The organism is Pedobacter sp. KBS0701, assembly GCF_005938645.2.
Taxonomy (GTDB): domain Bacteria; phylum Bacteroidota; class Bacteroidia; order Sphingobacteriales; family Sphingobacteriaceae; genus Pedobacter.
This window is the reverse complement of the sequence record NZ_CP042171.1, coordinates 2,710,555-2,768,225: the sequence shown is the minus strand read 5'-3', so window position 1 is coordinate 2,768,225 and position 57,671 is coordinate 2,710,555. Positions and strand designations below refer to the sequence as shown.

Here is a 57,671-nt window from a genome sequence, read left to right as displayed (position 1 = left end):
ACAGGAAAATATCTCGTTGGCAGAATTGGATGCTATAAAAGGCTCTGGTGCTGATGGCCGCTTAAATAAAGATGACCTGCTGGATTATATTGCTAATAAAAATGGAGGAAGCTTTGCAACTAAGATGCTCACAGTCACGTTAGCCCCACCTGCACCTCCTGCAAGTGAAACAACAGTAAATAAATCTGCTCCAGTTTCTGAAAGTATATCTTCAAATAAAACCTCTACCACCAGTGTAAATGGTGCCGACGAAATTATAGAAATGGACAGGATGCGTAAACTGATTGCCGATCATATGGTAATGAGTAAAACCACCTCGCCGCATGTAACTTCGTTTGTAGAAGCCGATGTAACCAATATGGTTTTATGGCGCAATAAAGTAAAAAACAGTTTCGAGAAACGTGAAAACGAAAAAATAACTTTTACACCAATATTTGTAGAGGCTGTTGCAAAAGCCATAAAAGATTTCCCAATGATCAATGTTTCGGTTAACGGAACACAAATCATTAAAAAAGGCAATATCAATATTGGTATGGCAACTGCCTTACCAAGTGGAAATTTAATTGTTCCGGTGATCAGAAATGCCGATCAGTTAAATTTGGTTGGCTTAACAAAAGCAGTGAACGATTTAGCCACAAGAGCCAGAAACTCTAAATTAAAGCCAGACGAAACCCAAGGTGGGACCTTTACATTAACCAATGTAGGTAGTTTTGGAAATGTAATGGGTACACCGATTATCAATCAGCCTCAGGTTGCGATACTGGCTGTGGGTGCCATTAAAAAGAAACCGGCAGTTTTAGAAACCGAACACGGTGATGTGATTGCAATCAGGCACATGATGTTCCTTTCTTTATCTTACGATCACAGGGTAGTAGATGGTTCATTAGGTGGTATGTTTGTGCGCAGGGTAGCCGATTATTTAGAAAGCTGGGACCTGAACAGGGAGATTTAGTCAGTTTACAGTTTTCAATTAAAAGTTTTCAGTTGGCTTTATACCAACAATTTATTAGTTTAACAATTAAGAATGTTAGCTTCAAATTTAAAATCGATAGTTTCGGATAATGTATTGCACGCCAAATGGTTAAATACATTATCATATATGGAAAATGCAGGTGCAAAGAAGATTTCATCTTCTGAGCATAAAGAGAATGTAAACCTGATTATTCTTAAACACGCAGCAGAAGAACATCGCCATGCTTATTATTTAAAAAAGCAGATTTCGAAGCTTGATGAGGCGCTTTGTAAAACCTACACCAATGCCGAGCTGCTTTCTCCAAATCATACCAAATACTATTTACATGCTTTGGATATAGCGGTTTGCCGTTATTTAAAAGCTGTTTTTAATTTATCCGGTTACGATTTAAAATTTGCGGCGTATCTATTTGTTACCTATGCCATCGAAGTACGTGCTGACGAACTTTATCCGATATACCAAGCAGTTCTAGATGAGGCAAAAAGTAAGGTAAATGTAAAATCGATTATCCTGGAAGAAGAAGGCCATTTGGAAGAAATGATGAACCAATTGGTTAACTTTTCTTACGATTGGGAAAATCATGCGGCCGAAGTAATTAAAATCGAAACAGACTTATTTGATAATTGGGTTACTGCCTTAACTGCAGAGTTGCCGGTGAGCGCTTAAGCAATTGAATGATTAGCCAAAATTCGTCATCTCGACTGAAGCACGGCGAAATGGAGAGATCTATTATAGATTTCTCAACTGCGTTGCACTCCGTTCGAAATGACGAATTTTCGTTAAAAACCAATCCAATTTTTTGTTGTTTCTAAATAAAGATAAATATCATGTCTAAGTTTTCAGATTTAATTAACGGTGATAAACCTGTATTGGTAGATTTTTTTGCTGAGTGGTGCGGTCCTTGTAAAATGATGAAACCGATCCTGGAACAATTAAAATCGCAGTTGGGAGATTCAGTATCGATTATTAAAGTAGATATCGATAAAAATCAACCGGCCGCTTCTTCCTTCAACGTTCAGAGCGTTCCTACTTTAATTCTGTTCAAAAAAGGAAAGCAGGTTTGGCGACAAAGTGGTGTTTTACAAGCATCACAACTGAAGCAGGTGATTGATGCACACGCTTAAACATTAAACTTCTACTACACTTTTTGGTGTAATTGCAAAAATACGGTCACTTGTTTTTGGATAAATATTATAAAGACCCGTAAACAAACTAAAAGCTGGTAGTACGGCATAATCAGTACCGAAATAAAAGCAGGGAAATTTCAGTCTTTGCTTTGCTTTCCCCACAATGGTAACTCCAGGATGGATATGGCCGCTGATGGGATATAATTCTTCTTCCGTACAATTGGGTGCATCGTGTATAAAGCAAAATGGACCTAAGCAAAAACTGGGCTCGTGTATATTGATGCCCATTGCAGCATAATTCGCATGGGATAGCCGGTCGTGATTCCCCTTAACCAATAAAAAATCTAGCTGTTGGTATTGTTTTCTCCATTCGGCAAATTCATCAATATCTGTATTTAAGCCATGATGGAACATATCACCATTAATCAACAATGTTTTTGGATGATAATGCTTAATGAGTAAATTTAGGCGCTGTAAATCGGTTTGGGCAATGGTTGCAGGCACTTGTAAACCTGCTTGCCGGAAATGTGCCGATTTGCCCAGGTGTAAATCGCTTATGGCTAAAAGTTGATGCTTGGGTAAAAATAAAGCCCTTTCTTTATCTAAAATCAGTTCTTCACCCTGGCTTATAATGGTCATTTATTTTATGCTATTGTCGTCCTGAGCTTGTCGAAGGATCTTTTAATTTTCGACGGGCTGCAAGAAGATGTATTTATTTAATTTTTTCAGATTCGGCCTTCATTCTGGCAATCCGCTGCTCCAATTCTTCTGAACTCATATTCTCACGCAAACTGTCTACTTTGATTGGAAAAGATAGTGGCGTAAAACTTTTCGGATTGGTGATGATAACCGCTCCATTCTGAATCCTTTCTAAAGCGGCTGCTAACCTGGGTTCTTCCAGTTGCTGATAAAAAACTTCATCATAAGCCTGCCGCAAAAGTAAATTATGTTTATCGTAATCGCTAAAAACATTAAAAAACAAACCCGCCGATGACTGGAGATGTTTGTTCGCCACGTATTTTCCCGGGTAACCCTGAAAAACTAGTCCTGAAATACAGGCAATATCCCTAAATTTTCGTCTGGCCATTTCAGTGGAGTTAATACTTAGCGTTATATCTTCGGTTAAATTTTTAGGAGAGAAAACTTCGTAGGCAATCGATTCATCCATAGGGATTTCTGTTTCACTTAACAGTTCGAAACCATAATCGTTCATGGCAATAGAAAAACTGATGGGAAGCAGTTTACTTAAACGATAGGCGACCAATGCCGCCAAAACCTCGTGTACCAAACGTCCTTCAAAGGGATAGGCAAATAAATGAAAGCCTTCTTTATTATTGATCAGTTCGATCAATAACTCATCATTTCTAGGTACATGAGATCTTTTCTCCTGCAATAGGAACAATGGGTAAACAGAATCCAGTTCCTCATCCTGATGGGTTTTATCTAAAGCTTCATTATATTTTTTACGTAATACTGAACCCAAATTGGATGATAAGGGTAGGCGTCCACCGTTCCAGCTTGGCGAAATGGCATTTTTTTGCTTGCTTACCCTTACTACAACCGTCATGTCTTTTACCTGGATAAATTCTAAAACCCGCCCTGCCAAACGGAAATTATCGCCGGCTTTTAAACGGGTAACAAAATATTCTTCCACCATACCAATGTATCCACCTGAAATGAATTTAACCTTAAGCATCGCATCACTCACAATAGTACCAATGTGCAAACGGTGCCGCATGGCCAGTTGCCTGCTCTTCACTTTCCAAAGCCCATCTTCATCCTTAATTACCTTTTTAAATTCGGTATAGGCACTTAAGCTATCTCCTCCAGAGGTAATAAACTGCATTACCCAGGTCCATTCTTCAGGGAGGATAAGTTTGAAAGCGTGGGTATTTTTAATTTCTTCGTAAATAATTTTATCATCAAATCCGTCGCCTATAGCCAATGTAACCAGGTACTGCACCAATGTATCAAACACCATAATAAAAGGCTCTCTGCTTTCTATATTGTTTGTTTTAGCCGCTTCTTTAATGGCTGCTGCTTCTACCAGTTCAAGTGCATGGGTGGGTAGGAAATAGATTTTTGAAGTTTCGTGCGGCGAGTGACCAGAGCGCCCCGCCCTTTGCAAAAAACGGGCTACTCCCTTTGGCGAACCTACCTGAACAACCGTATCAACGGGTTTAAAGTCTACGCCTAAATCTAGAGAAGAAGTTGCAATAACTGCTTTGAGTTTCCCGGTATGCAGGGCATCTTCAATCCAGTTACGCAACTCGAAATCTATCGATCCATGGTGTATGGCGATTCGTCCTGCCAGTTCTGGTTCTATATTCAGCAAATGCTGGTACCACATTTCCGATTGTCCACGGGTATTGATAAAAATTAAGGTGGTTTTACTTTTTTCGATGATCGGCAAAAGTTTATAAGCCAATTTTAAGCCCAAGTGCCCTGCCCAGGGCAGTGTTTCAATATCGTCGGGTATAATAGATTTAATTACGATTTTCTTTTCCAGATCGGCTTTAACAATGATGCGTTTAGCTTCTAAATTGGGTTCCAATACATCTAAAGCCTCATCTATATTGCCTATGGTCGCCGAAATCCCCCAAATCCTTAAGAACTGGTTTTTTTCTAATCTTTGCAAACCTTTAATCCGCGAAACGGCTACCTCTACCAATACCCCACGTTTACTGCCCAAAAGTTCATGCCATTCATCAGCCACAATGCATTTAAGATTCCGGAACAGGGGTGAAGAACCCTTTTGTGCCAGCAACAGGTGCAGGCTTTCAGGGGTAATCAATAAAATTTCAGGCATCGATTTTTTCTGCTGTACTTTTTCTGCCTGCGAGGTATCGCCATTGCGTACACCTACATGCCAATCCAGTTCTAGTTCTAATAAAGTTTCACGCATGGCTCTCGCAATATCTTTGGCCAGGGAGCGGAGTGGGGTAATCCAGATCAACTGTAAGCGATCTTTTGCTTTTTTGTTACTGGCTTCTGATGCATTTAAAGCCTCAATTACCACCGCTAAAAATAACGAAAAGGTTTTTCCGAAGCCTGTAGGTGCGTTTACCAAACCGCTGTAGCCATTAAGATAATATTGCCAGGCATCTTCCTGAAATTGAAAAGGCCTGCGTTTATTCGCCTTTAGCCAGGATTTTATCTTTTTATAGCCTTTGGTTTTGGTTTGGTCCATGCGCAATTTATTTCCTTGTAGGTTTTATATTGATAAGTTTTAGTGTTTTGAAAAGCAATAATAGCAATCCTTCGGTTACAGCAGCCCCGCCAAACGCTTTATCTTTTTTGTGATACTTCTTGTAATGTTAATCATGTCTAGCAAAAAAGGGTATCGCTGCTGTCGGGTTTAAAATCGTCAGGCAAACCTATATAGGCTAAACCTGACAGCAGCGAGCATCTTCAAAACCTCTCAGGTTTTAAAATACCTTACAAAGTTGATTGCAGCAATTGCCTCAAGTCTTCCAGTGTATTAATTTCATCTGCTTTTTTATCTTTCCGCCACCGCAATATACGTGGAAAACGTAAAGCTAAACCTGCTTTATGCCGTTTACTCTCCGCAATTCCTTCAAAAGCAATTTCGAAAACCAGTTCTGGTTTTACCGTACGTACCGGCCCGAATTTCTCAATCGCATTACGGGTTACAAAACTGTTTACTTCTTTAATTTCTTTGTCTGTTAATCCTGAATAGGCTTTTGCAATGGTTACCAGGCTTTCCCCATCGCGAACAGCAAAAGTATAATCGGTAAAGAAATTTGCCCTTCTGCCACTTCCTTTTTGGGCGTAGATCATTACTGCATCAACGGTATATGGATTGATTTTCCATTTCCACCAATCGCCGCGCTTCCTGCCACTGTGGTAATGGGAACTCAGCTTTTTGAGCATAATCCCTTCGCTATTGATCGATCTCGAAGTTTGTCTTAATTCGGCTAGCTCCTCCCATGTACTACAATTGATTACCGGAGATATGATCACCGGACTTTCATCTAATCCGCCAATCAATTGCTCCAATATTTTTCGTCTCGCGCTTAAAGGTTTTTCCCTGAAATCTTTGGCTTCATATTCTAAAATATCATAAACAAAAAAGCCAATAGGAGCATCTTCCAGTTGTTTTTTATTAATTGTTTTACGGTTTAAACGTTGTTGTAATGTACTGAATGACAACACCTGTTTATCCTGTACAGCCAAAATTTCGCCATCTAAAACTACGCCGTCGGGCAAAACATCAATCATGAAGTGTAGTTCTGGAAATTGCTCTGTAACCAGTTCTTCGCCACGGCTCCAGATGAAAAGTTCGCCGTTCCGTTTTACAATTTGTCCGCGGATTCCATCCCATTTCCATTCGGCCTGCCATTCTGAAATATCGCCCAGTTTTTCAGGTTCCTGCTCTAAAGCATAAGCCAGGCAAAAGGGGTAAGGCCAGGAGTTATCTGTATTCACATGGATACCATTGATCAGTTCGTGAAAGGTAATTTCATAAGGATTCCATTTACCCATGATGCTGTGCATAATCTGCGCACTATCTAAACTACTCTGTTTAGCCAGTGCATTTACCAGCATTTTATTGGAAACACCAATCCTGAAATTTCCAGAGATTAGTTTGTTAAAAATAAAACGTTCCTGGGTTTCGAGTTGGTTCCAGGCACTTAAAATGAAATATTTTTTGGTTTCATCATCTTTACCTTCCAGGTCGTGCAACTCTTCTATCCAGGTATGCAATTGGAGATCCGAAGTATTTTCGGCAGGAGGCAACAACAAAGCAATGGTTTCGCTTAAATCGCCAACATTTGAATAACTTTCGGCAAATAACCATTCTGGCGTTTCGGTAATGGCTATTGCCCAAAATTTTAGTAAAGCCGATTTAATTGGCCTTTTAGGTTTTTTGCCAGTAAATAAGGCAATTACCCATACTTTATCCTTATCGTCGGCATAGTTAAAATAATCAACCAGGGCCGCTATTTTATCGTTAGTTTTATTGCTCAGTTCGAGCTGCTGGATCAGTTTAGCAAAACGTTTCATGGCTATTTATTTTCGTTTTGCTCAGCTAAATCAACTTTGTTCTCTTCATCATCTTCCTGGCCAAACCTGGTTAAAACTTCTGCGGCTTCTATACCTTCATCATTTAAAAAGCGACTAAAAGCAGCTGTAAAACCATGGGTAACATAAACTTTTTCGGCACCTGTCGCGGTAATGGCTTCCATTAAACCTGGCCAGTCGGCATGATCGCTGAGTGCAAAACCAGCATCGGCACTTTGCCAGCGGCGGTGTGCCCGTACCTGCATCCAACCAGAACATATACCAGTAACCGGATGCGATAAATTTTTGATCCAACGGCTATCCCGCATGGCGGGCGGTACAATTACAATTCCTTTCTGTAATTCATCTTTAGTGGTTTCGGGGGTAATCCTGATGGTTTTTGGAAGGTTTACGCCAGCTTCTATAATCACTTCATTGAGGTTGGCAATACTGTTATGTACATAAATAGGAATATCACCAGCCAGGTTTTTAATTAAACGCTGCGCTTTACCCAAACTATAGGCAATCAATACACTTGTTTTCTGTTGATTGATATTGTCATTTACCCAGTTCCTGATTCCGTTAAAAACAATTTCCTGTTTTTGCCATTTGTAAACAGGTAAACCAAAAGTACTTTCTGAAACAAAAGAATGACACTTTACGGGTTCGAATGGCACGGTAATGCCGTCATCTTCAATTTTATAATCACCAGAAATCACACAAATTTCGCCTTTATATTCAAGCCGTACCTGTGCCGATCCAATAATATGCCCGGCAGGAAAAAACGAAATATTTACGCCATTACGGGTAATGCTTTCTCCATACTGCAGTGTTTCTACGTTTAAATCTTCGCTGATCCTGCGTTTGATGATGGGCTTGGTTAAAGTATGACAGAGGTAATATTTGTTTCCGAACCGCACATGATCGCTGTGCCCATGTGTAGTTACGGCATAATCTACGGGCCACCAGGGATCTATATAAAAATCTCCCTGCTTACAGTAAATGCCTCTTTTGGTAAATTCGATCAATGCCATAGCTAGTAAACAATAAATTTATGGATTAGTTTTAAATCAATATCGGGTAAATACCCGATAATTTAAAATATCGGCTAATTACCCGATAAATCAAAATATCGGCTAATTACCCGATATTAGTTTTGTAATATGAATAATTAGTTCGATATTGTAATATGATTTGTATTGTAACAGGTGATATTGTAGGTTCTAGAAAGATTAAAGACAGCTGGTTGTTGAGCTTAAAAACAGCATTAAAAGCAACTTCAGGGCAACATGGTAAGTGGGAAATCTTTCGTGGAGATAGTTTTCAGGTTGAGGTGGAACCAGAAAATGCAATTAAGGTTGCTGCTTATTTAAAGGCATGTATAAGGGTAAATAAACCTGCCGACGTAAGGATGGGCATTGGTATTGGTGGGATAAAAAACAAGCGTAAAAAGCTTTCTGAATCAAGTGGAGATGCCTTTATTAACTCGGGGGCAGCCTTTGACAGTTTAAAACAAGCCAAAACCAATTTAGCCATTAAAACAGATTATCCTGATTTTGACGAGGAAATCAATGTGGTAATTAAACTGTCGTTAATTGCCATGGACAGCTGGGGGGTAGTAGCCGCAGAAATGGTAAAACTTGCGCTCGAAAATGAAAACCTGTTACAAAGCGAACTTGCAGCCATTTCAGGCAGAACGCAATCTTCGGTAAGCGAAGCGCTAAAACGCGCACATTATACCGAAATAATGGAAATGGACAGGCTTTACCGTAAAAAATTGAACCAAACGATTTTGAAATAATGGATATCTATTTAATCAAGCTTATTATTGCCCACTTAATCGGTGATTTCTTTTTGCAGCCAAATGCCTGGGTAAAAGATAAGGAAAGAAAAAAATTAAAATCAACCAAACTCTATTTGCATGTAATGGTACATGTGGCCCTGATATTTGTTATTTTTTTAAGTTTTGATGTTTGGAAAACGGCATTAACAATAGGTGTGATCCATTTGATTATTGATGCGCTGAAATCCATCTTTCAGACCAATAAAAATGCCCGTATGCTCTTTTTTGCTGATCAGGTTTTACATTTTAGCTCGATTGTAGCGGTATGGCATCTTTTCTACAAAGGAAGCCTGGATATTGGTTTTTTAAATGATCCGCATACCTGGGTATTAGTTTCAGGCGCTCTGTTTTTAACCATGCCTACATCAATTGTAATGAAGGTGATCATTGCTAAATGGATCCCGGATAATCAGCCCGATAGTCCAAAATCATTAGAGAATGCGGGTAAATACATTGGGATATTGGAAAGGACGTTAATTTTTCTGTTTATACTTACCAGTCATTTTGAGGCCGTTGGTTTTTTACTTGCCGCAAAATCGATATTCAGGTTTGGCGATCTGAAAGAAAAACACGATCTGAAACTAACCGAATATGTACTGATCGGAACTTTATTAAGCTTCGGGATAGCTATTGTAACCGCTATGCTTACCCAAAGTTTTATTGCATAAAAAAAGCAGCCCGAAAGCTGCTTTTTAAATTTTTCTATTTTGCTCCCGGAGGGCAGTTTTCTTTTAAAAACTTGGTGTAGGTTAACGATAAATGCTCGCTTGTTCCTTCACCTTCAGAGATACTGTGTGTGCGGTTAGGGTAGCTCATCAGTTGAAAAACTTTTCTGTTTTTGATCAGTTCATTGATCAACATTTCGGCATTTTGATAATGTACGTTATCATCGCCCGTACCATGGATGTACAATAAATTTCCTTTTAAGTTTTTGGCATAAGTAATAGGAGAGCCCTTTACATAAGCTTCTTTACTTGGAAAAGGTGTACCCATATAGCGTTCCTGATAAACATTATCGTAAGTTAACTGGTTGCCAACTGCTGCAATAGCAATACCTGTTTTGTAAATTTCAGGATATTGGAACATCAGGTTTAAGGTAGACGAACCGCCACCGCTCCAGCCCCAAACGGCTACACGGTCTTTATCCATAAAAGCGTTGGTAGCCAATAGTTTTTTAGCTGCCATGGCCTGATCACGGATGTTAAGAATGCCGATGTTTTTATAAATGCTTTTACGCCAGGTACTTCCCTTTGGTACAGGAGCACCTCTATTATCCATTGAAATGTAGATGTAACCATCTTTGGCCATGTCGCCAGCATATAAGAAGTTTCTTCCGGCGCCATAAGTATCTGATGCTGTAGGCGAAGCAGGTTCACCATAAACATAAAACACAACCGGATATTTTTTCGAAGGATTAAAATTATCAGGTTTTTTCATCCATCCGTCCATTTCAATGCCATCTTCGGTGGTTACTTTGAAAAACTCAACTTTGTTTTTAGCCGCTTCCTGTTTTGATAATTGGGTAGTAATGCTTCCATCCATTGTAAATGGATTACCTGTAGTAAAATTCATCCACTCGGTAATTGGTCTTACAATTGAACTGTTGTAGGTATGGCGTGCAAAAGCAGCATTAGGTGAAATATCGTAATTATGCGTTCCAGGCAGGATAGAAGGGGTAACCTGCTCTAATTTTCCTTTGCCATCTAACTTAGTTTTAAAAAGATATTTCTGAGTGGCATTTGTTGGCGATGCAAGGAAATAAACCGTATTGTTTTTTACATCAATCAGCTTCAAATCAATTATATCGTAGTTACCTTTTGTAACTAATGTCTCTTTTTTTCCATCAATACTGATTCTGTACAAATGGTTCCAACCGTCTTTGTCGGATACGATGGTAAATTCTTTATTATCGTTTAACCATTTCCATTCATCCTGCGCATCAATCCAGGCTTTTGCCTTTTCAGTATAAACCGCTTTTGCATCTCCGGTACTGGCATTGCAGATAAATACCTTACTTTCGTTCTGCTCCCGGTTAAGCTGTTGTAAAATAATGTTGTTACTGTTTGGTACCCACTGCATCCGTGGAATATAATGCTGGATATTATCGCCCGGAACGTTTAACCAGTTTGTTTTAGCAGTAGCGATATCAACCACACCAACTTTGCAAACAGATGGATTTTCGCCAACTTTTGGATACTCAACCGGGATGGTATAAGGATAAATCGAATCAGTATTATTGATCATCAAAAAGTTTTTGATCCTGGTTGCATCAATTTGCCAATATGCAATAGATTTCCCGTCAGGACTCCACCTAAAACCATCACGACAATCGAATTCCTCTTCATAAACCCAATCAAAGGTACCGTTGATCATTCGGTCTGTGCCATCAGTAGTTAAGGCTTTAGCGCCGGTTCCGTCAATGTTTTCTACATATAAATTGTGTTTGCTTACGTAAGCTACTTTACTTCCATCTGGTGATAATTTAGCAAACATTAAAGATGATGCCGGTTTATCTTTTCCAATCTGGATAATCTTGTTAGCGGTTAAATCAGCCAGCCAGTAATCGCCACGGGTATCATAACGCCAAACTTTTTTACTGTTGGTGTAGATCAGTGCTTTTGTACCATCGTCCGACAATTGGAAACTTCTTACCGCAATGGCATTATCTTTTCCTGCTGGCGTTAATAATGCTCTGGAAATAATTGTCTTTTTATCGCTTTTAGGGAGGGAAACCGAAATAATTTCTCCGCTTGCAATCTGATAGTAGGAGTTACCATCTTTTGCCCAATTGATATTTTGAGCCTTTGCATCAATTAGTGAAAAAAATGCTATACAAGCAACTGATAATCTAAATAATAATCTTTTAATCATATATAATTTTTGGACATAAAAAAAGCTTTTCAACTTTTGGGCTAATTTAAATAAAAAGCCTGCAGTTAAAAAGCTGTAAATTACCTTGAATTGGCTAATTATTCACCACCACCTTGCATTGCTTTCAATTCTTCCATAGTTACTACTTCGTAACCGGTAGGAATTTCAGTGTTAATGGCACCTACTTTGGCTTCAGAAAGAGATTTTAGAACAAGGTCTGAATTTACGCCATTAATTACTGCCGAATATTTTACAGGAAGCGCACCTAAGCCTTTAAAGAAACCGCCACTGGTAATTGCAGCAATGTCAACGTCTTTTGTTGCCCATAATTCATGCGATCCGCCTTTGTCATCTTTATAGGTATATTTTTCAGCATTAAATCCAGCGATTGTCTGTTTTTCGCCAGTTGCTTTATAATCGGAATATTTTGGTAATAAAGCTTCTTGTGCTTCTGTTTCTGCTTTGCTCACCTTTACTGCAAACTGTTTTTGAGCTACGGGAACATCAATTAATAATAATCCGGTTTTATCTGCCGTATTTGAAATGATATTAACCATGGCAGGGCCATTTTCAATTTCTATTTTGGTTAAGCTACCATTAAATTTAGTTTTAACGTCAGTTGTTGTACCATTAGCCGTTACAGCAAATACCAAAGTACCTTCAGCAACTTTCTTTTGTGCATGGGCAATTATAGCAGTACTTACTAAGATTAAAGCCACAACGCTAGTTTTGATTGATTTGAACATGTTTTTATTTTAGTTTTTAGTTATTTACCAATTAATTTTTTCTTTTTTTAAAAATGAAGAAATCCCTTTTTTAAAATCCTCACTTTCTCTCACCCGGGCATTGATCTGTACAGCAATTTCCAAACTCTTTTCCAAGTGCGGATTGACAGTTTGGGTAATCAGTTGTTTCGTAATCATTAATGAATTACCAGAACTTCCGTTACACAAACTTAGTGCAAATTCTCTTACATTTTGATGAATTTCGGATGAATTTGTTACAAAATTTATCAAATTATATTTAAGTGCCTGCTTTGCAGAGAAAGTTTTTCCGGTTAGTAAAATTTCCTTAACAATAGATTCGCTCACCTTTTGTTTTAAAAAACAGGAAACTATAGCGGGCGCAAAACCAATTTTCACTTCAGTATAACCAAAATTACTTTCAGGAGTTGCAAAAATAATATCACATATCGTAGCTAAACCACAGCCACCTGCAATGGCATGACCTTCTACCTGGGCAATAACCACCTTTGGTAAATAATAAATGGTTGTAAATAGTTTTTTTAAATGATTGGAATCGGCTACATTTTCTTCGAATGTATTGTACTGTAATTGCTGAAGATATGCTAAATCAGCACCAGCACTAAATGCATCACCATTTGCATTCAATATAACCACTTTTACCTGGTCATCTTCTGTTGCTTTTATAAATGCAGCAGTTAATTCAGCGATAAGTTGAGGGTTTAACGCATTTCTCTTTTCGGGTCTGTTGATCGTTATCGTTGCTATTCTTTCAGCAACCTGATATAAAACCAAATTTTCCATGTTATTGGGTTAGTTGCACCAAATATGCTTTATTTTTCTTTAAAACATGTACATCTATATTATTATTATTCTCTATATACTTTTTTAAGATCTGGATTTTGTAATCTTTATTGGTAGCATCTATTATTGCCGTTTTATATTTTATACCAGCATCTATTTTGGCTAAATTAAATTTAGTATTTCCACTTAGCCAGATACCCGAAAAGGTAGCATCTCCATTTATCTTTTTATTGTTCAGTTTTTCATCAACCAGGAGTATCCTATATTGAAAAAAGGTAATCTGGTTGTTCTTTAATGTAAAATGCCTTAAAACAGTATCTTTCTTTAAATTAATAAAATACATCTTCTTTAATTGTAATTGGGCTAATGCTGGTTGAACAGAGAAAACATAGTTTTTATCTTCACTATTTAAATCTGAAATTAAAACAGCTTCTTTTCCATTAATAAATGCAGCCGCATAATTTTTTCTTAGGGAAAAGAAAATGATCTTTCTCTGGTGAAAAACCTTTAGATCATCGCGCACAATCAAAAGTTGATAACAAATAAACAGAAATAAAGACGAGAACAAAAGTTGTTTATTGAATTTTATTAATGCATAAATAAACAAGCCTAGTGAAAGGCTCAACAAGGCAAATTCAAGCAGATTAATCCATATTGAAGAAAAGCTTGCATACGGCAAATCGGCAATCCATTTTAGTACAGCATTTGTATAATTTATTATCCATTCTAAAACCGGCGCCAGAAACCCGAATGATGGGATCAATACTACAATCCCTAAATACATCATTAATATTAATGGAAGGGTGATGAAAAGATTAGCAAAGAGGAAGTAAAATGGGAATTGATGGAAATAGTAAATGCTTAATGGAAACGTGACTATTTGTGCCGCTAAAGACATGGATGTTAAACCCCATAATTTATCTACCCAATTATGTTTAGCATAAAAAAGGTTGTAGATTTTGGGCTGAAGATAAATTAGTCCAAATACGGCCAGGTAAGAAAGTTGAAATCCAATATCCCAGATTAAAAACGGATTGTAAACGAGTTGACAAAATGCAGAAAAGGCTAAAACATTATAACTATTGGTTTTCTTAGATAAAACTTTAGCCGTTATTAAAATACTGATCATTATAGCTGAGCGAACAACAGAAGGCGATAATCCTGTTAGTAAAGCATATCCCCAAATCAAAGTACAGACGAGCAACAGTTTAACAATTTTCAATGTTCGATTCTTATTCAAAAATAAGAACATAAAATCTAAAACGACATAGATAATAGCTACATGTGCACCTGATACCGATAAGGCATGAATGGTTCCTGTTTTGGAATATGCTGATAAAGTTTCTTTACTTAAATCGGCACGGTAACCTAAAATAAGGGTAGAGGCCACAGCAAAAGCTTCGTCACTTTTAATTAATGTTCTGTATGTTGCTACTTGCTTTTCCCTTAAGTTTAAGGCCATCTTTATAATCGGATTACCAACATTATTTTTGGTGTTTACTATATGATCCTGGTCAATAAATGCCTGGTGATAAACATTTTGACTACCTAGCCAGGCTTTAAAGTCAAATTCTGCCGGATTATATGGCGGTTCCACTTCAGTATAGCTAACCGGAATCATCATTTCGTCGCCATATTTTAGTTGGATGGGTTTAAGGCTATCTAATTTTACAGTAAGCAGCATTTGGCCCGATAAGCCGATCTGTTTACCTTTTAGATATCCAGATCTTACCTTTGCTTTAAAACGCAAAATATTGCCGTTTTGCTGAGGTTCATCATTAACCCAAACTTTTAAATAATTGCAATTGGTTTTTGCAAAGTAATTTTGGTTTAAACTTTCGTTATTAAGCAGGCAAAACAAACTGCCAAGGTTGAAAAAAAGTATGTAAATCAAAATACCAACTGCACCTTTGTAACGATAGATATTGAATCTTTTATAAGTAACGTTTAAAAATAAAATGCTCAGTAAAACAACAACTAGTGTTAAGTTCAACCATTTAATATATGCTAAGGCCGGGAGGAAATAAAAAATAGAGATGCCCAAAATAAAAGGAACTAAAATCCTGACGAAAATATACTCGGTCTTAAACATTGTTTAAAATTGATAGCGTACTTGAATTTTAACTTCCGATTTTTTATTCCCTTTAATTTCGTCCAGATAAGTACCAACTGTTTGTACGTCCTTATAAACAAATACCCCATATCGGACCCAAACATTTAATTTTTTAACTACGTTGTATTTTAGGTTGAGGTAGGTTCTAAAACCTCTTCCATTGTACATTCCAAAAGAAAAACTGTATAAAACATCATCTTCATACGCGTAAATTCTACTATTGTAACTTGGCGTATTGAAATAGGCAAATCTTACATTACCGGTTAGCTTAGCGAACATTGGCGAATAGTCAATATCCTGATAAATAAGATATCCAAATTCCCTATTTGCACTTCCTTTTTTATATTGAGAAACCTCTATCCGGTTTTGAAAATGCCAATTCTTATTGAGTTGCCAGTTTGCCTCTGCCCGGTAACCATCTCTTTTTACATGGTCTAAAAAATTTATAGGAACATCCAGATCGGTATTTTGCTGTTTTTTTTCTGATTTAAACCGAACTAATATTTTAAAGTTTTTGCCTGGCATATAAATCGCCTGAGCTAAAACTTCGTAACCCTTTGAAGGTTCATCAACACGGTATTTTAACCAGGGGAACCGAAATAAATCACCATAGAAAGAAAAGGCCCAATGTTTATTTGGGTTAACATTTAAGCCCGCATACAATCCCCTTTCATTTACGGCTTCGCTCGATTCTGATACTGCCTGATTGAAGAAATTGTGGTAATCTTTAGCATAATTGCGATAGGTTAAGGCTGTAGAAACCGATGACGACAAACTAATGAGTACACCATTAATATAGGCAAACCCACCACCTAAACCTTTTGCTGCCTCGCCATAGAGGTACATGTTTTTATAGGTGTAATTATAAAATAAACCCAGATTAGTTAACGATTTTCCTGTGAAACTATACCGATCGTAAGCCGCAGTTTGCGTAATAAAACGACTCTTATAATTGGTATGATAAGCAATTGCACCAATAGCAAGTTCGTTTTTGGTATATTGAAGTGTTGTACCAAATACGCGCTGTGCCAAAACACCTTTATTCTTAATCTCAGTAGGCGTTCTATGCAAGCCAGTTTGATTAATCGTAGACTGAACTAAATTTCCTTCAGCATCTAACTTTTGACTCGCATCAAGATTGCGGAACGAAATGAAAGGAGTGATGTCTACATTTTTAAATAAATTAATTGTTGCGGCGACGCCTCGAAAAAACGAATATTCGTTGGTAGAATTGTAAGGCCTTAAACCCAAATCTTTTTTAGCTACACTGGTTACATCAGGTCCTTTGCCAAAAGAAAAACCCGACCATAAGGTTAAGCCTTGGCCAAATTGCTGTGTATAATCGCCAACAACCAATTTTTTTAATTTACCCAGTTTGAAGAGCGCGATATTTCCTGAATAAAAATCAAAAGGCCTACCGATAAATTTTTCTCCGGCATCTTTATCTAAAGTTATGGCTGCCGATAAAATTGAACTGTATTGATACCGGTATCGCATCTGAAATCTCTCTGGCGAACCTAAATACCTGCTTCCAGGTAAATCAGTATAACCTCGTTGCTTTTGTAAAGTTTGCGCTAAACGCATCATCAGATCATTTTCACCAGCGTGCACGAGGTTTTTAAAATTGAGTTGCTGATATTCGGTGATATTGGTTAATGTTACGAATGGAAGCAGCATTTGAATCGTTTTAACATCAAAGCCAGCAATGCTCTGCAATTCCAGCACATCTGCAAACGGACCATTTTCCGTTAAATGTGTAAAGAAATTACCAATCTGTAATGGAGACAGGAATACCAAAGTATTTAATTCTTCTACCGAAGTGTGATTCAGGTTAATTGGGTGTTTCCGATATTTCTCCAATATATCAACCAACTCGGTCATATCGTAATCCTCGGGGAGGTTTTCAGCCATGCTTTCCAAAATATCACGTATAGCTGTTTCCTGTGTGTTGGTTTGGGCATTTGCCATAAATCCAATCATTACAAGGGCAACAGTTAAGATTTTAAATGTATCACCACTTCCAATCAGAAATTTATTATACAGGTTAGTGAGCCATGAGATGATCATATCCCGGCTACGGAACAGGGGATCTCTAAAGGGATTTGCTTGCAGCAGTCCATTACGGGCTAATACAGATAAACCGGCACCCAAATGCTTTTTGGGAACTAAAAAATAGGGAAAAGGGGCGGGCAACAATACATACCATATTTTCATAAGCAGAGGTTAAACTGGTTAATAAAAAATAGGGTGATTTTTGTATTGGTGATTCTAATATAGGGAAATAATTAAAAACTACAAAAAATGTATTTTTTTAATTATTTAAACGAATGCATAGAAATCTATGTATAATGAGAATATTGCACCTAAAGTTCTTCTGCCAGATTTACTAAAAAACTTTTCAGCTTTTCTAATGAATCAATAATCTTTTGATTCTCTCTAACGCCTGTTTTATTGTTCTTCAAATAGTCTTTTGCGCCCTTTAATGTAAAACCTTTTTCATCAACCAGATTGAAAATGATTTTTAGGTTTTCAATGTCTTCTGGCGTGAAAAGACGGTTACCTTTCTTGTTTTTTTTGGGTTGAAGGATATCGAATTCTTTCTCGTAAAAACGAATCTGCGATGCGTTGACATTAAACATTTCAGTCACCTCGCCCATGGTATAATACATTTTATTAATGTCTCTTTCTTTATACGGCATATTTTGTAGTTGATTATGAGTGTTTTATATCGTTTAATTAAAGTATTCAAATGTAGCTCGATTTTTCCTTATTAACGCAATAAAATTTTAATTTTGTTCCCTCCAATAATATTGAAATGACAGCAAAAGAGATTAGACAGGCATTCCTTAGTTTTTTTGAATCAAAACAACATCATGTTGTTCCTTCAGCACCGATTGTGGTTAAAAACGACCCAACTTTAATGTTTACCAATGCAGGTATGAACCAATTTAAAGATCTGTTTTTAGGGGAGGCCGCCATAAAATATTCTCGTGTTGCTGATACCCAGCGCTGTTTACGTGTTTCGGGTAAACATAACGACCTGGAAGAAGTGGGGATTGATACTTATCACCATACCATGTTCGAAATGTTAGGTAATTGGAGTTTCGGCGATTATTTTAAAAAAGAAGCCATTGCCTGGAGTTGGGAATTATTGACCGAGGTTTACAAAATCCCGAAAGAAAAATTATATGTTACCTATTTCGAAGGCGATAAGAAAGAAGGTCTGGAAAAAGACCAGGAAGCTTACGATCTTTGGAAACAATATGTGGATGAAAGCCATATTTTACCTGGAAATAAAAAAGACAATTTCTGGGAAATGGGTGATACCGGACCATGCGGACCATGTTCTGAAATCCATGTTGATTGCCGTACTGATGAAGAAAAAGCTTTAGTTGATGGTGCTACCCTGGTAAATGCTGATCATCCCCAGGTAATTGAAATCTGGAATAATGTATTTATGCAGTTTAACCGTTTAAAAAATGGTTCATTGCAAAGTTTACCCGCTAAACACGTTGATACAGGAATGGGTTTTGAACGCCTGGTACGTGTTTTACAGGAAAAAACCTCTAACTACGATACCGATGTTTTTCAGCCAATGATTCAATTTATCTCTGAAAAAGCTGGAATTAAATATGGTGCTGATGAGAAAACAGATATTGCCATGCGTGTAATGGCCGATCACATCCGTGCCATTTCTTTTGTTATTGCCGATGGTCAGTTACCTTCTAATAATAAAGCAGGTTATGTCATCCGCAGGATTTTGCGCCGCGCTGTACGTTATGCTTATACGTTTTTAAACTTTAAAGAGCCTTTCTTAAATCAATTGGTTCCTTTATTGGCTGAGCAATTTAAAGGGGTATTTGATGAATTGATTTCGCAACAGGATTTCGTTCAGAAAGTAGTACTGGAAGAAGAAGTTTCTTTCTTAAGGACTTTGGAAAAAGGAATTAAAAGGTTCGAAGAGCAAATTAAAAAAGATAATTCAGCTTTTGATTTAATTAATAGAGTTGGAAAGAACAATTTATCAATTTCCCCTGAACTATTAAATACACCAAAAATCACTAAGTTACATGGTGATTTTGCCTTTGAACTATCTGATACTTACGGCTTTCCTATAGATTTAACCGAATTAATGGCTAAAGAAAGAGGCTTAACCGTTGATTTAGAAGGTTATGAGCAAGCACTAAAAAAGCAAAAAGATAGTTCTCGTGCCGCTACTGCTATTGACACAGGCGATTGGATTACCGTAAATACAGAAGATCAAAGCGAATTTGTAGGTTACGATGACTTAGAAATTGAAACCGAGATTTTAAAATACCGTAAAGTTAAAGCTAAAGGGAAAGAACAATATCAGATTGTATTGCGCCAAACGCCTTTTTACGCCGAAAGCGGTGGTCAGGTTGGCGATACAGGTCGCTTAGAAGATCATAGTCGCCAGTTTTGGGTAGATATTACCGATACCAAAAAAGAAAACGGGCTAACCGTTCATTTTACCGATATATTACCCGATAATTTGGAAGGCAAATTCTGGGCAGTTGTAGATGAAGATAAACGTGTTTTAACTGAAGATAACCACTCAGCTACGCACTTGTTACATGCGGCACTTAAACAGGTTTTGGGCAAACATGTAAACCAGAAGGGTTCATTGGTTAATGCAGATTACCTGCGTTTTGATTTTTCTCACTTTGCTAAAGTAACTGACGAAGAATTGGCTCAGATTGAGGTAATTGTAAACCAGAAAATCCGCCGGAACATTAAGTTAAAAGAACAACGTAATGTTCCTTATCAGGATGCCATTGAAAGTGGTGTAACGGCTTTATTTGGTGAAAAATATGGCGATTTTGTCCGTATGATTACTTTTGACGATCATTTTTCGAAAGAGCTTTGCGGTGGTACACATGTAAAAGCTACAGGACAGATCGGTTCATTCAAGATTATTTCTGAAAGTGCAGTTGCAGCCGGTGTTCGCCGTATTGAAGCCATTACAGCCGATAAAGCTGAACAGTTTTTCTTAGATCAAAGAAAAGAATTGGGTCATTTAAAAGCTTTACTGAATGGAAGCAAAGATTTATCAGCTTCTGTCCAGGCTTTACTGGATGAAAATGCAAAACTGAAAAAGGAGATCGAAAAATCGACAATAGAGCGTGTAAATACTTTGAAACATGAAATTGTACATCATGTAAGAGGAATTAATGGCATTAACCTGATAGCTAAACACATTGATCTGCAAAGTGCTGAAGCAGTTAAAAACCTGGCCTTTTCTTTAAAGGATATGGTTGATAACCTGTTTTTGGTTTTCACAACAGAAATTGATGGTAAACCAGGAATAACCGTAATGCTTTCTGATCACCTGGTGAAGAAAGGATTAAATGCTTCAAATATTGTTCGCGAATTGGGTAAAGAAATTCAGGGTGGCGGCGGTGGACAACCGTTCTATGCTACAGCAGGCGGTAAAAATCCAGCCGGGCTAAAGGTTGTTTTGGAAAAAGCAGAAAGTTTTATTCCTTAAGATCGTCATTATAAGGAAAAACAACGAAGCAATCTTACAGGTGTATCCATAAAAAAAGAGGCTAAAAGCCTCTTTTTTTATTTTAATGCCTACCATGACCATGTTTTTCCCGGTGCCCCCTGGAGAATAAACTCGAATTTACCCTTCTATCATGATATCTGTGGTCTATATGATGAGGTTTGTAATGATTTTTTGGTCCGCGATATCTGATCCTGCCACCACCACCGTATGATGAACGGTAATAGTTGTTGCGGCTAACATAAGTTACTCTATGTGTGTTATAATGACGATATGGATTGTTTCCGTGCATTACAATTTTACGTCCGTGACGCAGGTCATAACCTCTGTACCTTGCTGGTAAATATCTGGATCTTGTCCATCTGTTGCCATTCAAATAAACAAACTGCTTTTGCGGTACGTAATAATAAGATTGTACCTCAGGGAGATAGTAATAATCAACGTTCTGATAACCCGCAGGAACCCATGCAGGCTGAGCGCCAATATTTACGTTGATACTTACCTGAGCGTTGGATGGATTAGATGTTAAAGCCACGATACCTAAAATCGCGGAAATGATGAATAGCTTTTTCATAATAATCTATTTATTTGTGTGTATTTCAATAATTCAAACGCTGTGCCAAAACTTCTATTGTAACAGATAAATAAAAAAGGAGCCTCTTCCGAAACTCCTTTAATCACAGCTAAATATCAATTTTAACGGCGTTCATTATCACGGCCTTTTCTCTTATCTCTCTCCGGACGGTTATCGTGACCATTGTTAAAGTGTGGACGGCCATTATTTTGAGCTGGTCTTGTTACGTTTTTTTGCACTACACGATTAGGACGGTTATTGATAACGGTAACATTTCTTACAGGCCTTTGGTTATAGTTAGGATGTCCTTTTACAACAAAGTACTTAGAGTCTCTGCTATCCCTGATAATGGTTTGTCGACCACTATAGTTTTTATATTTGCTATATCTGGTCACATAAATATTATTTCTCAAATAAGGTTTAGGTTCGTTGATTACCACTTTATAAGCACGGTATAAATCAAAGTTCCCATATTGGGCAGGTAAACGGTTTGTCCAAATCCAACGTCCGCCATTTGCATAAATGTATTGGCCTGAAGGAACATAATAATAAGCATCTATATCAGGAAAATAATAATAGTCTACGTGATCGTAACCTGTTGGGCCCCAAATTGGTTGTGAGCCAATATTAATATTTAAACTAACCTGTGCTTTTGCATTGTTGATGCCGAATAATGAAACTATCAGTACTGCAGCAAATAAAACTAACTTTTTCATAAATTTTAATTAAGGTTTCTTTTGTGTTTGATTAGATAGACTACAGCACCTGGCGGTAGTTTAATTACAGAATCCTCTTTAACATTTTTTTAACTATTAAATTTTACTGAGTAATTTTACTCAATGTATTGAGTAAATTGTTAAAATCCCTATAACTAATTTATATTTAGTGCTTTATGTAATAATTTTTAGTTAATCAAATTGATAGTATCTTCTATTAAATCTTTAATTATCAGAATTGCAACATTAAGATTTGCAATTACTTTATGTATTGAGTAAATTTACTCAGTTTATTGAGTAAATTGTTGTGTATGTTCCAAAGGTCTCATTTACAAAAGCTTGTAGCTGTTATGAATGAACCAAAAAGGTTTATTCAGGTGCTTGTTGGCCCCAGGCAAATAGGCAAAACAACCTTGATCAGTCAATTGATCAAAGAAATTGATACGCCTTGCATATTCGAATCTGCAGATGCTGTTGCTGCTTCAGATAGAACCTGGATAGAGTTGATTTGGTTTAATACCAGAGAACTATTAAAAGAACCTGGAGTTAATGAATATCTTCTTGTTATTGATGAAATTCAGAAGATTGACAACTGGAGTGAAATTGTGAAGCGCTTATGGGATGAAGACATGCGAAATGGAGTAAACTTAAAAGTAATTTTATTGGGATCTTCCAGACTGCTCATTCAACAGGGGCTTACCGAGTCGCTTGCCGGTCGTTTCGAATTAACTTATCTAGGACATTGGGGCTTTGCAGAAATGGAAAATGCTTTTGGCTTCACCGCCGAAGAATATGTATGGTTTGGAGGCTATCCCGGTTCAGCAGTTTTAATTAAAGATGAATTGCGCTGGAAAAACTATGTCTCAAATGCTTTGATAGAAACCAGCATTTCTAAAGATATTTTAATGCTTACGCGCGTTGATAAACCCGCATTGATGAAACGTTTATTTGAGTTGGGCTGCCTATATTCAAGTCAGATATTATCGTTTACTAAAATACTGGGGCAGCTTTCTGATGCTGGCAATACGACAACATTGTCGCACTATTTACAGTTACTGGATACTGCAGGTTTACTGGGGGGCATCGAAAAATTTGCGGCTGATGTGATCCGTAAACGTTCATCAAGCCCTAAATTCCAGGTGCATAATAATGCTTTGGTGAGTGCTCAGCGAAATGAGCTTTTTGAGGAAATAATGAAAAAACCAGCTGAATGGGGAAGAATGGTCGAATCCTCAATAGGAGCACATCTGTTAAATTCTTCTTTTGTAGAAGGTTACAAAGTATTTTATTGGCGGCACAGAAATGATGAAGTAGATTTCATCTTAGAAAAACGTGGTAAAGTAATCGGCATAGAAGTTAAAAGTACAGGATTGGTTACAGGCACTTCCGGCATGGATGCCTTTAGCAAAATGTATAAGCCAGATAAAATACTTTTAGTGGGAGCCGGAGGATTGCCATGGCAAGAGTTTTTAAAAATTTCTCCGTCAAGCCTTTTTTAACGAAAGACTAAATAATAACTATATTTGACACATTAATACTTAACCATAGATCAAATCTGTATCGAACTGTAACCTTTGGTTAATAAAACTTATAACAATAAGAAGCTTTAAATGCCTTTACAAGAAACAAGCCCCCAGACTGTTTTCGAACTCGTTTCAGGATTAGAAATCCACGTTCAGTTAAATACAAATACGAAAATATTTTCTGCTGATAGCGCATCGTTTGGGGCTTTACCTAATCAAAATATATCTACGGTTTCGTTGGCATTGCCTGGGGCCTTACCTAAATTAAACAAAGAAGTAGTCGCAAAAGCTATCCGTATTGGTTTAGCTTTAAACTGTACTATTAACCAGATTAACCATTTCGACCGGAAAAACTATTTCTACGCCGATTTGCCAAAAGGATATCAGATTACGCAGGATAATCAACCAATCTGTGTAAATGGCTTTTTGGAGCTTCAGCTTGCTGATGGTACTAAGAAGAAAGTCGGAATTAACCGCATTCATTTGGAAGAGGACGCTGGAAAAAGTATCCACGATCAGGATGATAACTATTCGCTGGTTGATTTAAACCGTGCCGGCGTGCCTTTGATAGAGATCGTAACCGAGCCAGATATTCGCAGTTCGGAAGAAGCTTCTGTATTGCTGAGTGAAATCAGGAAACTGGTAAGGCATTTAAATGTAAGTGACGGTAATATGGAAGAAGGTAGTTTGCGTTGCGATGCCAATATTTCTATACGTCCGCAGGGCACTACTGAATTTGGAACCCGTTGCGAAGTAAAAAACCTAAACTCGATGCGTAACGTACGTAGAGCAATGGATTTTGAATTTGGCCGCCAGGTAGAAGTGATTAGCAATGGTGGAAGGATTATTCAGAGTACTTTGAATTTTGATGCTGATAAAGGGACTACTTCTCCAATGCGTACCAAAGAAGAAGCCAATGATTACCGTTATTTTTCTGATCCTGATTTACAGCCTATTTATATTTCAGATGATTGGTTGGCAGAAATTAAATCATTGATGCCTGCTTTGCCAAACGAAATTTCGGAGCAAATGATTGCCGAATTTGGAATCAGTAAAGCCGATGCGGCACTTTTTGCTGAAGATTTAGATCTTCTGGTTTATTTTAATACAGCCAAACCGGTTGTAAACAATAAAAAAAGCCTGATCAATTGGTTAATCGGTCCGATAAGGGCTGTTTTAAATGAAAAAGGGATTGGCATTACCGACTTTAAAGTAAAACCTGAACAGTTGGCTGAGGCAATTAATTTAGTTGATGATAAAAAAATTACTCAACAGATTGCTATTCAACAATTATTGCCAGCTGTTGAATCGGTGGAAAATGCAAACGTGAAACACTTAGCGCAATCATTAAACTTGCTTATTTCCGAAAATGGAGATGAATTAAGTGGTTTTATTGATGAAGTGTTAAGTAAATACACTCAACAGGTAGAAGCGTACAAGAAAGGTAAAAAGGGCGTTTTAGGTTTGTTTGTTGGCGAGGTAATGAAACTAGCCAAAGGAAAAGCCGATGCTAAAAAATTAAATGAATTAATACTTGAAAAACTGAAATAATGAGACTAAAACAATTGAGCCTGATCATGCTGATCGCGATTGCTTTCACAGCATGTGAACCAAAAGATAGCTTTACCATTGACGGAACTTTCCAAAATCCGGGCAAGGAAAAGAAAGTATTTTTATACGGCATGCAAAATAGCAATATGGTTGCAATCGATTCAACTAATTTATCAGAAAAAGGTGAATTTAAATTTATCCGTAAAACTCCATCTGTTGATTTCTTTAGGGTATCAGTAGGTAACCATGAGTTTATGTTAATTGCAAAAAATGGCGATGAAATTAAATTAGCTGCTGATTTGGCCGATAAAACCATGGCTTATAAAATTTCAGGTGCAAATGAGGTAGAAAAATTATCAGAACTAAATGCCATTAGAAATAATTTTGCCAAACAGGTAGAAAAACTACAGGCAGATTTTGAAGCAAAAGTGGCAACACAACCTCAAAACAGGGCAGCTGTGCTAGAATCGATGAAACCTCAGTACGAGTCGTACATCAATCAATTGAACACACAGATTATAAAATTTGCTAAAGACAATAAAGGTACACTCGCCAGTTTCTATGCTATGAATACTTTGAGTCCGCAAGAATTTGAAGCAGAGCTTGTACAGTTTGCTGATGAGGTTAAAGAAGAAATTAAAGGCAATGCTACTGTTGATGCTTTTGTAAAACAGATGGCGCTTTTAAAGGCGGTTCAGGTGGGGCAGGTTGCACCTGCATTTACAATTAGTACTGCAGATAACAAACCAGTAAGTTTATCAGATTATAAAGGAAAATATGTGCTGATCGATTTTTGGGCATCCTGGTGCCAGCCATGCCGCCAGGAGAACCCTAACGTAGTTAAGGTTTACAATAAATATAAAAGCAAAAATTTCGATATCATTGGTATTTCATTAGATACTGACAAAGCAGCATGGTTAGGTGCGGTAAAAGCAGACGGATTAACCTGGACGCACGTTTCTGAGTTAAAAGATTTTAATGGCGAAACGGTAAAAAAATATCAGGTACAGGCTATCCCGACTTCTTATCTCGTTGATCCATCGGGAAAAATTATAGCTAAAAACCTGCGTGGTGATGAATTAGAAGCATTTTTAGCCAAAACGTTACGTTAAAACAAATTCCATGTTAAACTAATTTAAGTAATTAACAATTTCTTAACTTAGGCTTAACTAAATATTGCATCATAGACACTACTTTCGTAACAAATATTTAACTATGAACAACGCAGGTCAGAAAATATTAATTGTTGATGATGAACCAGATATTCTGGAACTTATTGAATATAACCTAAAAAAAGAGGGTTATCAGGTTTTCACAGCTACCAATGGCCAGGAAGGAATTACTGTTGCGAAAAAGGTTCATCCGGATTTAATTATCCTGGATATTATGATGCCTAAAATGGATGGGATTGAGGCTTGCCGTTTAATGCGCGCAATTCCTGAATTTAAGAACACTTTTATGGTTTTCCTGACCGCCAGAAGTGAAGAATATTCTGAAATAGCAGGTTTTAATGTTGGTGCCGATGATTATATCGCAAAACCGATTAAACCACGTGCCCTGGTTAGCCGCATTAACGCGATATTAAGAAGAAATACAGGGACTGAAGAAGTATCTGAAAACAAATTGGAAATTGGCGATTTAGTAATCGATCGTGAAGCTTATCTGGTTTTTCAAGGTGGTAACAAAGTAGTACTGGCTAAAAAAGAATTTGAGCTATTGTATTTACTGGCTTCAAAACCAGGAAAAGTATATACACGCGAATCGATCCTGAAAAATATCTGGGAAGACTCGGTAGTGGTAACCAATAGAACCATTGATGTGCACATCCGTAAATTAAGAGAAAAATTAGGAGAAACTTACGTTTCAACCGTAAAAGGGGTAGGATATAAGTTTGAACTATCATAAAAATTATTTTTACCACAGATAGACACAGGTTAACACAGATTTTCTTCTGATGATTAATCTGTGTTTTTTTATGCCTGTTAATAGATCCTGAACCAAGTTCAGGAAGACAGCCTCATAAGTTCTTGCCGTTTTCTTTATCTTGTTATCTGTGTTCATCCATTTTATCTGTGGTTAATTCCGCAACCAATAAAAATAAAATCGTATTTTTGCGCTTCATTAATTACAGCACAGTTTGAAATTTCCAAATTTTAAAGACCTTATTCTTTTCGAAGACAACGATTTTATTGTGATCAATAAACCTCCATTTTTAGCCTCGCTTGATGAGCGTGGTGGATCGGGAGAAACCAATGTATTACGCTTAGCTAAACAATACAGTGATGATGCACAGGTTTGTCACCGTTTGGATAAAGAAACTTCTGGCGCTTTAATTATTGCTAAAAATCCTGAAGGTTACCGCCATGCTTCTATGCAGTTTGAAAGAAGAAAGGTGAATAAAACTTATCATGCGGTAGTAGATGGACATGTAATTTTTGACCAGCTTACGGTTGACTTGCCTATTTTAAACGACGGCAATAAAAACGTAACTATTGACAGGGCGGAAGGTAAAAGAGCAGAGACTATTTTCGACTCATTAAAATACTACAAACACTATACTTTGGTGGAATGTAAGCCAATAACAGGCCGCATGCACCAGATCCGTATTCACCTGGCTACGCAAAGGGCGGCTATTGTGGGTGATGATATGTATAAAGGTAAACCGGTTTTTCTTTCTTCGATTAAAAGGGGGTATAAATTAACCAAGGGTGAAGAGGAGCAACCAATCATGAAACGTTTTGCTTTACATGCCCGCCATTTGGTTTTTAAAGGACTTAACGATCAGGATATTGTGATCGATGCACCATACCCAAAAGATTTTGCAACATTAATTAAATTATTGGACAAATTTGATGCATAAAATAAGCCTTTAAATTGGCTTCTCCCTTTGTTTTTGTTACTTTTGGGCATCGCCCTCTATTTAAAAAACAATAGAATGTACATCAGATTTGTAAATTACCTTGATAAGATTAACCAGTACCGGAAATCTAAAATATCAAACCGTAATTTCTTAGTTATCCTTGCTGTAATTGTCGGGATTTTGGCCGGATTAGCTGCCGCTGCTTTAAAAAGTTTAACCCACCACATCGAAGAATTTCTACAGTCTGATTGGCATTGGAAATACAAATACTACCTGTATTTTATTTTTCCGATGATCGGTATTTTCCTAACGGTGCTGTACATCAAATACTTTATCCGCAAAACAAAGTTCGAAACGGGTTTAACCCCTTTACTTTATGCCATTTCAAAAAAATCGAGTAAGGTAGAAGCACACAATATTTATTCGCAGATTATAACCGCAGCAGTCACGGTAGGTTTTGGTGGTTCTACAGGTTTGGAAGCACCAATTGTAACCAGTGGGTCAGCCATTGGCTCTAATCTTGGCTGTGTATTGGGTTTATCATACCGCGAAATTACCATGTTGGTGGCTTGTGGAGCAGCAGCTGGTATAGCAGGAGCATTTAATAGCCCGGTAGCGGGAATTGTTTTTGCCATCGAAATTCTATTGCCTGAGTTTACCATCCCCGCATTTATTCCACTGCTGTTATCGGCGGCAACGGCAGCTGTAGTAGCAAGATTATTTTATACCCAGCAGCTTTTCTTTTTGGTTACTGAAGGCTGGAAAGTTAATGCTTTGTTTTACTATGTCATACTGGCTTGTTTTATTGGTTTATTCTCCATCTATTTTACCAAAGCAAATTACGCGGTAAAAGGGTTATTCTATAAAATTAAACATCCCTACACCAAAGTAATTGTAGGTGGTTTAATGTTGGGCGCTTTAGTATTTCTATTTCCAACTTTATATGGTGAAGGGTATATCACGATAAAAGGATTATTAAAAGGCGATTATCACACCGTAATTAACAACAGTATTTTTGCTGATTACAGCTCAATTTCGGCCGTGGTTGTGCTATTTACGGTAGTCACCATTTTTATGAAATCGATTGCTACTCTGGTTACCTTAGGTGCTGGTGGTAATGGTGGCACATTTGCGCCCAGTTTAATTATGGGCGGTTTAATCGGGTTTATCTTTGCTTATGTGGTAAATTTATCGGGTATAGCACAACTAAACGTATCTAATTTTATTGTAGCTGGTATGGCCGCAGCTTTAGGTTCGATTATGCATGCCCCTTTAACGGGTATTTTTCTGATTGCTGAAATTACGGGTGGATATATTTTAATGGTGCCATTGATGATTACCACAGCAATTTCTTACGCCATTAACCGAAGTTCGCAAAAACACTCTATTTACACAAAAGCACTGGCAGACAAAGGCGAGTTGTTATCACATGAGGACAAAGATACCACGGTTTTAAATCAGATGAAGTTGAAATACCTGATTGAAAAAAGCTATCCTCAGTTACAGATGAATGACTTGATTTCGGTAAAAATGAATGAAATTTTGCAATCGCATAAAAATATCTGTGCAGTTATCGATGAACTGGGTGATTTTAAAGGGATTATTTATATTGAAGAACTATTTAATGAGATGATCAATCATCCGGATAAGGGAAATTTAATGGCTTCTCATTTGGTTCAGCCTGCACCGAATACAATTACAGAAAATGATGATCTGAAAATGGTATTGGAGAAAATGGAACAGGATAATGTATGGATTTTACCCGTATTAACTGCGCAAAACCAATATTTGGGTTTTGTTTCTAAAACAGCAATTTTTAATAAATACAGAGCATTGCTGATGAGGCAAAATGATTACATGGGTTGATCCCCTAAATCCTATGATATTGTCATTTCGAACGCAGTGGAGAAATCTATTAGCAAATAATTTAATAGATCTCTCCATTTCGCTACGCTTTAGTCGAGATGACGATTTGTAAATTAGTTCAACTTATTCCGCTCTTTTCAAGCCGAACTTTTCAATTTTACTATATAAGTGACTTCTTTGGATATCAATCTCATCTGCTGTTTTTGACACGTTCCAATTGTTTTTCTCTAACTTAAACTTGATGAATTCGCGTTCCGCATAATCTTTGTAATCCTGAAAATTATTAAACGAATCGAAAGAGGAAGCCAGGTTAGATCCGCCAGCACCTGCAATCTGTGTACTGGTTGCAGCGCCAATGTTCGTGCCACCACCTGGATTAGCAAATGCACGTACATCATTTTCTGTAATCACCTTATCACTTAAAATAATCAAACGCTCAATCATATTGTGTAACTCACGTACGTTACCGGTCCATGGTAAAGCTTGTAGTGCAGACATTCCGCCTTCGTTTATTTTCTTAACCGGCATTCCATAATCGCTACAGATATTTTCTAAAAAGTTCTGGGCAATAACAGGAATGTCATCTGTACGCTCTGTTAAATGTGGGACATGAATATTGATCACATTTAACCGGTGGTACAAGTCCATACGGAAATTACCATCTTCAATTTCTTTCAATAAATCTTTATTGGTTGCGGCTAAAACACGAACGTTTACTTCAATTTCCTTTTCCCCACCCACGCGCGAAATTTTATGCTCTTGCAAAGCTCGCAAAACTTTTGCCTGGGCAGAGAGGCTCATATCGCCAATCTCATCCAAAAATAAAGTTCCGCCATTAGCCAGTTCAAATTTACCGATACGTTGTTTAACAGCAGAGGTAAAAGAACCTTTCTCGTGACCAAACAATTCACTTTCGATTAGTTCTGACGGAATAGCAGCACAGTTTACTTCGATTAAAGGACTGTCTGCACGGTTCGATTTCTCGTGTAACCAGCGTGCTACCAATTCTTTACCGCTACCATTTGCACCAGTAATTAATACGCGGGCTTCGGTAGGCGCAACACGTTCAATGGTTTCTTTAATTTTAGAAATGCTTTCAGATTCGCCTAAAATCTCACGGGTTTTACTCGCTTTACGCTTTAAAACCTTTGTTTCCGTAACTAAATTTCCCCGGTCTAAACCATTACGGACAGTGATCAGTAAACGGTTTAAATCAGGTGGTTTCGAAATAAAATCGAAGGCTCCTTTTTTACTGGCTTCGATGGCTGTTTCAACGGTTCCATGTCCAGATATCATAATAAATGGTAGGTCAGGCTTGATAAGCTGTGCCTGTTCGAGCACTTCCATACCATCCATCTTATTCATCTTGATATCGCAAAGAACCAAATCGAAATTTCCTTTTTTGATCATTTCGAGGCCGTCGATACCATTGTCGATATCTTCAACATCATAATTTTCATATTCCAGAATTTCGCGTAAGGTACTCCTTATCGCACGCTCATCGTCAATTATTAATAATTTAGCCATTAGAGATATGTATTCTTTAATTTTTGAAATGCGAATATATTATTTTTTAATTAATGTATAGTTTTTTATACAATTAATACGCTATAAAACTGAAAAGGGCTGAAAGGTTTTGGTCTCAGTAGGAATAATCGAGTTTGAATTTGCTCAGATCTGGTTGGTGCATTTTCTTTCGGTTTAATTCCACTTCATAAATGCTTTTGCCCAGATTTTTCATAAAGGGAAAACATACTGTATCGTAGTCATATTTATTGTCGTTAAATATGCCATCTTCATTACTCTGTATAACTGCAGCTAAAAAATACTCAATTCCGTTTTTAAAGTCAATAAAATAAGAGTTGTCGATAATGTAGCCATAGCTATCGCCATATTTATTAAAAATCCTGATGTTTGAATCTGGTGTTACCTGCTCTCTTCCATAATACAACATCTTGGCATAAGTTGTCCAAAATGCTTCAGGATCATCGCTTTCTGTTGGATATTTGCTCATGTAAGTATAATTCAGCTTATAATCTTCTGTAGTCAGGTTAAATCTTTCATTGGTTGGAAAAGCTTCAGGAAAGATCAGTTTCTGCATTAGTTTTTGCTGATCGTTTACGGCAAAGGCATTTTTTCCTGCCAGATTAAATGGTTTATTCACTAGTTTATCGGCACTGTCCAAATAGCCTTTACCCATTACCAGATTGGTCAATTTCAATTCATATTCTTTTGGGTCGTATTGCGCAGGTTGATCATATACTAATTTGTCACCATTATAAAACTTAATGGGATTGCTGTGTTTGGCCGATTCTCCTGCATCGCCAATAGCCAATCGGTTAAGTATCCGGCTATCGTTTAAGCCGTTTGCTTTTAATTTTTCGTTGATCTCTGCCCGGCCAATAAATTCAAACAAACGGTTAAAGGCATCATTATCACTGGTGAGCAAAATCTTTTTAATATAGTGTTCTATTGAGGGAAGCCTATTTTTAGCACTCGTGTCTGTTAAAACTTTCGTTTGTCCTTTAAATGAACTATCAGTAATCATCGTGCTCTTTGCCGTTAAGCCTTTACTTTTTAGGAGGTTTACTTTCTCTAATGCAAAAATGACTGCAGCAAGCTTAACCGTACTGGCCGGGTAAAAATAATGGTGAGGATCTAAATTATAGCTAAATGTTTTAAATGTGGGTATATTCTTTGCATCGCGGTTAACCTGGCTATAAAGAATCTGAATCTGGTTTTTACCAGGATGGTTAAGTACAGCCGTAAAAAGTTCAGGCTTGCTCTCCATTAGCTTTTTCAGAAAAAGCGTATCGGTTTTTTGCGCCATAACAGATAAGCAGATCATTGATAATGCAAGGGTTAAAATCCTTTTCATGGTCGAAAAATTTTATTTCTAATTTAACTTTTTATACTAGAAATACCGTTTTCCATTCATCTATTTTACATGTTGGTTAATTTTGTTACTTTTGCAGCGCTTTTGGTTTCCGGTTCTACACCCGGAATTAAAAGGGAATACAGTGTAAATCTGTAACTGTCCCGCAGCTGTAAGCTCCTTAACGGATTTCCAATCAATTTGTCACTGGCCCGATACATCGGGATGGGAAGACAGGAAAACCGGGAGTAAGTCAGAAGACCTGCCTTAGCATTATATTTCATAGCTTTCGGGGATTGAAGCTAGGGGTGAGGTACTTACGTTTTTCGTATTTTCATTTCTTTTCTATCTGTTGGCTGTGGGTTAAACTCACAATCAAATGATTAAAATTAAAGGTGTTTTATTAAACATCGGGTTTTATTTTGCTTTTGCATTCATATTGAGTATTGGCATTTTTTTGCCCGGTATTTCGGTAGCACAAATAGATACTGCAAAGGCCAATCAACTTCAGGAAGTTAAAATAACTGAATATAAAAATTCAAGGGTTAACTTATCACCAACTCCGGTACAAATCCTTATCGGATCGGAATTAAAACGCTTAAACAGCCTGTCGGTTGCTGATGCCATACGTTATTTTGCGGGCGTACAATTAAAAGATTACGGAGGTATTGGTGGTTTAAAAACCATTAATATTAGGAGCATGGGCAGTAACCATACGGCTGTATTTTACGATGGTATTCAGTTGGGTAATGCCCAAAACGGGCAGGTAGATTTAGGCAGATTTTCGTTAGATAATCTGGAAGAAATTGCCGTTTACGTTGGTCAGAAGCCCGAGTTACTGATGCCGGCCAGAGGTTTTGCAGCAGCAAGTGCACTTTATCTCAAAACTGCGCAACCTATTTTTAGTTCCGGGAAAAAGTATGGTTTTGGCGCTAGTTTTAAAACAGGTTCGTTTGGATTAATTAATCCCAATCTCAGTTATAAACAAAAAATCAGCAATAAAATCTCCTTCCTTATAGATGTGAGCTATTTAGAATCGAACGGGAAATATAGGTTCAGGTATAAAGAACTGGCTTATGATACGACCATTATCCGGAACAATAGCGATGTTAAATCGGCAAGAGCAGAAGCTACTTTGTTTGGATTATTACCTGATAGCAGTAAATGGAGCATTAAACTATATAACTACAATTCGGCCCGCGGACTGCCCGGAGCTATTGTTTCGAACAGGTTTACCTTTACGCAACGCCAATGGGATGATAATAGTTTTGTTCAGGCTTCGTACCAAAATAAAAAAAGTGCACGCTACAATTTTATGTTCAACACGAAATATGCGTACAGTTTTATGCGTTACCTCGATCCGGAATTTAAAATACAAAATGGCTTTTTGGATAACCGCTATACCGAAACCGAATGGTACATTTCTGCAGCCAATCTGTATAAAATATCGAAAATCTGGGAGCTTTCCCTCGCCACAGACTACAGTTTACAAAGACTGAATGCCAATTTATACGATTTTGCTTATCCAAGCCGCAATACTGGTTTGGTGGTGTTGGCTAGTGCCATAAATTTAAACAGCTTAATCATTCAGGGCAATATTTTGACAACCCTGATTGCAGAGCAAGTTAAGAATGGCGATCAGTCTGCCAACAGGCAAGAATATACACCGAGTTTAATGGCCTCGTGGCAACCTCTTCAAACCAAAGATTTCAGAATTCGCAGTTTTTACAAATCTATTTTCCGCATGCCAACTTTTAACGATCTGTACTATACATTTATTGGCAATACCAAACTCAAACCAGAATATACCAACCAGTACGATTTAGGTTTTACTTACGGACATACATCAAATGGTAAACGTTTGGCTTATTTATCTATTCAGGCTGATGCCTACTACAATCTGGTAAAAGATAAAATTGTGGCCATTCCGGGTAATAATTTAGGCCGGTGGACGATGGTTAACCTCGATCGCGTGCAGATTAAAGGTTTCGAAACGAATGTTCAAACTGTTTGGGATTTGGCTGCCCAGCTAAAGTTGAAAGCAAGTGCTAATTATACTTTCGAAAAGGCAGTAGATATTAGTGCAACAGCTTTTCGGTATGGTGATCAGATCCCTTACATTCCTGTTCACAGCGGATCTGCAAGGTTTGGCATTGACTATAAAAAGCTGGTGTTTAATTATAGCTACATCTACACCGGCGAAAGGTATAGTCAAAAAGCTAATATCGCGGCTAACTATGTCAAACCCTGGTATACGCACGACGTGTCCATTGGTGCAAATTTCGCGTACCAGCAAACCAGGTTCTTTTTCAATGCTGAAATCAATAATGTTTTTAACCAGTATTACGATGTGGTACTGAATTATCCGATGCCGGGACGAAACTACCGTTTTACTTTATCCACTAATTTTTAAACCAATTTAATATCACGATATGAAACATCAATTACAACAATTTTTTAAACTCACAGGATTATTGCTTTTAACTGCCCTTTCATTTGCCTGTAGAAAGGACACTCCTGTAGATGAAGATTCGGAGCAGGGGACCAAAACTCCATCATTGATGGTAAAAGGCTTATATGTTTTAAATGAAGGAAACTGGGGTTCTAACAAATCATCGTTAGATTATTATAGCTACGATGATGGTAAATATACCAGGAATATATTTGGTACCGCTAACCCAACTGTTACTTTAGGACTTGGTGATGTTGGTAACGACGTTAAAATTTATGGTGCCAAAATGTATGTGGTGGTAAACGGAAGTAATAAAGTTGAAATCCTGAACGCCAGCAATGCCAGGCAGGTAGCCAAATTGGATATCAATAACCCACGATATGTAACCTTCCATAAGAACTTTGCTTACATCACCTCTTACGATGGTTACGTAGCCATGGTTGATACCACTTCTTTAAGTACCATAAAAACTAAAATTATGGTAGGTAACCAACCCGAAGAAATGGCGGTTGTAGGCAATAAATTGTATGTGGCCAACTCGGGCGGTTATAACTATCCAAATTACGACAGAACGGTATCGGTAATTGATTTAACTACCAATACCGAAATAAAGAAGATTGATGTAGCCATTAATCTGCACCACTTAAAAGCCGATAAATATGGCGATGTTTATGTAACCTCAAGAGGTGATTATGCAGATGTAGCCTCTTCTCTGTATGTAATCGATACTAAGACTGATGCCGTTAAAAAGAACTTCAATATTCCGGTAAGCGATTTTTGGATTAATGAAGATGATGCCTACCTTTTTTCTTACAGCTACAGTACTTCAAAGTCAACATACGTAAAACTTAACGTAAAAGATGAAACGGTTGCGAGCAATAATTTTATCGCCGATGGCACAGAGGCTTCGATTACGCTTCCTTACGGTATTGCTGTAGATCCTACCTCGGGGGATGTTTTTGTGACCGATGCCAGAGATTATGTTACACCCGGCACCATTTACTGTTTTGATAAAGCAGGGAAAAAGAAGTTTACATTTACCACTGGCGACATTCCGGCACACATTACATTCTTATTTAAATAACATACAAAAACACACAAAATGAAAAAATCAATAAGTTACGCCTTGCTTTTCTGCCTGTTCCTATTTAGTTGCAAAAAAGATAAGCAAATGGCTCCTGATGTAAATCTACTGATTAAGGCAGATGCTGTGCAGGCTAAAGTAGCCGTAGGAACCACTTTTAGTGCAGGTACAAATAACGGAAAAGCTTTTCAGCATGAATGGAAATTAGATGGTAAAGTAGTAAGCACTGTATATATCTTTAACTTTACGGCCGCTAAAGCTGGTACCTATATTTTAGCATATAAAGGTTACAACGAGGCTGGCGAATTTACACACACCTATACCATTACTGTTCCGGTTCCTGTGGTGGAGATTACCCCAACCAGCAGCAAATTTATTAGCCGGATATTAGATTATCTACCTGCACCGGGGCAGTTTGTGAACGAAACATTGGGTAAACCAGAACAGGCACAGAAATTAATTGGAAGCACCACTAATCTGATCTCTTTAGGAGGATTTGGTGGCTACATTATTTTTGGCTTTGATCATTCAGTAGTGAATAACACAGGTAACGATCTGGCCATTTATGGTAATCCATCAGGTGCACCATATCATTTTTCAGAGCCTGGCATTGTAATGGTTAGTCAGGATAGCAATGGTAATGGCCTTGCCGACGATGAATGGTATGAACTGGCTGGAAGCGAGTATGCCAAAACGAGCACCATTAAAAATTATGAAATTACCTACACTAATCCTAAAACATTTGCCAATGTAACCTGGAAAGATAACCAGGGAAATAGTGGCGAAATAAAGGTTAACAATTTCCATAAGCATAATTTTTACCCTGAATTTGCTGCAAATCAGGAAAATATAACCTTCAAAGGAACTTTGCTATCGCCATCAACAGGTAAAGTAGGTAGCATTATAATCAGTTCTCCTTTTGACTGGGGTTATACCGATAGCTATTCTACAGGCGATGATTACAAAACCAACTCATATAACAGCTTCGACTTATCATGGGCAGTTGATAAAAATGGAAGTAAAGTGGATCTAAAAACAATCGATTTCGTGAAAATTTACACCGGACAAAATGCCGATGCAGGTAGTTTAGGCGAAATTTCTACCGAAGTTAAAGGTGCGGTTGATTTAGGGATTAAATAAATTTTAACTATCTACCTATAAATAACATCCCAATGTAAAGGTCTGCCTAGTGCAGGCCTTTATCATTTACATTTGTTGTACTCTTTTTATTACCTTTGCGGCACTTTTGGTTCCCGGCTTACACCGGGATTAAAAGGGAATACAGTGTAAATCTGTAACTGTCCCGCAGCTGTAAGCTCTGTAACGTTTTTCAATTCTTAAGTCACTGCCCAATTAACTACTGAGCGGGAAGACAGAAAAACCTGGAGTAAGTCAGAAGACCTGCCTTTAGTATTTAATTTCATAGCTTTCGGGGATTGAAGCTAGGATTGAGATATTAACGTTGTTCGTATTTTCATTTCCTTTTCTATCTGTTGGCTGTGGGCAAAACCACAATCAAATGAACAAAAAAAGAATGCTAACTGTAGCCAGTTTAGGGCTAGCGCAGTTAATGATTGGCCAGTTGGCTAATGCTCAAACTCAAGACAGTTTGCAGCTTAAAGATGTTGTAATTTCTGCGACCAAAAACGATCAGAAACAATCGCAAACAGGTAAAGTGGTAACCATTATCAGCCGCGAAGTATTAGGTCGCAGCAATGGCAAGTCATTACCTGATCTATTGAGCGAGCAGGCTGGTATTGTTATCAGTGGGGGGAATAGTAACCAGGGCAAGGACAAAAGTATATTTATAAGGGGCGCACTTGGTGGTTACACCCTGGTTCTTATCGATGGTATCGTACAGAACGATCCCGCAAGTATTAGCGGAACGTTCGATCTACGTCTTTTCTCAATCGATCAGATTGATCATATCGAAATCTTAAAAGGTGGCCAGTCTACCATTTACGGATCTGATGCCGTTGCAGGCGTAATCAATATCATCACTAAAAAGGGCGGACCTAAAGGAAATACCATTTACGGTGTAGCCAGCGCCGGAAGCTTCGAAACTTACAAAGGAACGATCGGCTTAAATGGTGGTGTGGAAGGTTTTTCATACAACATCAATTATACCCATTTGAAAACCGATGGAATTTCTGAAGCTGCAGTACCGCCAGGAAGTGCAGCTATATTTGATAAAGATGGTTTTAAAACTGATGGTTTAAACGCGAATTTCGGGATCAAACTCGACGAACATTTCTCCGTTAATCCTTTTCTGCGTTATTTCTATGGCGATTATAAAATAGATCAGGATGGATTTACTGATGGTTTACATTCCAATAGTTCTATTTTGAAACAGTTTAGTGCAGGCTTTAATTCAGAATACAAATTCAACAATGGTAAAATAACGCTAAATTATAGCCACGAAAGCAACTCGAACGATGTAAAGTCTAGTTATGCAGGTTTTCCAAGTAATTTTTTAAACTTCGGTAAACTTAATGTGGTTGATCTATTCTACAACCAGAAACTGGGTAATAAATTGGATTTATTGGTGGGTATCGACAACAGAAAAATGAAATTGGTTACTGATACCAAAAACCCAACAACCAATATCTTCGCCGCTTACGGATCATTGTTTTTACATGATCTAAGCATTTTTAACCTCGAAGTAGGCGGACGTTACAACAAACATGATCAATATGGCGAAAACTCTACTTATTCGATTACCCCAAGCGTCAACATCATTAAAGAAGTGAAATTATTTGGAACAGTATCTACTGCATTCAAAGTTCCTACACTGAATATGTTGTTTGGTCAATATGGTGCCAATCTGGATCTGAAACCAGAAAGATCTCAAAATTATGAGGCTGGTATAAACTTAAACATTGCTGACGAGGCGTTTACTTTGCGCATTGCAGGTTTCAAACGCGATTTAACTGATGCCATTGTTTACACAACAGGTTATATAAATGAGGGTAACCAAAAATACAAAGGTTTTGAAGTCGAGCCAGCGGCAAAATTTAGTGTTTTCAATATCAATGGTTATTATGCTTTTGTTGAAGGAAATACAGGAACGACCAACTTTTTAATCCGCAGACCAAAGCACACGTTCGGTATTAATGCAGGTGCACAGGCAACTGACAATTTATATGCAAGCGTTAACTTCCGTTATTTTGGCAAACGTTTCGATACCAATTTTATATCTTATTTAAATGAAGAGATGCCATCGTACAATTTGTTCAATGCGTATATAGAATATGCCCTGGCTAAAAAACGGGTGAAAGTATTTTTTGATGCCAAAAATATCCTGAACAAAAAATACACTGAAATTATTGGCTATAATACGCCTGGCTTTAACTTTAATACAGGTGTAAGTTTTAATATCCGCTAATAAAAATTTAACTTTGCTTAAATATTAACCAGAAGTAGCATGTCTCATTTAAAATTTAATCCACGTACTTTAATTTTGATGTTAATGATATTGGCAATAACGGCTTTACGTTTGCTGGTAACATTCAACTCTGATGAATTAAAGTTTGCCAATTTTTCATCAATAGGAGCGGTAGCTTTATTTGGAGGAGCATATTTTAAAGATCACCTCAAAGCATTCGCTTTTCCGTTATTGAGTTTATTTTTAAGTGATTTAGTGCTTTATACAACCATTTACAAACAGTATGTAGATATGCTTTTGGTTCAGGAACTTTGGACATACCTTGCAATTGCATTAATGGTTTTAGCCGGTCGTTTTTTATTAAAAAAAGTAAATATTGCCAGCTTATTATTATCTACAATTGTAATCGTGTTTATACATTGGATAGTTAGTGACATTGGATCATGGTATAAAAACCCACTCTATACACAAAACATAAATGGCTTTATAGATTGTTTAATTAAAGCCATTCCATTCGAGATTAGATTTTTAGAAGGAACAGTGATTTACGCTGCATTACTTTTTGGAGCTTTCGAAATCCTGAAAGCAAAATATCCGGTATTAAAACTGCAAACACAAGAGTTTTAGAAATATCCATTGTTTTGTATAACACCAATAAGTGAAAACAACATAGAAATCCTCTTTTGATTCGATTCAAAAGAGGATTTTTTTTAATTTAGAACATTAATTCCATTTTACCTATTACATCTTACATCCAATGAAAGTTGTTTCCTTTTTACCTGCCGCTACCAAAATGATTTACGATATGGGCCTGCAAGAATACCTGCATGGCGTAACCTTCGAATGTCCTAAAGAGGCAGCAGATCAACCAAAAGTTGTCCACTGTATACTCGAAGGTAAAAATTATTCAAGCATTGAAATCGATCGCATCTTTTCAGCTTCAAAAGCGCAGGGCAAAAGTTTGTATTGGGTAGATGATGAGCTATTAGAGAGTATTTCACCCGACGTGGTTTTTACACAGGATATATGTGAAGTTTGCAACATCGATACCGTTTGTACCGAAACCGCAGTAATGAAGCTAAGCAAAACACCTACGCTGGTTCCTTTATCACCAAATAACTTACAGGATGTATTCGAATGCGCTATTACCATTGCCAGAGCTTTGGGTAAGGAAGAAGTGGCTTTAAATTACCTTGCAACCCTGCAAAGGAAAACAGATTATATTTTAGATCAGCTTAGGGCTAACCGCGCACCATTAAAGAGGATCATGCTGATGGAATGGATCGAACCGATCTATAATTGCGGACATTGGATTCCTTTTCAGATTGCTGCTGCTGGTGGTGTTGATATGCTTTCGAACCCTGCGGGTGATTCGATTGTTACGCCATGGGAAAAGATTCTGAAGTATAATCCCGAAGTTTTAGTAATTGCCCCATGTGGCTTTGATCAAAAAAGAAGTCTCGAAGAAATGGTGTTGCTTACCTCGAAACCAGGATGGGGTAATCTGGAAGCAGTAAAAAATAATCAGGTTTATATTGCCGACTTTGATATGTTTACACAGCCAAGCATCGGTACTTTGGTAGAAGGTATTGAAGCTTTAGCTTGCATGTTCCATCCTGATATTTTTAAAGCAGATAAAAATATGGCTAAGAAGTTTATCAATTACGCACAATCACTACAATCAGTGTAATCTTTTAATCAGTGTAATCATTATATGAAATTAGTTGTGTTAACAGGGGCAGGAATCAGTGCCGAAAGCGGGTTAAAAACATTTAGGGACGCTGATGGTTTGTGGGAAGGTTACAATATATATGATGTAGCTACACCCGAAGCCTGGGAACGAAATCCGGAATTGGTACTGGAGTTTTATAATGAAAGAAGAAGGCAGGTTTTAGATGCAAAGCCTAATCAGGCACACTTGTTACTCGCAGAACTCGAAAAGGATTTTGACGTTGAAATCATCACCCAAAATATCGACGATTTGCACGAGAGGGCTGGTTCTACTAAAGTTACCCACCTCCATGGCGTGATTACCAGATCTCAGTCCGATTTAAGGCCTAATTTAACATATTCTATTAATGGAACGGAAATCAAAATGGGCGAACTATGCGAGTTGGGCTCACAATTGCGGCCACATGTAGTGTGGTTTGGCGAAGCGGTACCAATGATTGAAGTTGCGGCAAAAATTTGCGGAAAGGCCGATTTGTTTGTGCTGATTGGCACTTCCTTGGCCGTTTATCCTGCAGCTGGACTTATCGATTTCGTTCCTCGTAATGTGAATAAATACATTATCGATCCTAAAACTCCAGATGTTAAACGTTACCAGAATGTAATTACCATTGAACAAAATGCGGTGAATGGAATGGAGCAACTGAAAAGTATATTATTGAATGGATAAAAAAAGCTGCATTTTTAATTGGAGTGGTGGTAAAGACAGTACTCTTGCATTGCACTATGCACTTCAGGATCCAACGCTCGAAATCCGTTATCTGGTTACTACTGTCACCCAGCAGTATAATCGTGTTTCTATGCACGGAGTAAGGGAAGCTTTACTGATTAAACAAGCTGAAAGTATTGGTATTCCTTTGTATCAGATTCGTTTAGGCGAAATGCCCGATATGGAAACTTACGACAATACTATGCATACACACCTGAATAAATTTAAGGCAGAAGGGATTACGCATTCTATTTTTGGTGATATTTTTCTGGAAGACCTGCGTAAATATCGCGAAGATAAACTGGCTGAAATTGGTTTGAAAGCCGTATTCCCGCTATGGCATAAAGATACCAGAGGTTTGATCAGCGAATTTATCAATCTGAACTATAAAACCATCATTGTGTGTACACAGGAGAATTTGAAAGAGATCTGTGGAAAAATAATAAGCGAAGATTTGATTGATCGGCTTCCGTCAGGAATTGATCCCTGTGGCGAAAATGGAGAGTTTCATACCTTTGCTTTTGAAGGGCCGATTTTCAAGAATAAAATACCATTCACCATTGGAGAGCAGGTATTCCGCACCTATAATACACCTGCCAAAACCACACCAAATGATGATTCACCATGTTCATCCACAGCATTTTCAGGTTTCTGGTATATCGACTTAGTGGAATAATTTTCTATTTTCAAAACTTTTTGGCATCATTTTTTCTTTAGTACTAGTAATTAACTAAATCACACAATCCATTGAAACCTGTTTAGCGAGGTTAGGTAGCGAAACAAGCTTCATATTAAAAATTAAAAGTTATGAAAAAGATATTGGTAGTAATCGCATTAAGTTCTTCAGTTTTATTTGCTTGTAATAACAAGGCAAAGGAAGAAGCTGCATTAAAACAACAACAAGCTGAGAAGGAATTAGCAATTAAAGCAGTAAAAGACAGTTTAAGGTTAGATAGCTTTAATAAAGCTGCCGCTGCAAAAGTAGAACAAGAGAAAGAAGCTAAACACCAGGCAGAATTAATAGCAGCCAGAAAGGCAGGAGCAGCGTCGTCAAGATCATCAAGATCTTATGCAAGCTCTGGCGGTAGTTCTAGCAGTGCTTACGGTGGTACACAACCAACTGCTAAGAAAAAAGGCTGGAGCGATGCCGCTAAAGGTGCAGTAATCGGTGGTGTCGGCGGTGCCGTTGGTGGTGCCTTAATCGATAAGAAAAAAGGTAGAGGTGCTATAATAGGCGGATTAGTTGGAGCTGGTGGCGGTTATTTAATCGGTAGAGGCGAAGACAGAAAATCTGGCCGTGTGCAGCCTAAAAACTAATCTTTTTTAAAAGATATGGAAAGTCCTGGTTTACACCAGGACTTTTTTTATGTCTAATAAAAAATGATTAATATATTTAAAGAAAAAATAACCCATGACAGAAATTCCTACCATTGATAAAGGACAGATCCAACACTTCGTAATGTTCTGGTTAAAACCTCAACTAACCAAAACCGAAATTGCAGATTTTGCCAACTTCTTCGAAAGTTTAAAACCAATAAAATATATCAAAACATTAAATTATGGCCTGGCAGCTAATACACCAGTGCGCCCCGTAACTGATAACTCTTTTACCTATTCATTAACCATTACATTTGCCAACATCGCAGATCATAATGCTTACCAGGAAGATAAAATGCATTTAGATGCTGTAGAAAAATTCTCTCAAAACTGGTATAGGGTAGTAGTACACGATACAGTAGTTTCTGCTTAAACTTTCATTTCTTTATTTTGGTCCCAGCCGATAAATTTACCCGTTTAACTAAAGATTTGCACAGATAAACATAGATTCTATTTGATGCGCACTTTGCTTATACACAGAGGTCAGGTTTGGAAAAACAGAGGAGTTTCTCTATGAGGTCGGGTACAAATGGGGCGTCCTTTCGACTGAAGTGTAGCGAAACGGAGAAATCTTTGGAGTTGCTATCTTTTACTTTATAGCGTTAATATAAATGATAGCAATTCTCCTACTCGTAAGAAAGCAGCAACTCCATCCTCTTGAGCGGAGTGCAAAACAGCCGGAAACTGGAAGGCTCTGCGCAAAAAAAATATCTGTCTAAATAAGATCTCCACTGCGCGTTGCTCCGGTCGAGATGACGAACACTCTATTGGATTCTTTTAATAATAAATTAATTAAACAAGTGAGTTTATTGAGTTTAAGTGCCGAGGAATCATCATTGCTGGAAAGACAAAGCAACTTTACAACGATCCCGAGTAGCGTATGCATTAAAGATTGCTTCGTGTCTTGCAATGATTGATTTTTGCATACTTTCATCCCAGAAATCACTAAACCTCCCATTTATTTGGCCAAATCAAATGCCAAAATTATATTTTGTATAATGATTCAAAAATCAATATATCAATAACTTATATTAACATATCTTAACTAAAACTATCAATAAAGCATTATTTTAACATCAATAAGATCCTTAAATTCGGAATATAATTTTGAATAACTTATTAATAAGCTGTAAATCAATCAGTTGAGTTAATTATTTCTAATACTGATGTCTGTTATAAGCTGCTGTAAAATCGGTACGCATTGTTTTAAACTTAGCGATAACAGTCTGGATAAATTCTTCATCCAAAATTTCGAACACATCATTTACGCCTCCTCCACTCAGGTCAAGTTCAGCAAGTTTATAACTTTGCTCAAAAGTACCTTGTTCAAATTTGATGATGAATTTCTGGTTCATCGAAAAAATGGTAATCTTACATTCCGGATGTGGAAGTTCTGCTACTACTCTCATTTATTTTATATTTTTTTTACGATTCAATAGATACACCATTAAGCGTACCCCAACTATCTACAATGGAGAACCGGGCAAACAACTCTTCTTTATACCATTTGCGCTCCCTGGTGAGTTTGATAACGTCTGAATGATCGTGTGATTGGTAAGCGTAAGCTTTCATGCTTTCAGCGCTTTCCCATATCGAAAAAGTAGCCTGGTCAAAAAATGGATTTTCTCCTACACCAGCAGATAAGATAAAACCAGGGGCAACCCGCATAGCATCAGCCGCCCTTTTAATATTCTGCCTGAACTCATTTAGCTTGTTAAATTTAATCGCAGCTCTGGTAATTACGGCAATCTTTCCAGTGTAATTTTTGCCTGTTTTTTCAACTTTAAATGGCTCTCTTTTTGACCATAAGCCATGACTGGATAAAGGATTTAGTAATATGGTAAAGCTTTCAATTCCAAAGAAACCAAACCATTTTATCACAAAAGAATCACGATAAAAATTATCACAAGCTATACGGTTATCCCAGGCTGTAAGTATCGCCCAGTGTTTATAATCTGGTGCAAGATCTACCTGAGCATCTTTTCCACTTCCCATTAATTTCCAAAACCTGCACTTTTTATTTAACCATAAGGGCAACCTCAAAACCGCCATCCCAATAAAGGCAAAAGGGGTAGTAAAGCCACGGAATTTGGTAATAGTTAACGCTACAATCATAAATTGGTGGTTGATTTGCCAAAACTAAGGAATTTAAATATAGCTTATCGTTCAAATTTTCGTCATTAAAACCAAAATTTCTGTACATCTCACAAATCATGATTAACTTTGAATTACACAAAATAGAAAATGGCAGAAGATTTAGTTATTACCAGAGATACTTCGAAAGAAGAACAATATCAATCCATCATCCCCCAAATTGAAGCATTACTTTATGGCGAAACAGATTTTATCGCTAACCTGGCAAACGTTGCTGCAGCACTTAAAGAGCAGTTTGGTTGGTTTTGGGTGGGTTTTTATTTGGTGAAGCATGATGAGCTGGTACTTGGGCCTTTCCAGGGTCCTGTGGCCTGTACGAGGATTAAAAAAGGAAAAGGTGTTTGTGGATCTTCCTGGGCAGAAGCAAAAACCATCATCGTACCAGATGTGGAGGAATTTCCCGGGCACATTGCCTGTGCGTCAGCTTCAAAGTCGGAAATCGTTCTGCCTTTAATCGTTAACAATGAGGTGATTGGTGTGCTTGATGTAGATAGCGAAGTGTTGAATAGATTTAACGAGACGGATCAGCTTTATTTAGAGCAGGTTATCGGTATTTTGTTAAATAGATAATTTACATCTGATATTGAAATTAAAACCTGAATATTACCTGAATGAGGATGTGGTAGGTCTTGCAAAAGATTTGCTTGGAAAAGTTTTGTATACGAAAATCGGCAATGAAATCACTGCCGGTATCATTGTAGAAACGGAAGCTTATTTCGGAATAAAAGATAAAGCGTCTCATGCTTATGGCGGTCGCCGCACCAACCGGACCGAAACCATGTATGGAGAGGGTGGCATTGCTTATGTTTATCTCTGTTATGGTATGCATCATCTTTTTAATGTGGTTACTTCAGTTGAAAATGATCCTCACGCCGTATTGATCAGGGGGATAGAACCGTTGATTGGTATAGAAATTATTGAAGAGCGGAGAAATATGCCTCATACAAAGGGTGCTATTTCAGCAGGACCCGGATCAGCGGCAAAAGCCTTAGGGATCGATAAAACCTTTAATGCAAAAAATCTTTCTGGTAATGATATTTGGATCGAAGATCATGGTATAAAATATAATGAAGAGGATATTGCGGCTACACCTCGTGTGGGCATTGCTTATGCAAAAGAGCATGCTTTACTACCTTGGAGGTTCTTTATAAAAGGTAATAAATATGTAAGCAAACCAAATAAGATTTAATTCGTGCAAACCTTTTAGGTTGCTTCCTGTTTTCTTTCAAATACTAAAAATCATGAAAAACGAGAAAAATATAGCGATCCTTAAAGAAATGGCAGAAAGTGTAAGAACCTGTATGTTTACTACATTTTCTTCAGGCGATGAATTTGGAAGCAGACCAATGGGAACTGCGAAAATAGAAGACGATGGCAGTTTGTGGTTTTACACCAACGAGTATTCTCTTAAATCAAAAGAAATTTCAAAAGAAAATAATGTGTTGCTGGCCTACAGCGATCCATCTAACAACACCTATTTAACTGTTAAAGGCAAAGCGGAGCTTATAGATGATAAAGTCCGTAAAGAGGCGTATTTTTCTCCATTTATTAAAGCCTGGTTTCCGGATGGCATCGATGATCCGAGATTAATTCTGATAAAAGTTACACCTGAAGAGGCTGAGTACTGGGATGCATCTGCGTCAAAAATTGTAGTGTTATTCAGTATATTAAAAGCAGCGGTAACTGGAGATACACCCGATTTAGGTAAGCACGATACAATGAAATTTTAATAAATCTCAAGAATTGAAAAGCAGGATTGGAAACAATACCTGCTTTTTTTGTAATATTGGCTGATGAATTTCGAAAACACCCTATCATTTGCCCAACTACAAGATGAAGCCGATCAGCTCCATCAATTTAGGTCTCAGTTTTTATTTCCAAACCATAACGGAAAAGCTTTTATTTATCTGTGCGGTAATTCATTAGGTCTTCAACCTAAAGTAGCTGGCGAAGTTTTGAAAGGTCAGCTTAACAACTGGGCTAACTATGCGGTAGAGGGATGGTTTGAAGGAAACGAACCCTGGATGTTCTACCATAAGGAGCTTAAAAAGTTAATGGCCCCGATTGTTGGTGCATTACCTTCTGAAGTTTGTCCGATGAATACTTTGACCGTAAATCTTCACCTGTTGATGGTTAGTTTTTATCAGCCCAAAGGCAAACGCTTCAAAATCATCATGGAAGGCGGAGCATTCCCATCTGATCAATATGCGATAGAAAGCCAGGTTAGGTTTCATGGTTTTAACCCAAAAGAAGCTATAATAGAGGTTTTTCCTAAGGAAGGTGAGGAAATACTCCATACCGAGGACATCGTAGCTAAAATTAAAGAAAATGCAGATGAAATTGCTTTAGTTTTATTTGGCGGGATAAATTACTACACCGGACAATGGTACGACATGGAAACCATTACCAAGGCCGGGCATGAAATAGGAGCAATTGTAGGCTGGGACCTGGCGCATGCCGCAGGCAATGTTCCTGTAAAATTACATGATTGGGATGTTGATTTTGCCTGCTGGTGTTCTTATAAATATCAAAACTCAGGTCCAGGAGGAATAAGCGGGATCTTTGTTCACGAAAAACATTTCAGCAATACCCAATTGAATCGCTTTGCAGGATGGTGGGGTTACCAGGAAAGTAAACGCTTTAAAATGGAAAAAGGCTTTATTCCGGAAGTCGGGGCAGACGGATGGCAGGTAAGTTGCACACAGGTAATGCCGATGGCCTTATATCATGCTTCGCTACAGATTTTTGAAAAAGCAGGTTTCATAGCGCCATTGAGAGATAAAAGTATTACTTTAACCAGCTATCTAGAATTTATTATAAATGAAGTAAATAAGGATTTGGGATTCGAGCAATATAAAATTATCACACCGAAAAACCCTGACGATAGAGGTGCGCAATTATCCATTATTGCCCTGCGTAATGGTAAAGAGATTTTTGACGGCTTAATGGTCAATCATGTCCTTGGCGATTGGCGCGAACCCGACGTAATCCGTTTAAGTGCCGTGCCGCTCTATAATTCCTATGAGGATGTTTATCTGGCCGGACAGGCGTTATTAAAAGTGAGTAAAGATATTTTATAATGTAGAAAAGAATAAAAATGATTAACTACAACCCTAAAGACTGGAGTACCTTCATTTTTCATATCGATAAAAGTGACACTTTTAGAAAGCTTTGGCCCTTAATGCTTGGGGTAGCCGTATTTTCAGGGTTGGTTGCTTATGCTGAATTGAATTACTTTCAGCTTTCTAAAACTAGTAATGTAACCAATATTGGTATGATGCATAGTCTATTGGGCTTTGTTTTGTCGCTTTTGTTGGTTTTCAGAACTAATACGGCTTATGACAGGTGGTGGGAAGGCAGGAAACTGTTGGGGTCATTAACCAATGTAAGCCGTAACCTGGCTATAAAGATTAAAGCGCTTAAACTGCCGGATGAGGATGTCCGCTTTTTTGAATATGGAATCCCTAAATATGCTTTTGCGCTTAAAGAACATTTAAGAGAAAAGATGTATTTTGGGAAGAACAGCTTGTTGATAGAAGTAGAAGAAGGCAAACATGTTCCAAACCAGATAGCAGGTAGTTTAACCAACAGATTCTACGGGTTGTTAGAAAAAGGTTCGATTTCGCAGGAACAGTTTATTGTTCTTTCCAGTGACTTTAATCAGTTTACTGATATCTGTGGCGCCTGCGAAAGGATTAAAAACACTCCAATCCCGTTTTCTTACAGCGCATTTATTAAAAAATTTATTTTTGTTTATGTGATCACTTTACCCTTTGGCTGGGTATTCAGTTTAGGTTATTTTGTGGTGCCGATTGTACCCTTTATCCTCTATGTATTAGCGAGTTTGGAACTGATAGCTGAAGAAATAGAGAATCCTTTTGGTTATGATGCAAATGATCTTCCGGTAGATCAGATCTGTACCAATATCGAAAAACATGTAGGAGAGATTTTAGGCTAATGATCAAAATTGCCTGGCACCCGATTTATGCACATCCTTTGCCAGAGGGGCATCGCTTTCCGATGCTGAAATATGAATTGATACCTGAACAGCTTTTGCACGAAGGAACCATTGAGCGGCATAACTTATTTAGTCCCGAGCCACTTAGTGAAAAGTTTGTGCTGCTAACACACCAAAAAGCTTACTGGGAGCAGTTAAGGGATTTAACCCTCTCGTCAAAAGATCAGCGGCGTATCGGCTTTCCTTTGGATGTGCAGCTTGTAGCGCGCGAACTGAGGATTGCGCAAGGTACAATTGATGGTGCTTATTTTGCCATGGAGAATGGTATTGCTTTTAATGTAGCAGGAGGTACACATCATGCCGGCAGTAACTGGGGCGAAGGTTTTTGTTTGTTAAATGACCAGGCTATTGCAGCTAATTATTTGTTATATAAAAAATTAGCTAAACACATCTTAATTATTGATTTAGATGTGCACCAGGGAAATGGTACGGCAGAAATCTTTCAAAATGAGGAACGGGTATTTACTTTTTCGATACATGGCGATAAAAATTTCCCTTTCAGAAAAGAAATCTCAAGTTTGGATGTTCCTTTAGATGATGGCATACAGGATGAAGCATATCTGTCGGCTTTAGATGCCAATTTGAAAAAGGCTTTCGAAAGAGCCAAACCCGATTTTGTATTTTATTTATCAGGAGTTGATGTGCTCTCTACCGATAAACTGGGTAAATTGGCTTTAACTAAAGCGGCATGCAAGGAACGCGACAGCATGGTATTGCAGGCCTGTAAGGATAAAAGCCTGCCTTTACAGGTTAGTATGGGCGGGGGATACTCGGCAGATATTAAAGACATCGTAGATGCGCATTGCAATACCTACCGATTGGCCTTTGATTTATTTGCATAAGCCATCTCTCAAAAAACATAATATCCTTATCTTCGCGGCAATATGTTGGAGATTATTTACCAGGACGAGAATTTAATTGCAATTAATAAGCCACATGGCCTTTTGGTTCATCAATCTTCAATTGCCAGAGATGCGACCGAATTTGCCCTACAGATGCTGAGGGATCAGGTGGGTAAACAGGTTAGCCCGGTGCACAGGTTAGACCGGAAAACCAGTGGGATCTTATTGTTTGCTTTTGATAAAACTTCTGAAATTGCTATGCATCAACAATTTATGAACGCGGAGACAGATAAAAAATACCTGGCTATTCTGCGTGGTTACACCCCTGATGCCATGGATATTGACTATCCATTAGCTAAAGAAAACGGAACCATGCAAGATGCTTTCACCTCGTTCAAAACGCTTCAAAAAGCAGAGGTTGAAGTAGCTCTTGGCCAACATCCAACATCCCGTTACTCATTGGTAGAAGCTACCCCTAAAACCGGAAGAATGCACCAGCTGAGGCGTCATTTTAGTCATATTCTTCATCCGATTATTGGCGATCGTACACACGGCTGCAACAAACAGAATAAATTTTTCAAGGAGCAATGGGAAATGACCACCATGTTGCTGCATGCGTCTGAGTTGGAATTTATTCATCCAGTTACCAAAGAAAAAATTCATTTAAAAGCCGGTCTGCATGATGAGTTTAAAAGAGTGATGGATTTCATGAAAATGGAACTTTAGCACAATTTTTAACACCGAAATCTGTTTATATAACATCTATGATTAAATACTTACGTTTTACCTTCCCAGTTTTAGCGCTTTTCGCAGCCAGTTGTTCTTCAGTTTATATGCCAAACGTTCCAAATACGCCAATGTTAAGTAAACAGGGAGAATTTAGTGGCGGTGCACACATTTCTTTAAAAGGCAATGCCAGTGTGAATGGCGCTTACGCCGTTTCAGACCATGTTGGTTTATTGTTTAGTGGTTCAAGAATGAACAGCGAAAGAAAAACCAAAGATTTTGGGCACAAACTTATTGAAATTGGCGGAGGGTATTTTGATACCTTTGGTCCAGACAATAACCGGATTATCGAAATTTACGCAGGTGTAGGAAAGGGTTGGAGTGACATCACTTTCCGTGATTACAAAAACGATATTCTTACCAGTTCTGAACTGCAGGAAGTAGATTACAGAAAAACATTCTTACAGGTAAACTACAGTTCGAAAAAGAAAAACAACCTGCGTTTGTTTGGAACCGACTTCCCGATCAACTACGGAACTGCTTTAAGAATCAGCCATATTAAAATGGATCGTTTCTTTTTAAATGGGGTAGTGCAGCCTAAAGAAGATAATATTTTCTTTGAGCCGGTTTTCTTTACCCGTATGGCACTTAGCAAAACTTTCCAGTTACAATACACCACCAGTAGTAATATTGGCCTGAAGAACCGCAAATACATGTCAGCTGGTAATTCTATCTTCACCATTGGTGTTGTGGTGAATGTTGGAGGGAAATAATTCCTGCTGTCATTCTGAGCGCAGCGAAGAATCTGTTTTGACTTAGCAGCGAACATTAACTTCACGCTTCTTTTGAGCCTAACGGAAGTCACAGAGTCCACTGTTCTTGGTTAAGGGATTCTTCGCCGCGCGCGGCATAACAATTAAATAATTTCCAGAATTCTCGTTGTATTATACAAGTAGCGTGATTTCCACTGGAGCGAAGCGAAATGGAGAAACCTATCTACAAGAAATTCTGTCTAATAGATTTTGTGCTTCGCAGAGCCTTCGGGTTCTCCACTGCGGCCGAAATGACGGATTTATCTAAGGATGAAACTGCTCGGCTTTTAAACTCCTTGTCTTGTTCTGGAACCTTAAAAACAATAGGATAGAGGCTGTTAACAATCCTAATGTTAAACCATACCAAATGCCGTTAACCCCTAAGTTAAAATGAAATCCCAATACATAACCAATAGGAATTCCAACTACCCAATAGGCTAAAAAGGTAATAAAGGTAGGAATGTTAACATCGCCAATGCCACGTAAAACACCTAATCCCACTACCTGGGTACCATCAAATAATTGAAAAAAACCTGCTATAATTAATAGTTGCGCTGCAATCGGAATTACGGCTGCATCTTCGGTGTAAATAAAAGGCATAATATTGTTAGCCAGTACAAAAATAACCGCAGTAAATGACATGAACAGTAATATCACATGATAACTCGCAATGGCTGATTTGCGCAGATCATCAAAATTATTCTTTCCAAAATTGTTTCCGGTTTTAATGGTCGCTGCAGAAGCTACACCACTGGCAATCATATAAGTCATGGCAGCTAAACTGATGGCAATCTGATGTGCCGCCTGCTCTACCGCACCAATGGTGCCGATTAGTACAGCAGCGCCACTAAAAGCGCTGATTTCAAAAGAATATTGCATAGCAACCGGCATTCCGATTTTTGCGATTTTAACAGCCCTTATTTTATCAAAAAAAGTGGCTTTGAAACTGGTCAGGTATTTTTTAAAATGCCTTGAGCGCAATACATAAAAACACATTACTGTAGCCATTAAAATCCGATCAATCAAGGTGCTTAAACCTACACCGCTGACGCCCATTGATTTAATGCCAAACATACCTTTAACGAAAATAATTCCAAGGATGATATTAAGCGCATTTCCCCAGATCGAAACGAACATAGCCTGCTTGGTAAAGCCTAAACCTTCAGCAAACTGTTTAAAGGTCTGAAAAATCAATAATGGAATAATTGAAATTGATAAAAGATTCAGATAGGGTTTCGCGTAACGTACTACCTCAGGGGTTTGTTCAAGTCGATCGATGACACAAAATATCCCCAATTGAACCAATACATATAAAAATATGCCTATACAGATATTAATTATTAAACTGTTTGATAGAAGTTTTCCGCATTCATCATAATTCTGCCGGCCATTTTCCTGTGCAATCAATGGTGTTAAACCATAAGAAATACCCAGCCCGATTACAAGGATAAGCATAAATATACTGTTCACTAATGAAACAGCAGCCAATTGAATAGTATCCGTAAAATGACCTACAATAATACTATCCGCCATGTGTACCAAAGTATGACCAACCTGAGAACCTACAATTGGCAGTGCCAAATGAAGATTTTCTTTATAATAAGGTTTATACTTGGTGTAAATTTTAGAAAACATAGTTTGCAAAGGTCGCGTTTTTAAAGCTCAAAAAGTAGGGATGTAGAAAAGTTAATATTTGGGTTTTCAAAAAGGCGATCGCTCTGTTGCACTGAATTATCGGAGCCAATTATTTTATACACAAGTTTATCTTTTGGTTTATAGTATTTACACAACTATAAAAGAAGACTTATAAACAGTTTGTTTGATTTTTATAAATTAGCATCGTGAAACAAACAGAAAGTGTTAGCGATTTTTACAGCAGGCTTCCAGGCCATTCGCCTACCGATGTTCCGATGGACAATGCGGGTATTGGTCATATCAATGTGTTCAGCAGAGAAACCTGCGCCGTTGTAAGTCCCTACAGCCGCAGGGATTTCTACAAGGTGTCCCTGATTATAGGCAAAGGCAAGATATATTACGCAGATAAGTGGATTCAGATCGACCGCCCGGCACTGCTGTTTTCAAATCCGGTTGTACCTTATTCATGGGAAGCTGAGTCGGAGGAACAGTCGGGATGGTACTGTCTGTTTACCGAAGATTTCATTCAGCACAGCGAAAGGGTGAGCAATCTGCGGGATTCACCTCTGTTTAGCATTGGTGGTAATCCGATTTTCTTTCCTGATGAGGTGCAATTGAACGAGCTCTCTACTATATTTCAAAAAATGCAGAAAGAGATGTGTTCAACCTATCTCCATAAGTATGACGTTTTGCGAAGTCACCTGCATCTGATCATCCATGAGGCCATGAAAAACAGCCCGACTACTAATTTTCATACTTATGCCAATGCGTCTTCAAGGGTTTCGGCTCTATTTCTTGAATTGCTGGAAAGGCAGTTTCCAATTGATTCTCCTGCGCTTATACTAAAACTGAAAAATCCTGTGGATTATGCTACTGCCCTGTCTGTACACATCAATCACCTTAACCGTTCAGTAAAGGAGGTGACCGGCAAGACCACAACCGCTCATATTGCAGCCCGCATCATTAGGGAGGCAAAAGCTTTATTACAGCATACGGACTGGAACATTTCAGATATTGCCTACAGCCTGGGCTTTGAATACCCTTCCTATTTTACTTTGTTTTTTAAAAAGCACGCCGGCCTGGCGCCAACTCAATTACGACAGACTGTTTGAATATTATAACGATCTGTTTGATACCTATAAGTCTGGTTAAAGATTCGCTGTATACCTTTGAGAAACAAAATCTGACAATAATGAAATACAGAAAACTTGGAACAACCGGCGAGCAGCTGTCTGCGCTCGGTCTGGGTTGTATGGGTATGAGCTTTGCTTATGGCCCTACAGATGACAAAGAAAGTTTAGCAACATTGGAAAAAGCACTTGACCTGGGCATCAATTTTTGGGATACGGCGGATATGTATGCCAATGGCGCTAACGAAGAATTGATCTCTAAAATACTGGTGCCTAACCGGAACAGGGTATTTATTGCAACTAAATTCGGATTTCGTTTTAAAGATGGAGTTGCCGGACCAAGCAGTGCCGCGGGCACCTATTTTGATGGTTCTCCCGCCTGGATAAAAGTAGCAGTTGAACAGAGCCTGAAGCGGCTTAAAATTGACACAATCGATTTGTATTATGCTCACCGGGTAGATCCGAATATCCCGATAGAGGAAACTGTGGGGGCAATGGCCGATCTGGTTAAAGAAGGCAAAGTACGCTATCTCGGTCTGAGCGAGGCTTCGGAGGCATCTATCAGAAAAGCGCATGCCGTACACCCGATTGCAGCACTTCAAAGCGAATATTCGCTGCTGACAAGGGATGTAGAGAACGGTATATTGCAAACTACCCGCGAACTCGGGATTTCACTTATCCCTTATTCTCCGCTGGCAAGGGGTTTGGTCACCAATACACTTGATGTAAATATTCTTTCCGAAGATGATTTCAGGAGAACATTACCACGCTACCAACCAGAAAATATAAGCAATAACAATAAGCTCATTAAAGAATTTACTGCATTTGCAGAAAACAAAGGTTGCACGCCTGCCCAACTTGCCCTGGCCTGGGTTTTGGCTCAGGGCAATGATATCATTCCAATTCCGGGAACCAAGAAAAGGAAATACCTGGAAGAAAATATTGGTGCAGTTGAATTTAACCTCACCAGCACAGATCTTGTAGCAATTGATGGGTTGATTAAGCAATATCCGGTAATCGGCGAGCGGTACAGCGAAGGGGCAATGAAGATGGTTAACCATTAACATGATTATTCAGTAACAATTTTCGTAAATGGTAATTCTGAATCGCTGTAAGCGATAATGCTCAATAAAAAATGAATAATATCTTTTAATTTAGGTATTATTCATTTTTTAATATTTCCTATTTGTCTGATAATTAGTTGAAGCGTTTCAATATCAATTTGTTTATCCCGTTCTTCGCGATGAACTATAAGACGCTGGCAAAATATCTGCCCGATTTTTCCTCCAAAAGGTTATTCCAGGCAGAAGCAGCATCTTCCGGAAAAACAGTAATAAACTCGTGGATAGCCCCTTTTGGAAACACACCACCGGGAAAAGCATCCTCAATAGCACCAAGGCCAATCCGCTCCGCCTTACCGGCAGCAGCAGGCTTAAAGCCCTGCCACATCATGATATCCTGTTGCAGTTTATGCACCAATTCGCTTTTAGTCTCCATATTAATTGCTAGAATTATTAACCTTTTTAATTCGCTTTATAATTTAATACTAAACATAATGCTAATGTTAGTAAAAAATAAAATATGGAAAAGATTGGTGTTTTGGGTGGAGAACAGACAAGCCGATACTTTTATAGCCTAATGAGAATTCATTATTGCATTTGTAAGCATGCTTAAAACTGTTCAGTGATTTTTTGTTCTTTTCTCATGTATAATGTCCTTCAAATCCCCGGACTGGTTCTAATTTATTCCTTTTCAGGATTGGGCGGATTATGTTCTGTCAGGATGTTGTTTTACTTTAGGTGAGGGATAAATAACATTCGGACAGGATTTGTTTCTTCTGATCTGCCCATTCAACAATTTTCTGTCCCAGTTGTTGGGAAAATATGGACATCGCCTTTGAAAACTATTACTCGGGTACCAGCGGGCTACTGTTACCGGTTCCCAATAAATTGCACTACCCGGAAGAATTCCGGGAAAAGAGCCGGCTGTGCTATTACGCCTCGCTGATGGATTCTATCGAAATTAATTCCTCCTTTTATAAGGTGCCGCAGGTTTCCACGATGAAAAAGTGGGCGGCGGATGTGCCCGGAGAATTTCGTTTTACCTTTAAGCTTTTCAAGGAGATTACCCATAATAAGGATTTGGCCTTTGATCCAGAGGTCGTGTCCAGGTTCTTTTCGGTCATTTCGCATGTTGAAGAGAAAAAGGGTTGTCTTTTGGTACAGTTCCCCCCAAGCGTAAGGATTTCTCATTTTGCGCAGCTACGCTTTCTAATGTCGGTGCTTAGGCATAATGATCCTTTTGTTAAATGGAAGATCGCTTTGGAATTTCGGCATACTTCTTTATACATAGATGAGGTATACGAGCTTTTGGATGAGTTTGGGCTTGGTATGGTGATCCATGATAAGTCGCCTGCCAGTTCTCCTGTAAGGGAAAGCCATCCGGATTTTATCTACCTCAGGTTCCATGGTCCGGGAGGGAACTATAGGGGAAGCTACTCTGACGACGTATTGTATGAGTATGCAAGTTATGTAACCGGGTGGCTGGCAGAGGGCAAGAAGGTATTCGTGTACTTCAATAATACTATGGGAGAGGCGCATGCCAACCTGAATATGCTGCGTCAGATCG

51 protein-coding genes and 2 riboswitches (2 of these 53 only partly in view) are annotated in these 57,671 nt (G+C 38.0%); of the genes, 33 read left to right on the top strand and 18 right to left on the bottom strand.

The genetic code is table 11. The features are described from left to right. The 3 genes from FFJ24_RS11105 to trxA form a co-directional block, all read left to right on the top strand. Nucleotides 1-952, top strand: the 3' portion of a protein-coding gene (locus tag FFJ24_RS11105; protein WP_138821564.1) for a dihydrolipoamide acetyltransferase family protein. The gene continues 410 nt to the left of window position 1, outside the view; only the last 952 of its 1,362 coding nucleotides appear in the window; the start codon falls outside the window, past its left edge; the stop codon is at nucleotides 950-952. 72 nt (nucleotides 953-1,024) lie between these two features. Continuing rightward, the gene (locus tag FFJ24_RS11100; protein ID WP_138821563.1) at nucleotides 1,025-1,639 is read left to right on the top strand and encodes a hypothetical protein; all 615 of its coding nucleotides are present in this window, start codon (nucleotides 1,025-1,027) and stop codon (nucleotides 1,637-1,639) included. A gap of 161 nt (nucleotides 1,640-1,800) precedes the next feature. Next, complete coding sequence (gene trxA, locus FFJ24_RS11095; protein WP_138821562.1) at nucleotides 1,801-2,097, top strand: thioredoxin; 297 nt, start codon at nucleotides 1,801-1,803, stop codon at nucleotides 2,095-2,097. 3 nt (nucleotides 2,098-2,100) lie between these two features. Here the strand turns inward: trxA and pdeM are convergent, their stop codons facing one another. From pdeM to FFJ24_RS11075, 4 genes are all read right to left on the bottom strand, one after another. Beyond that, nucleotides 2,101-2,739 carry a ligase-associated DNA damage response endonuclease PdeM gene (pdeM, locus tag FFJ24_RS11090; RefSeq protein WP_138821561.1) on the bottom strand — a complete coding sequence of 213 codons (639 nt, stop codon included), beginning with the start codon at nucleotides 2,737-2,739 and terminating at the stop codon, nucleotides 2,101-2,103. Between the two features lie 73 nt (nucleotides 2,740-2,812). Continuing rightward, nucleotides 2,813-5,290 carry a ligase-associated DNA damage response DEXH box helicase gene (locus FFJ24_RS11085; protein ID WP_138821560.1) on the bottom strand — a complete coding sequence of 826 codons (2,478 nt, stop codon included), beginning with the start codon at nucleotides 5,288-5,290 and terminating at the stop codon, nucleotides 2,813-2,815. A 248-nt stretch (nucleotides 5,291-5,538) separates the two neighbouring features. Next, nucleotides 5,539-7,128, bottom strand: coding sequence for an ATP-dependent DNA ligase (locus FFJ24_RS11080; RefSeq protein ID WP_138821559.1), 1,590 nt, complete (start codon nucleotides 7,126-7,128; stop codon nucleotides 5,539-5,541). Nucleotides 7,129-7,130: 2 nt separating this feature from the next. Next, entirely contained in the window at nucleotides 7,131-8,159 is a 1,029-nt protein-coding gene (locus FFJ24_RS11075; protein WP_138821558.1) for a ligase-associated DNA damage response exonuclease, read from the bottom strand. 155 nt (nucleotides 8,160-8,314) lie between these two features. On the opposite strand from FFJ24_RS11075, the gene FFJ24_RS11070 reads away from it, so the two are divergent. Together FFJ24_RS11070 and FFJ24_RS11065 are read left to right on the top strand one after the other, a co-directional pair. Then, on the top strand, nucleotides 8,315-8,926 hold the full coding sequence (locus FFJ24_RS11070; protein WP_138821557.1) for a SatD family protein: 612 nt from the start codon (nucleotides 8,315-8,317) through the stop codon (nucleotides 8,924-8,926). After that, the gene (locus FFJ24_RS11065) at nucleotides 8,926-9,636 is read left to right on the top strand and encodes a DUF3307 domain-containing protein (protein WP_138821556.1); all 711 of its coding nucleotides are present in this window, start codon (nucleotides 8,926-8,928) and stop codon (nucleotides 9,634-9,636) included. Before FFJ24_RS11070 ends, FFJ24_RS11065 begins: the two co-directional genes overlap by 1 nt. A 34-nt stretch (nucleotides 9,637-9,670) precedes the next feature. Here FFJ24_RS11065 and FFJ24_RS11060 read toward each other — a convergent pair whose 3' ends face one another. From FFJ24_RS11060 to FFJ24_RS11035, 6 genes are all read right to left on the bottom strand, one after another. Further along, the gene (locus FFJ24_RS11060) at nucleotides 9,671-11,839 is read right to left on the bottom strand and encodes a S9 family peptidase (protein WP_138821555.1); all 2,169 of its coding nucleotides are present in this window, start codon (nucleotides 11,837-11,839) and stop codon (nucleotides 9,671-9,673) included. Nucleotides 11,840-11,937: 98 nt separating this feature from the next. Continuing rightward, complete coding sequence (locus FFJ24_RS11055; protein WP_138821554.1) at nucleotides 11,938-12,585, bottom strand: DUF4412 domain-containing protein; 648 nt, start codon at nucleotides 12,583-12,585, stop codon at nucleotides 11,938-11,940. 24 nt (nucleotides 12,586-12,609) lie between these two features. Then, nucleotides 12,610-13,386, bottom strand: a complete 777-nt coding sequence (locus FFJ24_RS11050) for an enoyl-CoA hydratase/isomerase family protein (protein WP_138821553.1) — start codon at nucleotides 13,384-13,386, stop codon at nucleotides 12,610-12,612. A 1-nt stretch (nucleotide 13,387) separates the two neighbouring features. Continuing rightward, entirely contained in the window at nucleotides 13,388-15,478 is a 2,091-nt protein-coding gene (locus FFJ24_RS11045) for a ComEC/Rec2 family competence protein (RefSeq protein WP_138821552.1), read from the bottom strand. Between the two features lie 3 nt (nucleotides 15,479-15,481). After that, nucleotides 15,482-17,713: a helix-hairpin-helix domain-containing protein gene (locus tag FFJ24_RS11040; protein WP_246862794.1), complete on the bottom strand. Its 2,232-nt coding sequence runs from the start codon at nucleotides 17,711-17,713 to the stop codon at nucleotides 15,482-15,484. Between the two features lie 149 nt (nucleotides 17,714-17,862). Beyond that, nucleotides 17,863-18,198, bottom strand: coding sequence for a MerR family transcriptional regulator (locus FFJ24_RS11035; protein ID WP_121284799.1), 336 nt, complete (start codon nucleotides 18,196-18,198; stop codon nucleotides 17,863-17,865). Between the two features lie 116 nt (nucleotides 18,199-18,314). Here FFJ24_RS11035 and alaS point away from each other — a divergent pair, with 116 nt between their 5' ends. Next, nucleotides 18,315-21,008 (top strand): alanine--tRNA ligase, encoded by a 2,694-nt coding sequence (alaS, locus tag FFJ24_RS11030; protein ID WP_138821551.1) that lies wholly within the window; start codon nucleotides 18,315-18,317, stop codon nucleotides 21,006-21,008. An 82-nt stretch (nucleotides 21,009-21,090) separates the two neighbouring features. On the opposite strand, the gene FFJ24_RS11025 is transcribed toward alaS, so the two are convergent. Continuing rightward, on the bottom strand, nucleotides 21,091-21,600 hold the full coding sequence (locus tag FFJ24_RS11025; protein WP_138821550.1) for a hypothetical protein: 510 nt from the start codon (nucleotides 21,598-21,600) through the stop codon (nucleotides 21,091-21,093). Between the two features lie 122 nt (nucleotides 21,601-21,722). Next, complete coding sequence (locus tag FFJ24_RS11020) at nucleotides 21,723-22,316, bottom strand: hypothetical protein (protein ID WP_138821549.1); 594 nt, start codon at nucleotides 22,314-22,316, stop codon at nucleotides 21,723-21,725. 350 nt (nucleotides 22,317-22,666) lie between these two features. Here FFJ24_RS11020 and FFJ24_RS11015 point away from each other — a divergent pair, with 350 nt between their 5' ends. From FFJ24_RS11015 to FFJ24_RS10990, 6 genes are all read left to right on the top strand, one after another. After that, on the top strand, nucleotides 22,667-23,815 hold the full coding sequence (locus FFJ24_RS11015; RefSeq protein ID WP_246862793.1) for an ATP-binding protein: 1,149 nt from the start codon (nucleotides 22,667-22,669) through the stop codon (nucleotides 23,813-23,815). Nucleotides 23,816-23,926: 111 nt separating this feature from the next. After that, nucleotides 23,927-25,390: an Asp-tRNA(Asn)/Glu-tRNA(Gln) amidotransferase subunit GatB gene (gene gatB, locus FFJ24_RS11010; RefSeq protein ID WP_138821547.1), complete on the top strand. Its 1,464-nt coding sequence runs from the start codon at nucleotides 23,927-23,929 to the stop codon at nucleotides 25,388-25,390. Further along, the gene (locus tag FFJ24_RS11005; RefSeq protein ID WP_138821546.1) at nucleotides 25,390-26,502 is read left to right on the top strand and encodes a TlpA disulfide reductase family protein; all 1,113 of its coding nucleotides are present in this window, start codon (nucleotides 25,390-25,392) and stop codon (nucleotides 26,500-26,502) included. The genes gatB and FFJ24_RS11005 overlap by 1 nt, the downstream gene beginning before the upstream one ends. A gap of 103 nt (nucleotides 26,503-26,605) precedes the next feature. Beyond that, nucleotides 26,606-27,295, top strand: a complete 690-nt coding sequence (locus FFJ24_RS11000) for a response regulator transcription factor (protein ID WP_029274338.1) — start codon at nucleotides 26,606-26,608, stop codon at nucleotides 27,293-27,295. Between the two features lie 232 nt (nucleotides 27,296-27,527). Beyond that, complete coding sequence (locus FFJ24_RS10995) at nucleotides 27,528-28,250, top strand: RluA family pseudouridine synthase (protein WP_138821545.1); 723 nt, start codon at nucleotides 27,528-27,530, stop codon at nucleotides 28,248-28,250. Nucleotides 28,251-28,325: 75 nt separating this feature from the next. Then, complete coding sequence (locus FFJ24_RS10990) at nucleotides 28,326-30,116, top strand: chloride channel protein (RefSeq protein ID WP_138821544.1); 1,791 nt, start codon at nucleotides 28,326-28,328, stop codon at nucleotides 30,114-30,116. A gap of 123 nt (nucleotides 30,117-30,239) precedes the next feature. Here the strand turns inward: FFJ24_RS10990 and FFJ24_RS10985 are convergent, their stop codons facing one another. Further along, nucleotides 30,240-31,643: a sigma-54 dependent transcriptional regulator gene (locus FFJ24_RS10985; RefSeq protein WP_138821543.1), complete on the bottom strand. Its 1,404-nt coding sequence runs from the start codon at nucleotides 31,641-31,643 to the stop codon at nucleotides 30,240-30,242. 115 nt (nucleotides 31,644-31,758) lie between these two features. Beyond that, a complete protein-coding gene (locus FFJ24_RS10980; RefSeq protein ID WP_138821542.1) occupies nucleotides 31,759-32,994 on the bottom strand; it encodes a serine hydrolase in 1,236 nt (411 codons plus the stop codon). 86 nt (nucleotides 32,995-33,080) lie between these two features. Continuing rightward, nucleotides 33,081-33,276: riboswitch (cobalamin riboswitch) on the top strand. A 94-nt stretch (nucleotides 33,277-33,370) separates the two neighbouring features. On the opposite strand from FFJ24_RS10980, the gene FFJ24_RS10975 reads away from it, so the two are divergent. The 10 genes from FFJ24_RS10975 (at nucleotide 33,371) to FFJ24_RS10930 (ending at nucleotide 44,099) form a co-directional block, all read left to right on the top strand. Then, nucleotides 33,371-35,404 (top strand): TonB-dependent siderophore receptor, encoded by a 2,034-nt coding sequence (locus FFJ24_RS10975; protein ID WP_138821541.1) that lies wholly within the window; start codon nucleotides 33,371-33,373, stop codon nucleotides 35,402-35,404. Between the two features lie 19 nt (nucleotides 35,405-35,423). Next, complete coding sequence (locus tag FFJ24_RS10970) at nucleotides 35,424-36,527, top strand: YncE family protein (protein WP_138821540.1); 1,104 nt, start codon at nucleotides 35,424-35,426, stop codon at nucleotides 36,525-36,527. Nucleotides 36,528-36,545: 18 nt separating this feature from the next. Then, nucleotides 36,546-37,667: a PKD domain-containing protein gene (locus tag FFJ24_RS10965; RefSeq protein ID WP_138821539.1), complete on the top strand. Its 1,122-nt coding sequence runs from the start codon at nucleotides 36,546-36,548 to the stop codon at nucleotides 37,665-37,667. 90 nt (nucleotides 37,668-37,757) lie between these two features. After that, nucleotides 37,758-37,951, top strand: a riboswitch (cobalamin riboswitch). A 95-nt stretch (nucleotides 37,952-38,046) separates the two neighbouring features. Further along, nucleotides 38,047-39,912 (top strand): TonB-dependent siderophore receptor, encoded by a 1,866-nt coding sequence (locus FFJ24_RS10960; protein WP_138821538.1) that lies wholly within the window; start codon nucleotides 38,047-38,049, stop codon nucleotides 39,910-39,912. Nucleotides 39,913-39,951: 39 nt separating this feature from the next. Then, nucleotides 39,952-40,539, top strand: a complete 588-nt coding sequence (locus tag FFJ24_RS10955) for a DUF6580 family putative transport protein (protein ID WP_138821537.1) — start codon at nucleotides 39,952-39,954, stop codon at nucleotides 40,537-40,539. Nucleotides 40,540-40,669: 130 nt separating this feature from the next. Next, nucleotides 40,670-41,602 (top strand): ABC transporter substrate-binding protein, encoded by a 933-nt coding sequence (locus tag FFJ24_RS10950; RefSeq protein WP_138821536.1) that lies wholly within the window; start codon nucleotides 40,670-40,672, stop codon nucleotides 41,600-41,602. Nucleotides 41,603-41,626: 24 nt separating this feature from the next. Then, nucleotides 41,627-42,310 (top strand): NAD-dependent deacylase, encoded by a 684-nt coding sequence (locus FFJ24_RS10945; protein WP_138821535.1) that lies wholly within the window; start codon nucleotides 41,627-41,629, stop codon nucleotides 42,308-42,310. Further along, complete coding sequence (locus FFJ24_RS10940) at nucleotides 42,303-43,025, top strand: diphthine--ammonia ligase (RefSeq protein ID WP_138821534.1); 723 nt, start codon at nucleotides 42,303-42,305, stop codon at nucleotides 43,023-43,025. The genes FFJ24_RS10945 and FFJ24_RS10940 overlap by 8 nt, the downstream gene beginning before the upstream one ends. Nucleotides 43,026-43,156: 131 nt before the next feature. Next, the gene (locus FFJ24_RS10935) at nucleotides 43,157-43,666 is read left to right on the top strand and encodes a YMGG-like glycine zipper-containing protein (RefSeq protein ID WP_138821533.1); all 510 of its coding nucleotides are present in this window, start codon (nucleotides 43,157-43,159) and stop codon (nucleotides 43,664-43,666) included. Nucleotides 43,667-43,760: 94 nt separating this feature from the next. Beyond that, a complete protein-coding gene (locus FFJ24_RS10930; protein WP_138821532.1) occupies nucleotides 43,761-44,099 on the top strand; it encodes a Dabb family protein in 339 nt (112 codons plus the stop codon). A 784-nt stretch (nucleotides 44,100-44,883) separates the two neighbouring features. On the opposite strand, the gene FFJ24_RS10925 is transcribed toward FFJ24_RS10930, so the two are convergent. Next, the gene (locus FFJ24_RS10925) at nucleotides 44,884-45,135 is read right to left on the bottom strand and encodes a hypothetical protein (protein WP_138821531.1); all 252 of its coding nucleotides are present in this window, start codon (nucleotides 45,133-45,135) and stop codon (nucleotides 44,884-44,886) included. A gap of 16 nt (nucleotides 45,136-45,151) precedes the next feature. Continuing rightward, a complete protein-coding gene (locus FFJ24_RS10920; RefSeq protein WP_138821530.1) occupies nucleotides 45,152-45,841 on the bottom strand; it encodes a DUF3291 domain-containing protein in 690 nt (229 codons plus the stop codon). 129 nt (nucleotides 45,842-45,970) lie between these two features. Here FFJ24_RS10920 and FFJ24_RS10915 point away from each other — a divergent pair, with 129 nt between their 5' ends. The 8 genes from FFJ24_RS10915 (at nucleotide 45,971) to FFJ24_RS10880 (ending at nucleotide 52,239) form a co-directional block, all read left to right on the top strand. Next, the gene (locus FFJ24_RS10915) at nucleotides 45,971-46,450 is read left to right on the top strand and encodes a GAF domain-containing protein (RefSeq protein WP_138821529.1); all 480 of its coding nucleotides are present in this window, start codon (nucleotides 45,971-45,973) and stop codon (nucleotides 46,448-46,450) included. A 13-nt stretch (nucleotides 46,451-46,463) separates the two neighbouring features. Then, the gene (locus FFJ24_RS10910; protein WP_138821528.1) at nucleotides 46,464-47,069 is read left to right on the top strand and encodes a DNA-3-methyladenine glycosylase; all 606 of its coding nucleotides are present in this window, start codon (nucleotides 46,464-46,466) and stop codon (nucleotides 47,067-47,069) included. A gap of 52 nt (nucleotides 47,070-47,121) precedes the next feature. Continuing rightward, complete coding sequence (locus tag FFJ24_RS10905) at nucleotides 47,122-47,610, top strand: pyridoxamine 5'-phosphate oxidase family protein (RefSeq protein WP_138821527.1); 489 nt, start codon at nucleotides 47,122-47,124, stop codon at nucleotides 47,608-47,610. A gap of 63 nt (nucleotides 47,611-47,673) precedes the next feature. Continuing rightward, nucleotides 47,674-48,960 (top strand): kynureninase, encoded by a 1,287-nt coding sequence (kynU, locus tag FFJ24_RS10900; protein ID WP_138821526.1) that lies wholly within the window; start codon nucleotides 47,674-47,676, stop codon nucleotides 48,958-48,960. Between the two features lie 17 nt (nucleotides 48,961-48,977). Next, nucleotides 48,978-49,838, top strand: coding sequence for a bestrophin family protein (locus FFJ24_RS10895; RefSeq protein ID WP_138821525.1), 861 nt, complete (start codon nucleotides 48,978-48,980; stop codon nucleotides 49,836-49,838). Continuing rightward, on the top strand, nucleotides 49,838-50,740 hold the full coding sequence (locus tag FFJ24_RS10890) for a histone deacetylase (RefSeq protein WP_138821524.1): 903 nt from the start codon (nucleotides 49,838-49,840) through the stop codon (nucleotides 50,738-50,740). The genes FFJ24_RS10895 and FFJ24_RS10890 overlap by 1 nt, the downstream gene beginning before the upstream one ends. Before the next feature lie 42 nt (nucleotides 50,741-50,782). Beyond that, nucleotides 50,783-51,466, top strand: a complete 684-nt coding sequence (locus FFJ24_RS10885) for a pseudouridine synthase (protein WP_138821523.1) — start codon at nucleotides 50,783-50,785, stop codon at nucleotides 51,464-51,466. A gap of 38 nt (nucleotides 51,467-51,504) precedes the next feature. Continuing rightward, entirely contained in the window at nucleotides 51,505-52,239 is a 735-nt protein-coding gene (locus tag FFJ24_RS10880; protein ID WP_138821522.1) for a hypothetical protein, read from the top strand. A gap of 303 nt (nucleotides 52,240-52,542) precedes the next feature. Here FFJ24_RS10880 and FFJ24_RS10875 read toward each other — a convergent pair whose 3' ends face one another. After that, nucleotides 52,543-53,913 (bottom strand): MATE family efflux transporter, encoded by a 1,371-nt coding sequence (locus FFJ24_RS10875; protein ID WP_138822332.1) that lies wholly within the window; start codon nucleotides 53,911-53,913, stop codon nucleotides 52,543-52,545. 206 nt (nucleotides 53,914-54,119) lie between these two features. On the opposite strand from FFJ24_RS10875, the gene FFJ24_RS10870 reads away from it, so the two are divergent. Together FFJ24_RS10870 and FFJ24_RS10865 are read left to right on the top strand one after the other, a co-directional pair. After that, the gene (locus FFJ24_RS10870) at nucleotides 54,120-55,025 is read left to right on the top strand and encodes an AraC family transcriptional regulator (protein WP_138821521.1); all 906 of its coding nucleotides are present in this window, start codon (nucleotides 54,120-54,122) and stop codon (nucleotides 55,023-55,025) included. A gap of 80 nt (nucleotides 55,026-55,105) precedes the next feature. Beyond that, complete coding sequence (locus FFJ24_RS10865; RefSeq protein ID WP_138821520.1) at nucleotides 55,106-56,107, top strand: aldo/keto reductase; 1,002 nt, start codon at nucleotides 55,106-55,108, stop codon at nucleotides 56,105-56,107. A 184-nt stretch (nucleotides 56,108-56,291) separates the two neighbouring features. Here the strand turns inward: FFJ24_RS10865 and FFJ24_RS10860 are convergent, their stop codons facing one another. After that, on the bottom strand, nucleotides 56,292-56,540 hold the full coding sequence (locus tag FFJ24_RS10860; RefSeq protein WP_138821519.1) for a hypothetical protein: 249 nt from the start codon (nucleotides 56,538-56,540) through the stop codon (nucleotides 56,292-56,294). A 386-nt stretch (nucleotides 56,541-56,926) separates the two neighbouring features. On the opposite strand from FFJ24_RS10860, the gene FFJ24_RS10855 reads away from it, so the two are divergent. Further along, nucleotides 56,927-57,671 carry the 5' portion of a DUF72 domain-containing protein gene (locus FFJ24_RS10855; RefSeq protein WP_138821518.1) on the top strand. It continues 17 nt past the right edge of the window, so 745 of the gene's 762 nt are visible here — the first part of the coding sequence; the start codon lies at nucleotides 56,927-56,929; its stop codon lies off the right edge, out of view.

What these genes read in the sequence shown, in the direction of transcription:
- FFJ24_RS11100 (WP_138821563.1), top strand. Translation starts at nt 1,025, where the DNA reads ATGTTAGCTTCAAATTTAAAATCGATAGTTTCGGATAATGTATTGCAC.
- trxA (WP_138821562.1), top strand. Translation starts at nt 1,801, where the DNA reads ATGTCTAAGTTTTCAGATTTAATTAACGGTGATAAACCTGTATTGGTA.
- pdeM (WP_138821561.1), bottom strand. Translation starts at nt 2,739, where the DNA reads ATGACCATTATAAGCCAGGGTGAAGAACTGATTTTAGATAAAGAAAGG.
- FFJ24_RS11085 (WP_138821560.1), bottom strand. Translation starts at nt 5,290, where the DNA reads ATGGACCAAACCAAAACCAAAGGCTATAAAAAGATAAAATCCTGGCTA.
- FFJ24_RS11080 (WP_138821559.1), bottom strand. Translation starts at nt 7,128, where the DNA reads ATGAAACGTTTTGCTAAACTGATCCAGCAGCTCGAACTGAGCAATAAA.
- FFJ24_RS11075 (WP_138821558.1), bottom strand. Translation starts at nt 8,159, where the DNA reads ATGGCATTGATCGAATTTACCAAAAGAGGCATTTACTGTAAGCAGGGA.
- FFJ24_RS11070 (WP_138821557.1), top strand. Translation starts at nt 8,315, where the DNA reads ATGATTTGTATTGTAACAGGTGATATTGTAGGTTCTAGAAAGATTAAA.
- FFJ24_RS11065 (WP_138821556.1), top strand. Translation starts at nt 8,926, where the DNA reads ATGGATATCTATTTAATCAAGCTTATTATTGCCCACTTAATCGGTGAT.
- FFJ24_RS11060 (WP_138821555.1), bottom strand. Translation starts at nt 11,839, where the DNA reads ATGATTAAAAGATTATTATTTAGATTATCAGTTGCTTGTATAGCATTT.
- FFJ24_RS11055 (WP_138821554.1), bottom strand. Translation starts at nt 12,585, where the DNA reads ATGTTCAAATCAATCAAAACTAGCGTTGTGGCTTTAATCTTAGTAAGT.
- FFJ24_RS11050 (WP_138821553.1), bottom strand. Translation starts at nt 13,386, where the DNA reads ATGGAAAATTTGGTTTTATATCAGGTTGCTGAAAGAATAGCAACGATA.
- FFJ24_RS11045 (WP_138821552.1), bottom strand. Translation starts at nt 15,478, where the DNA reads ATGTTTAAGACCGAGTATATTTTCGTCAGGATTTTAGTTCCTTTTATT.
- FFJ24_RS11040 (WP_246862794.1), bottom strand. Translation starts at nt 17,713, where the DNA reads ATGAAAATATGGTATGTATTGTTGCCCGCCCCTTTTCCCTATTTTTTA.
- FFJ24_RS11035 (WP_121284799.1), bottom strand. Translation starts at nt 18,198, where the DNA reads ATGCCGTATAAAGAAAGAGACATTAATAAAATGTATTATACCATGGGC.
- alaS (WP_138821551.1), top strand. Translation starts at nt 18,315, where the DNA reads ATGACAGCAAAAGAGATTAGACAGGCATTCCTTAGTTTTTTTGAATCA.
- FFJ24_RS11025 (WP_138821550.1), bottom strand. Translation starts at nt 21,600, where the DNA reads ATGAAAAAGCTATTCATCATTTCCGCGATTTTAGGTATCGTGGCTTTA.
- FFJ24_RS11020 (WP_138821549.1), bottom strand. Translation starts at nt 22,316, where the DNA reads ATGAAAAAGTTAGTTTTATTTGCTGCAGTACTGATAGTTTCATTATTC.
- FFJ24_RS11015 (WP_246862793.1), top strand. Translation starts at nt 22,667, where the DNA reads ATGAATGAACCAAAAAGGTTTATTCAGGTGCTTGTTGGCCCCAGGCAA.
- gatB (WP_138821547.1), top strand. Translation starts at nt 23,927, where the DNA reads ATGCCTTTACAAGAAACAAGCCCCCAGACTGTTTTCGAACTCGTTTCA.
- FFJ24_RS11005 (WP_138821546.1), top strand. Translation starts at nt 25,390, where the DNA reads ATGAGACTAAAACAATTGAGCCTGATCATGCTGATCGCGATTGCTTTC.
- FFJ24_RS11000 (WP_029274338.1), top strand. Translation starts at nt 26,606, where the DNA reads ATGAACAACGCAGGTCAGAAAATATTAATTGTTGATGATGAACCAGAT.
- FFJ24_RS10990 (WP_138821544.1), top strand. Translation starts at nt 28,326, where the DNA reads ATGTACATCAGATTTGTAAATTACCTTGATAAGATTAACCAGTACCGG.
- FFJ24_RS10985 (WP_138821543.1), bottom strand. Translation starts at nt 31,643, where the DNA reads ATGGCTAAATTATTAATAATTGACGATGAGCGTGCGATAAGGAGTACC.
- FFJ24_RS10980 (WP_138821542.1), bottom strand. Translation starts at nt 32,994, where the DNA reads ATGAAAAGGATTTTAACCCTTGCATTATCAATGATCTGCTTATCTGTT.
- FFJ24_RS10975 (WP_138821541.1), top strand. Translation starts at nt 33,371, where the DNA reads ATGATTAAAATTAAAGGTGTTTTATTAAACATCGGGTTTTATTTTGCT.
- FFJ24_RS10970 (WP_138821540.1), top strand. Translation starts at nt 35,424, where the DNA reads ATGAAACATCAATTACAACAATTTTTTAAACTCACAGGATTATTGCTT.
- FFJ24_RS10965 (WP_138821539.1), top strand. Translation starts at nt 36,546, where the DNA reads ATGAAAAAATCAATAAGTTACGCCTTGCTTTTCTGCCTGTTCCTATTT.
- FFJ24_RS10960 (WP_138821538.1), top strand. Translation starts at nt 38,047, where the DNA reads ATGAACAAAAAAAGAATGCTAACTGTAGCCAGTTTAGGGCTAGCGCAG.
- FFJ24_RS10955 (WP_138821537.1), top strand. Translation starts at nt 39,952, where the DNA reads ATGTCTCATTTAAAATTTAATCCACGTACTTTAATTTTGATGTTAATG.
- FFJ24_RS10950 (WP_138821536.1), top strand. Translation starts at nt 40,670, where the DNA reads ATGAAAGTTGTTTCCTTTTTACCTGCCGCTACCAAAATGATTTACGAT.
- FFJ24_RS10945 (WP_138821535.1), top strand. Translation starts at nt 41,627, where the DNA reads ATGAAATTAGTTGTGTTAACAGGGGCAGGAATCAGTGCCGAAAGCGGG.
- FFJ24_RS10940 (WP_138821534.1), top strand. Translation starts at nt 42,303, where the DNA reads ATGGATAAAAAAAGCTGCATTTTTAATTGGAGTGGTGGTAAAGACAGT.
- FFJ24_RS10935 (WP_138821533.1), top strand. Translation starts at nt 43,157, where the DNA reads ATGAAAAAGATATTGGTAGTAATCGCATTAAGTTCTTCAGTTTTATTT.
- FFJ24_RS10930 (WP_138821532.1), top strand. Translation starts at nt 43,761, where the DNA reads ATGACAGAAATTCCTACCATTGATAAAGGACAGATCCAACACTTCGTA.
- FFJ24_RS10925 (WP_138821531.1), bottom strand. Translation starts at nt 45,135, where the DNA reads ATGAGAGTAGTAGCAGAACTTCCACATCCGGAATGTAAGATTACCATT.
- FFJ24_RS10920 (WP_138821530.1), bottom strand. Translation starts at nt 45,841, where the DNA reads ATGATTGTAGCGTTAACTATTACCAAATTCCGTGGCTTTACTACCCCT.
- FFJ24_RS10915 (WP_138821529.1), top strand. Translation starts at nt 45,971, where the DNA reads ATGGCAGAAGATTTAGTTATTACCAGAGATACTTCGAAAGAAGAACAA.
- FFJ24_RS10905 (WP_138821527.1), top strand. Translation starts at nt 47,122, where the DNA reads ATGAAAAACGAGAAAAATATAGCGATCCTTAAAGAAATGGCAGAAAGT.
- kynU (WP_138821526.1), top strand. Translation starts at nt 47,674, where the DNA reads ATGAATTTCGAAAACACCCTATCATTTGCCCAACTACAAGATGAAGCC.
- FFJ24_RS10895 (WP_138821525.1), top strand. Translation starts at nt 48,978, where the DNA reads ATGATTAACTACAACCCTAAAGACTGGAGTACCTTCATTTTTCATATC.
- FFJ24_RS10890 (WP_138821524.1), top strand. Translation starts at nt 49,838, where the DNA reads ATGATCAAAATTGCCTGGCACCCGATTTATGCACATCCTTTGCCAGAG.
- FFJ24_RS10885 (WP_138821523.1), top strand. Translation starts at nt 50,783, where the DNA reads ATGTTGGAGATTATTTACCAGGACGAGAATTTAATTGCAATTAATAAG.
- FFJ24_RS10880 (WP_138821522.1), top strand. Translation starts at nt 51,505, where the DNA reads ATGATTAAATACTTACGTTTTACCTTCCCAGTTTTAGCGCTTTTCGCA.
- FFJ24_RS10875 (WP_138822332.1), bottom strand. Translation starts at nt 53,913, where the DNA reads ATGTTTTCTAAAATTTACACCAAGTATAAACCTTATTATAAAGAAAAT.
- FFJ24_RS10865 (WP_138821520.1), top strand. Translation starts at nt 55,106, where the DNA reads ATGAAATACAGAAAACTTGGAACAACCGGCGAGCAGCTGTCTGCGCTC.
- FFJ24_RS10860 (WP_138821519.1), bottom strand. Translation starts at nt 56,540, where the DNA reads ATGGAGACTAAAAGCGAATTGGTGCATAAACTGCAACAGGATATCATG.